55 protein-coding genes, 1 tRNA gene and 1 pseudogene (2 of these 57 cut by a window edge) are annotated in these 57,671 nt (G+C 52.0%); 25 read left to right on the top strand and 32 right to left on the bottom strand.

What is annotated here, in order from left to right:
* Together bioA and bioD are read left to right on the top strand one after the other, a co-directional pair.
* Positions 1-1,037: the 3' portion of an adenosylmethionine--8-amino-7-oxononanoate transaminase gene (gene bioA / locus ACQ9LF_RS04105; protein ID WP_462488100.1), read on the top strand. The gene continues 343 nt to the left of window position 1, outside the view; only the last 1,037 of its 1,380 coding nucleotides appear in the window; its start codon lies off the left edge, out of view; the stop codon is at positions 1,035-1,037.
* A 156-nt stretch (positions 1,038-1,193) separates the two neighbouring features.
* On the top strand, positions 1,194-1,955 hold the full coding sequence (gene bioD / locus ACQ9LF_RS04100) for a dethiobiotin synthase (RefSeq protein ID WP_462488099.1): 762 nt from the start codon (positions 1,194-1,196) through the stop codon (positions 1,953-1,955).
* On the opposite strand, the gene ACQ9LF_RS04095 is transcribed toward bioD, so the two are convergent.
* From ACQ9LF_RS04095 to ACQ9LF_RS04080, 4 genes are all read right to left on the bottom strand, one after another.
* Entirely contained in the window at positions 1,920-2,084 is a 165-nt protein-coding gene (locus ACQ9LF_RS04095) for a hypothetical protein (protein WP_462488098.1), read from the bottom strand. The two genes, bioD and ACQ9LF_RS04095, sit on opposite strands and share 36 nt — an antisense overlap.
* A gap of 358 nt (positions 2,085-2,442) precedes the next feature.
* Complete coding sequence (locus ACQ9LF_RS04090; protein ID WP_462488097.1) at positions 2,443-3,153, bottom strand: hypothetical protein; 711 nt, start codon at positions 3,151-3,153, stop codon at positions 2,443-2,445.
* Entirely contained in the window at positions 3,150-3,683 is a 534-nt protein-coding gene (locus tag ACQ9LF_RS04085) for an RNA polymerase sigma factor (protein WP_462488096.1), read from the bottom strand. The genes ACQ9LF_RS04090 and ACQ9LF_RS04085 overlap by 4 nt, the downstream gene beginning before the upstream one ends.
* Positions 3,684-3,870: 187 nt before the next feature.
* On the bottom strand, positions 3,871-4,263 hold the full coding sequence (locus ACQ9LF_RS04080) for a GntR family transcriptional regulator (RefSeq protein WP_462488095.1): 393 nt from the start codon (positions 4,261-4,263) through the stop codon (positions 3,871-3,873).
* A gap of 213 nt (positions 4,264-4,476) precedes the next feature.
* Here ACQ9LF_RS04080 and nadB point away from each other — a divergent pair, with 213 nt between their 5' ends.
* Entirely contained in the window at positions 4,477-6,093 is a 1,617-nt protein-coding gene (gene nadB, locus ACQ9LF_RS04075) for an L-aspartate oxidase (RefSeq protein WP_462488094.1), read from the top strand.
* A 164-nt stretch (positions 6,094-6,257) separates the two neighbouring features.
* Positions 6,258-7,589, top strand: a complete 1,332-nt coding sequence (locus ACQ9LF_RS04070; RefSeq protein ID WP_462488093.1) for a hypothetical protein — start codon at positions 6,258-6,260, stop codon at positions 7,587-7,589.
* A gap of 145 nt (positions 7,590-7,734) precedes the next feature.
* Here ACQ9LF_RS04070 and ACQ9LF_RS04065 read toward each other — a convergent pair.
* The 10 genes from ACQ9LF_RS04065 to ACQ9LF_RS04020 all read right to left on the bottom strand — a co-directional run bounded on the left by ACQ9LF_RS04065 (position 7,735) and on the right by ACQ9LF_RS04020 (position 16,920).
* Positions 7,735-7,808 (bottom strand) — tRNA-His (locus ACQ9LF_RS04065).
* Positions 7,809-7,878: 70 nt separating this feature from the next.
* A complete protein-coding gene (locus tag ACQ9LF_RS04060; RefSeq protein WP_462488092.1) occupies positions 7,879-8,847 on the bottom strand; it encodes a CobW family GTP-binding protein in 969 nt (322 codons plus the stop codon).
* Positions 8,829-10,460, bottom strand: coding sequence for a uroporphyrinogen decarboxylase family protein (locus ACQ9LF_RS04055; RefSeq protein WP_462488091.1), 1,632 nt, complete (start codon positions 10,458-10,460; stop codon positions 8,829-8,831). The genes ACQ9LF_RS04060 and ACQ9LF_RS04055 overlap by 19 nt, the downstream gene beginning before the upstream one ends.
* Before the next feature lie 149 nt (positions 10,461-10,609).
* Entirely contained in the window at positions 10,610-11,278 is a 669-nt protein-coding gene (locus ACQ9LF_RS04050) for a protein-L-isoaspartate(D-aspartate) O-methyltransferase (RefSeq protein WP_462488090.1), read from the bottom strand.
* Between the two features lie 74 nt (positions 11,279-11,352).
* Positions 11,353-11,904: a pyruvoyl-dependent arginine decarboxylase gene (locus tag ACQ9LF_RS04045; RefSeq protein ID WP_462488089.1), complete on the bottom strand. Its 552-nt coding sequence runs from the start codon at positions 11,902-11,904 to the stop codon at positions 11,353-11,355.
* Between the two features lie 24 nt (positions 11,905-11,928).
* A complete protein-coding gene (locus tag ACQ9LF_RS04040) occupies positions 11,929-12,753 on the bottom strand; it encodes an MBL fold metallo-hydrolase (RefSeq protein WP_462488088.1) in 825 nt (274 codons plus the stop codon).
* Between the two features lie 35 nt (positions 12,754-12,788).
* Positions 12,789-13,991: an iron-sulfur cluster carrier protein MrpORP gene (locus ACQ9LF_RS04035; protein WP_462488087.1), complete on the bottom strand. Its 1,203-nt coding sequence runs from the start codon at positions 13,989-13,991 to the stop codon at positions 12,789-12,791.
* On the bottom strand, positions 13,984-15,828 hold the full coding sequence (locus ACQ9LF_RS04030; RefSeq protein ID WP_462488086.1) for a nucleotide-binding protein: 1,845 nt from the start codon (positions 15,826-15,828) through the stop codon (positions 13,984-13,986). The genes ACQ9LF_RS04035 and ACQ9LF_RS04030 overlap by 8 nt, the downstream gene beginning before the upstream one ends.
* Positions 15,828-16,148, bottom strand: a complete 321-nt coding sequence (locus tag ACQ9LF_RS04025) for a DUF5320 domain-containing protein (protein ID WP_462488085.1) — start codon at positions 16,146-16,148, stop codon at positions 15,828-15,830. The genes ACQ9LF_RS04030 and ACQ9LF_RS04025 overlap by 1 nt, the downstream gene beginning before the upstream one ends.
* Before the next feature lie 25 nt (positions 16,149-16,173).
* Positions 16,174-16,920, bottom strand: coding sequence for a DUF134 domain-containing protein (locus ACQ9LF_RS04020; RefSeq protein WP_462488084.1), 747 nt, complete (start codon positions 16,918-16,920; stop codon positions 16,174-16,176).
* A 165-nt stretch (positions 16,921-17,085) separates the two neighbouring features.
* On the opposite strand from ACQ9LF_RS04020, the gene ACQ9LF_RS04015 reads away from it, so the two are divergent.
* The 10 genes from ACQ9LF_RS04015 (at position 17,086) to ACQ9LF_RS03970 (ending at position 28,740) form a co-directional block, all read left to right on the top strand.
* Entirely contained in the window at positions 17,086-18,051 is a 966-nt protein-coding gene (locus ACQ9LF_RS04015) for an aldo/keto reductase (RefSeq protein ID WP_462488083.1), read from the top strand.
* Positions 18,052-18,167: 116 nt separating this feature from the next.
* Positions 18,168-19,601, top strand: coding sequence for an adenylosuccinate lyase (purB, locus tag ACQ9LF_RS04010; protein ID WP_462488082.1), 1,434 nt, complete (start codon positions 18,168-18,170; stop codon positions 19,599-19,601).
* 97 nt (positions 19,602-19,698) lie between these two features.
* A complete protein-coding gene (locus ACQ9LF_RS04005) occupies positions 19,699-20,619 on the top strand; it encodes an SMP-30/gluconolactonase/LRE family protein (RefSeq protein WP_462488081.1) in 921 nt (306 codons plus the stop codon).
* A gap of 59 nt (positions 20,620-20,678) precedes the next feature.
* Positions 20,679-21,203, top strand: coding sequence for an orotate phosphoribosyltransferase (gene pyrE / locus ACQ9LF_RS04000; protein WP_462488080.1), 525 nt, complete (start codon positions 20,679-20,681; stop codon positions 21,201-21,203).
* A gap of 235 nt (positions 21,204-21,438) precedes the next feature.
* Positions 21,439-21,981 carry a sigma-70 family RNA polymerase sigma factor gene (locus tag ACQ9LF_RS03995; RefSeq protein ID WP_462488079.1) on the top strand — a complete coding sequence of 181 codons (543 nt, stop codon included), beginning with the start codon at positions 21,439-21,441 and terminating at the stop codon, positions 21,979-21,981.
* Entirely contained in the window at positions 21,978-23,690 is a 1,713-nt protein-coding gene (locus tag ACQ9LF_RS03990) for an NPCBM/NEW2 domain-containing protein (protein WP_462488078.1), read from the top strand. The genes ACQ9LF_RS03995 and ACQ9LF_RS03990 overlap by 4 nt, the downstream gene beginning before the upstream one ends.
* Before the next feature lie 130 nt (positions 23,691-23,820).
* A complete protein-coding gene (locus ACQ9LF_RS03985) occupies positions 23,821-24,573 on the top strand; it encodes a type II secretion system protein (RefSeq protein WP_462488077.1) in 753 nt (250 codons plus the stop codon).
* A 41-nt stretch (positions 24,574-24,614) separates the two neighbouring features.
* Positions 24,615-26,861: a PKD domain-containing protein gene (locus tag ACQ9LF_RS03980; RefSeq protein ID WP_462488076.1), complete on the top strand. Its 2,247-nt coding sequence runs from the start codon at positions 24,615-24,617 to the stop codon at positions 26,859-26,861.
* A 60-nt stretch (positions 26,862-26,921) separates the two neighbouring features.
* Positions 26,922-28,355: a PKD domain-containing protein gene (locus tag ACQ9LF_RS03975; protein ID WP_462488075.1), complete on the top strand. Its 1,434-nt coding sequence runs from the start codon at positions 26,922-26,924 to the stop codon at positions 28,353-28,355.
* A gap of 100 nt (positions 28,356-28,455) precedes the next feature.
* Complete coding sequence (locus ACQ9LF_RS03970) at positions 28,456-28,740, top strand: hypothetical protein (RefSeq protein ID WP_462488074.1); 285 nt, start codon at positions 28,456-28,458, stop codon at positions 28,738-28,740.
* Here ACQ9LF_RS03970 and ACQ9LF_RS03965 read toward each other — a convergent pair.
* Entirely contained in the window at positions 28,718-29,365 is a 648-nt protein-coding gene (locus ACQ9LF_RS03965) for a phosphopantothenoylcysteine decarboxylase domain-containing protein (RefSeq protein ID WP_462488073.1), read from the bottom strand. The genes ACQ9LF_RS03970 and ACQ9LF_RS03965 overlap by 23 nt on opposite strands.
* A gap of 184 nt (positions 29,366-29,549) precedes the next feature.
* On the opposite strand from ACQ9LF_RS03965, the gene ACQ9LF_RS03960 reads away from it, so the two are divergent.
* The 3 genes from ACQ9LF_RS03960 to ACQ9LF_RS03950 are packed head-to-tail and all read left to right on the top strand — an operon-like array spanning position 29,550 to position 31,846.
* A complete protein-coding gene (locus ACQ9LF_RS03960; protein WP_462488072.1) occupies positions 29,550-30,065 on the top strand; it encodes an RNA polymerase sigma factor in 516 nt (171 codons plus the stop codon).
* Positions 30,062-30,838 (top strand): anti-sigma factor family protein, encoded by a 777-nt coding sequence (locus ACQ9LF_RS03955; protein WP_462488071.1) that lies wholly within the window; start codon positions 30,062-30,064, stop codon positions 30,836-30,838. Before ACQ9LF_RS03960 ends, ACQ9LF_RS03955 begins: the two co-directional genes overlap by 4 nt.
* A 24-nt stretch (positions 30,839-30,862) precedes the next feature.
* The gene (locus ACQ9LF_RS03950; protein WP_462488070.1) at positions 30,863-31,846 is read left to right on the top strand and encodes a hypothetical protein; all 984 of its coding nucleotides are present in this window, start codon (positions 30,863-30,865) and stop codon (positions 31,844-31,846) included.
* A gap of 78 nt (positions 31,847-31,924) precedes the next feature.
* Here the strand turns inward: ACQ9LF_RS03950 and ACQ9LF_RS03945 are convergent, their stop codons facing one another.
* From ACQ9LF_RS03945 to ACQ9LF_RS03895, 11 genes are all read right to left on the bottom strand, one after another.
* Positions 31,925-32,488 carry a flavoprotein gene (locus tag ACQ9LF_RS03945; protein WP_462488069.1) on the bottom strand — a complete coding sequence of 188 codons (564 nt, stop codon included), beginning with the start codon at positions 32,486-32,488 and terminating at the stop codon, positions 31,925-31,927.
* A 3-nt stretch (positions 32,489-32,491) separates the two neighbouring features.
* A complete protein-coding gene (locus ACQ9LF_RS03940; protein ID WP_462488068.1) occupies positions 32,492-32,722 on the bottom strand; it encodes a DNA-directed RNA polymerase subunit omega in 231 nt (76 codons plus the stop codon).
* Between the two features lie 14 nt (positions 32,723-32,736).
* A complete protein-coding gene (gene gmk, locus ACQ9LF_RS03935; RefSeq protein ID WP_462488067.1) occupies positions 32,737-33,303 on the bottom strand; it encodes a guanylate kinase in 567 nt (188 codons plus the stop codon).
* A complete protein-coding gene (locus ACQ9LF_RS03930; RefSeq protein ID WP_462488066.1) occupies positions 33,304-34,188 on the bottom strand; it encodes a YicC/YloC family endoribonuclease in 885 nt (294 codons plus the stop codon).
* Between the two features lie 21 nt (positions 34,189-34,209).
* Positions 34,210-34,677 carry a preprotein translocase subunit SecG gene (gene secG, locus ACQ9LF_RS03925; RefSeq protein WP_462488065.1) on the bottom strand — a complete coding sequence of 156 codons (468 nt, stop codon included), beginning with the start codon at positions 34,675-34,677 and terminating at the stop codon, positions 34,210-34,212.
* A gap of 113 nt (positions 34,678-34,790) precedes the next feature.
* Entirely contained in the window at positions 34,791-35,549 is a 759-nt protein-coding gene (tpiA, locus tag ACQ9LF_RS03920; RefSeq protein ID WP_462488064.1) for a triose-phosphate isomerase, read from the bottom strand.
* A gap of 137 nt (positions 35,550-35,686) precedes the next feature.
* Positions 35,687-36,757 carry a prephenate dehydratase gene (gene pheA, locus ACQ9LF_RS03915; protein WP_462488063.1) on the bottom strand — a complete coding sequence of 357 codons (1,071 nt, stop codon included), beginning with the start codon at positions 36,755-36,757 and terminating at the stop codon, positions 35,687-35,689.
* A 221-nt stretch (positions 36,758-36,978) separates the two neighbouring features.
* Positions 36,979-37,761: a hypothetical protein gene (locus tag ACQ9LF_RS03910; protein WP_462488062.1), complete on the bottom strand. Its 783-nt coding sequence runs from the start codon at positions 37,759-37,761 to the stop codon at positions 36,979-36,981.
* Between the two features lie 288 nt (positions 37,762-38,049).
* A complete protein-coding gene (locus tag ACQ9LF_RS03905) occupies positions 38,050-40,095 on the bottom strand; it encodes a LamG-like jellyroll fold domain-containing protein (protein ID WP_462488061.1) in 2,046 nt (681 codons plus the stop codon).
* Positions 40,096-40,181: 86 nt separating this feature from the next.
* Entirely contained in the window at positions 40,182-41,867 is a 1,686-nt protein-coding gene (locus ACQ9LF_RS03900) for a FecR domain-containing protein (RefSeq protein WP_462488060.1), read from the bottom strand.
* An 8-nt stretch (positions 41,868-41,875) separates the two neighbouring features.
* Entirely contained in the window at positions 41,876-42,406 is a 531-nt protein-coding gene (locus tag ACQ9LF_RS03895) for a sigma-70 family RNA polymerase sigma factor (RefSeq protein WP_462488059.1), read from the bottom strand.
* 292 nt (positions 42,407-42,698) lie between these two features.
* Between ACQ9LF_RS03895 and prmC the strand changes: the two genes are divergently transcribed.
* From prmC to ACQ9LF_RS03860, 7 genes are all read left to right on the top strand, one after another.
* The gene (gene prmC / locus ACQ9LF_RS03890) at positions 42,699-43,574 is read left to right on the top strand and encodes a peptide chain release factor N(5)-glutamine methyltransferase (RefSeq protein ID WP_462488058.1); all 876 of its coding nucleotides are present in this window, start codon (positions 42,699-42,701) and stop codon (positions 43,572-43,574) included.
* Between the two features lie 209 nt (positions 43,575-43,783).
* Entirely contained in the window at positions 43,784-44,791 is a 1,008-nt protein-coding gene (locus ACQ9LF_RS03885; RefSeq protein WP_462488057.1) for a substrate-binding domain-containing protein, read from the top strand.
* Between the two features lie 57 nt (positions 44,792-44,848).
* A complete protein-coding gene (locus tag ACQ9LF_RS03880; protein WP_462488056.1) occupies positions 44,849-46,003 on the top strand; it encodes an aldose epimerase family protein in 1,155 nt (384 codons plus the stop codon).
* Between the two features lie 37 nt (positions 46,004-46,040).
* Positions 46,041-47,807, top strand: a complete 1,767-nt coding sequence (locus ACQ9LF_RS03875; RefSeq protein WP_462488055.1) for a sodium:solute symporter — start codon at positions 46,041-46,043, stop codon at positions 47,805-47,807.
* 116 nt (positions 47,808-47,923) lie between these two features.
* Positions 47,924-49,597, top strand: a complete 1,674-nt coding sequence (locus ACQ9LF_RS03870) for a ribulokinase (RefSeq protein ID WP_462488054.1) — start codon at positions 47,924-47,926, stop codon at positions 49,595-49,597.
* 462 nt (positions 49,598-50,059) lie between these two features.
* Positions 50,060-50,494 (top strand): IS200/IS605 family transposase, encoded by a 435-nt coding sequence (gene tnpA, locus ACQ9LF_RS03865; protein WP_462488053.1) that lies wholly within the window; start codon positions 50,060-50,062, stop codon positions 50,492-50,494.
* Positions 50,495-50,661: 167 nt separating this feature from the next.
* On the top strand, positions 50,662-51,351 hold the full coding sequence (locus tag ACQ9LF_RS03860) for an L-ribulose-5-phosphate 4-epimerase (RefSeq protein WP_462488052.1): 690 nt from the start codon (positions 50,662-50,664) through the stop codon (positions 51,349-51,351).
* 79 nt (positions 51,352-51,430) lie between these two features.
* Here the strand turns inward: ACQ9LF_RS03860 and ACQ9LF_RS03855 are convergent, their stop codons facing one another.
* From ACQ9LF_RS03855 to ilvC, 3 genes are all read right to left on the bottom strand, one after another.
* Positions 51,431-52,288 carry a type II secretion system protein gene (locus tag ACQ9LF_RS03855; RefSeq protein WP_462488051.1) on the bottom strand — a complete coding sequence of 286 codons (858 nt, stop codon included), beginning with the start codon at positions 52,286-52,288 and terminating at the stop codon, positions 51,431-51,433.
* A 320-nt stretch (positions 52,289-52,608) separates the two neighbouring features.
* Complete coding sequence (locus tag ACQ9LF_RS03850; protein WP_462488050.1) at positions 52,609-53,331, bottom strand: hypothetical protein; 723 nt, start codon at positions 53,329-53,331, stop codon at positions 52,609-52,611.
* Between the two features lie 193 nt (positions 53,332-53,524).
* Positions 53,525-54,526, bottom strand: coding sequence for a ketol-acid reductoisomerase (ilvC, locus tag ACQ9LF_RS03845; protein ID WP_462488049.1), 1,002 nt, complete (start codon positions 54,524-54,526; stop codon positions 53,525-53,527).
* A gap of 300 nt (positions 54,527-54,826) precedes the next feature.
* Here ilvC and ACQ9LF_RS03840 point away from each other — a divergent pair.
* Positions 54,827-55,144, top strand: a pseudogene (locus tag ACQ9LF_RS03840) (lamin tail domain-containing protein); the annotation flags it as partial.
* A 32-nt stretch (positions 55,145-55,176) separates the two neighbouring features.
* On the opposite strand, the gene ACQ9LF_RS03835 reads toward ACQ9LF_RS03840, so the two are convergent.
* The 3 genes in view from ACQ9LF_RS03835 to pdxA are tightly spaced (at most 7 nt apart) and all read right to left on the bottom strand, a layout consistent with a single transcriptional unit that may run on beyond the window.
* Positions 55,177-55,893 (bottom strand): RluA family pseudouridine synthase, encoded by a 717-nt coding sequence (locus ACQ9LF_RS03835; protein WP_462488048.1) that lies wholly within the window; start codon positions 55,891-55,893, stop codon positions 55,177-55,179.
* A gap of 7 nt (positions 55,894-55,900) precedes the next feature.
* Positions 55,901-56,788, bottom strand: coding sequence for a 16S rRNA (adenine(1518)-N(6)/adenine(1519)-N(6))-dimethyltransferase RsmA (rsmA, locus tag ACQ9LF_RS03830; protein ID WP_462488047.1), 888 nt, complete (start codon positions 56,786-56,788; stop codon positions 55,901-55,903).
* On the bottom strand, positions 56,778-57,671 hold the 3' portion of the coding sequence (gene pdxA, locus ACQ9LF_RS03825) for a 4-hydroxythreonine-4-phosphate dehydrogenase PdxA (RefSeq protein ID WP_462488046.1). Its footprint extends 153 nt past the window's final position; the window shows 894 of its 1,047 coding nt (coding positions 154-1,047); its start codon lies off the right edge, out of view; it ends in the stop codon at positions 56,778-56,780. Before pdxA ends, rsmA begins: the two co-directional genes overlap by 11 nt.

Raw genomic sequence — 57,671 nt, 5'->3', positions numbered from 1 at the left:
ACAGCGGGGCCACTGCGGTCGAAATCGCCCTTAAGATGGCTTTCCAATATTGGCATAACCGCGGCGATAAGCAGCGCAGCCGGTTTATTGCCCTGCGGGAATCGTATCACGGCGATACCGTTGGTTCAGTCAGTGTCGGCGGGATGGAGTTGTTTCATGGGATTTACAAGCCGCTGTTATTTGAGACGCTGTTTGCTCCAACGCCGCATCCATATCGATTTAACGGCACGCCGCAGCAATGCGCCCAACACAGTCTCGATGCCATCGAGACCCTGCTCAAAGAAAACGCCGGAACAGTTGCCGGGATTATTCTGGAGCCGAAGGTGCAGGGTGCGGCGGGAATGATTGTTCATCCGGACGGTTTTCTGAAGGGAGTCGAAACGCTGGCCCGCCAATATGATGTCCTGCTGATTGTCGATGAGGTGGCCACGGGATTTGGTCGAACCGGCAAGATGTTTGCCTGCGAACACGAAGGGGTTCGGCCCGACCTGATGTGTGTCGCCAAGGGCATCTCCGGCGGATATCTGCCGCTGGCGGCGACACTGACGACGCAGGCGATTTTCGATGCATTCCTCGGTCGGGTAGAGGAGTTTAAGACTTTCTATCACGGCCATACCTATACCGGGAATGCTCTGGCCTGTGCAGCAGGGCTGGCGAGTCTGGATTTGTTCGAAAAAAATCATGTGTTGAACAAAATGCCCGAAAAAACAGACTTAATGTTTGTCGCCCTCGAAGATATCCGGGCCCTGCCGTTTGTGGGAGATGTGCGGCAATGCGGGATGATGGCCGGCATTGAACTGGTCAAAGACAAGACCACCAAAGAATCGTTTGAATACAAACACACCGTCGGAGCCAAACTGTGTGCGGCGATGCGGCCCAAAGGTGTCATGCTGCGGCCGCTGGGTGATGTTATCGTGCTGATGCCCGCCCCGGCCATGGATAGAATGACGTTAACCAAGCTGCTGGCGGTGGTCTGCGATAGCATCCAAAATGACCTGCCGGAAATTGTCAAAGGGCTGTATATCCAACGGGTATGATTATTCTGCGGCGGCCATAGGCTGCTTTTATACCGCGCGTACTCACGGGGTAACGTTACCCTATGCAACCGCAGTGATAATGCTGTTGCTGGAAGCTGGCGGCTGAAAGCTCTTTAGCCGCGACGAACCGGAAAATTTCAAGTAGGATCAGTATAAATGAATCTGCGTGACCTCCATTTTCAAAAAACCAAAGGGCTGTTTATCACCGGCACCGACACCGGTGTGGGCAAGACGCTGATTACAGGCGGGATTGCCAAAATTCTAAAACAATATAACCTGAAGGTCGGCGTACTCAAGCCGATTGCCACCGGCTGCCGCGAGGAACGCGGAGGGCTGGTCAGTACGGATGCGGAATTCCTGGCGATGTGTGCGGAGACGAATTTCCCGCTGTCGGTGATTACACCGGTTTGCTATAAGATTCCCGCCGCGCCGGTCGTGTGTATCCGGGCCGAAAAACGGCCTATTGACTATGAACAGATTGCCGCAATGTACAATTATCTGGCCGGGATGTGCGATGTCGTGCTGGTCGAAGGCATCGGAGGGGTACTGGTGCCGCTGGACGAAGAGCATACGATTCTTGATTTGGCGGTTCAGATCGGACTGCCTGCGGTGGTCGTGGCCCGGCCCAACCTGGGGACGATTAATCATTCCCTGATGACCATTGAGACGATTCGCCGGGCAAATCTGCCGCTGGCGGGTGTGGTCATCAGCGGCTACAATACCGCTACCGCCGAACTGGCCGAGGAAACCGCCCCGGATATCATCGCCCAGTTCGGCAAAACCGACATTCTGGCCGTGGTCGGGTATGATGAAGAATCCAGCGTCGAGCAGCTCCGCATCGGTCCCATGACTCTGGCTGGTCTTGACGAATGCCAGTGGTACTCACGGATTATGGGGCAGGGATTCCACAGGGGCTGATTCTTTCTGCTGTTTGTATTCCTCTTTAGTTGGAATTGTGATGGTCATCTGATATTTTTCGACCAGCCGCTCAAAGGCTCGACAATCCCCCTGTCGTGAAGCTCGTACCAGATTTTGTTCTTCAGTCATAAATCCACCCTGTTCCTTAGAGGATTATTCTAATGCAATAGTCCAGTAAGGGAAAGCGGCCGGATGTGTCAAAAAAATGAAAAATGTGGGATTTTCGCCGATACAAAAAAGCCCCCCTCGCCCATGAAGATATCGCTCCTTTTGCCACCAATGAGGGCTCGGGGGTAGTGTATATATACTGCTACTTGAAATTTCCCGTTTCGTCGCGGCTAAAGAGCTTTCAGCCGCCAGCTTCCAGCAACAGCATTATCACCGCGGCTGCGTAGGGTAACGTTACCCCGTGAGTACGCGCGGTATAAAAGCAGCCTATGGCCGCCGCGAACTAATCATACCCGCTGGGCATAGACACCTGAAAGCATCATTGTTGCATGGTGTTCGTTTCAGATAATCGTTTCTGGATGGCTTCAATCGCCTTCTGAAAAGGATTTTCCGTCCCGTCTTTGGGCCATTTAGCACTGTGGTTTTCAAGGGTATCCAGGACGCTGGCATCGCCAATCTGGGCCAGGATGCTGGCCGCAAGCACTTTCGTCTCCGGAAGTCCTGTATCCAGCAACAGTTCCAATTGTCCAATCCGGCCGGTAGTGCGGGCTCGCTCGACCTGCTGTTTTTCCTGCTCCAGCCGTTTGGCATATTCCGCTTTGTTGGTGGGGACGGGTTCGGCGGTATTGTTTAAAACTCCCTGAATATCACTGCCGATGGTCTTGCGAAGCCCCGGGCGGATATGCACGAAATAAACCGCCTGAAGCATAACCCCAACCGCGATTAAAAAGATTGCCGCAATACGTTTCCACCCTATTGTCCATCCAATTTGCCGATTTTGCACGCCCGGTTCCTGTCGCAGGTCCGAGGCGTTGAGTTTCTCGATGACTTTGTCGATTTTATCCGTCATACATTCAGCTCCCGTCCATCGCCCGACCTGCTCCTCGACGGCTTGCAGGCCTTCCCAGTATGCCCTGCATGCGGCACACTGGTCGATGTGTTCTAAAACGCTGATCTGTTCGGAGATTTCAAGCATCTCCAGGGACATATCTAAAATTTTGTTTTTATAGTCTTGGCAAGGATGAGTCATACCTTATCTCCCTGCTCCTTCATTAACTGATAAAGCTGTGCCAGGGCACAGCGGACTTTCCGATGAATATCCGTCAGGGAGGCCCCCAGTTGCTCCGCGACGGCTCGCAGCGTCTTGCCGTGAAAGTAATACAATACCAGCGGCGTCCGCAATTCCGCCGGCAGCTTGCCGATGGCCCATTGCAGTTGCTCGCAGTCGTCCTGGCTGGTGTCGTGGCTGAGTGTTGGTTCGCTAATCTGTTCATTGAATTCAAGCTCCTGCTTCCTGCCGCCCAGAAAGGTCCGCGCGTGATTTTGCGCAATCTTGCGGATCCACGGCCCGAACTGGTCCGGGTCACGCAACTGACCGATCTTGATATAGCCTTTCAAAAGAACGTCCTGGGCAATGTCTTCAGCATCCTGCGGATGGCTGACGATGGCCAGACATTGTCCATACACCGCCCCATAATACTGGCGGATCAGCTCGGCATACGCCGTTTTGTCGCCTCTGGCCGAGGCCAACACCAATTGTCTCTGCCTGCTCTTATCCATTACCCATCGCTCAATTCATTCTATTAGACTTAATCATACAGCCCATTTTCCCAGAATTGCCAGAATTTTGAAGTTTTTTGTCACGGTTTTTCTGTTCAGTAAGATTAAACCTTATCGAGGGCGGTTGTTGCGCGGAAATGTTTGACAACATCACGAAATTGAACCAGGGTATCCACCATTGTCATAATTATACCTCCTTTTGAGAGCGAATTCTCTGATAGTGTTCCGTTAATCCCGCAATGACCTGCGGCAAATCGATATCCATCTGAACCGCTGCCGCCGCCACATCACTGAGCAGGGCGTCAAAAAGTGCCTTGCTTTGGCTGGCCTTGCGAGACTCGGCCAGCGGTGCCACGAATAACCCAATCCCCCGTCGCCGCTGAAGAAGACCTTCTGATTCCAGAATACTGTATGCTTTGCTGACGGTCATTGGATTGACCTTGAGCCGGCCGGACAAATCCCGAACCGACTCCATCTGGTGACCTTCCCCCAGAATCCCCGACAAAATCAGCCGCTGCACCTGCGTCACAATCTGCCGGTATATCGGTACGCCGCTATGGAAATCGATGTCAAGTATCACAAGTGACCCTTTCTTTGACTGTATTAGTATAGTAATACAGTAATATCAAAAAGGCAACGTATTTTCTGATTTGTTCATAAAATACCTATAAACCCTTTTTGATGAAAACATATAACGCCTTTATATATAAGGCATTATGATTCACGCGTGATTTCCCTTGCCCCCATCAATCAGGTTCAATAAAATAAGTTCTTTTCCGATAGGATCAAAACAATGTCACCAAAACAGCCTGATTTTCGACGGTATCTTGTTCCGGTCAATACCGGCTCGACCCAGCAGCTATTTACGGATTGCCTGGTGGTTGGGGCCGGGGTTGCGGGACTGCGGGCGGCGCTGGAAGCCGCGGAACAATGTGATGTAACGCTGGTCTGCAAAGGGGCACTGTCTGACAGCAACACCTGGAATGCCCAGGGCGGCATTGCCTCAGTGCTGGCCATCGAAGACAGTTTCGAGTCGCATATCGAAGACACCCTCCGTGCCGGCTGCGGCATCTGTGATAAAACCGTCGTCGAGCGGGTCGTCAGGGAAGGCCCCGGCCTGATTCGCCAACTGGCCGACTGGGGCACCAAATTCGACCGCGTGGATGGCAAACTCGACGTCACCCGCGAAGGCGGTCATTCACACGCCCGCGTGGCCCATGCTCTCGGGGACTCCACCGGCCGGGGGATTGCCGAAGCCCTCATCGAAAAAGTGCGGCAGCAGGCCAATATTAACATCATCGAACATTTCTACACAATTGACTTGCTGACCTGCCCCGACGGGCGCTGTCTGGGGGTCATCGGCTATCGTCCCCATTCCGGCTTTGAAATCATCTGGGGGGCCGCGACCATCCTGGCCACTGGCGGTGCCGGCAGACTCTACCGCGAAACTACCAATCCCGAAGTCGCCACCGCTGACGGTCATGCCATGGCCTATCGTGCCGGGGTGATCCTGCGGGATATGGAAATGATGCAGTTTCACCCCACCACGCTGTATATCGCAGGCGCTTCCCGTGCGCTCATTACTGAGGCCCTGCGCGGCGAAGGGGCGATTCTCCGCGACAGCACCGGCAAGGCGTTTATGAAAAAATATCATCCTGACGGTGAACTGGCCCCGCGTGATGTCGTCAGCCGGGCGATTCTGGATCGGATGCTCAAGACCGGCTCAACACATGTCTATCTGGACTTGCGGCACTTCGACAAGCCCCACTTTGCCAAACGGTTCCCGCTGATCAGCGAAATCTGCGAGAGCTTCGATATCGATATCGCCACAGATATGATTCCCGTCCGCCCCAGTGCTCACTATATGATTGGCGGCGTCAAGATTGACCTCGAGGCCCGAACCAATGTGCCCGGCCTGTTTGCCTGCGGCGAAGTCGCCTCCACCGGCCTGCACGGAGCCAATCGTCTGGGCAGCAACTCCCTGTTGGAAGGCCTGGTCTTCGGCAAAATCGCCGGCCAGTCGGCGCTGATGTGGCTCCAGAAAATGGCCGGGCCCGAATATCGCAAAATGACCATCGAAATCCCGCCGTCCGACCGCAGCCGGCTGGACACCGAAGACGTACGCAACTCCCTGCGAGCTTTGATGTGGCGCAATGTCGGCATCACCCGCCAGGCCAAACATCTGGACGAGGCCCAGGAAATCATCCGCTTCTGGCAGCGGTACGTCATGGATAAAGTCTTCGAAAAGCCTTTCGGCTGGGAAACCCAGAATATGCTGACTGTATCGCTATTAATGGCTCAGGCCGCCGCCCAGCGAACCGAATCCCGCGGCGTGCATTTCCGCAGCGATTTTCCCGAACGCGACGATGCCGCCTTCGCCAGACACATCGAGCAGGTTAGAGAAACATAAATCCCGGATATTTCGCCTTGCTTACGCAGCAAGATTTTGCAATTTGCATAACATGTCCGTAAAAATACTGAATTTGCAAAAAAAGACGAAATTTTCTTAACATTCCCCGGGGGGGGGCCAAGTATGATTGAAGATGAAAATTCATTTTTTCCAGGGAGAAAAAAATGAAACGCACATTATTATGCATACTGGCAGGTTTTGTGGGATTATGCTCATCTTTTTGTCAGGCGGATATCACTCCACAGCAGCTTGTCTCGATGATGCGGGCATCGCGAGCCCGATATATCTCGATGGAAGCGGCAATGGATATCAAAGGATTTTATCCAACCCAGGAAAAACAGGACAAACCCGTCTTGATGTATTCCCAGGAAGCGATATATCGAACCGATGGGACAACCGTGTACGCTGAGTATATCACCAAAGCATTTTCGGAAACCGGCTCCCTGCAGCAGCACTTCAAGGAAGTCGCGGTTGTTACCCCCAGGAGCAAGACCTATTATCATGAAGACCTCATCGAAACAAAACACCGTCGCGGTCGCATTGACAAAAATGAGGATAACCAGATCGGGGGGTGGTTTTCAATAACCCCGGATGTGGTTTTGTGGTATGACCTGACCATCGCGGGAGCCGAAGACAAGCGAATGGCATTCGTGAGGGATCATCCGGACAAAACGGACCTTTCGTTTGACGCAAAGACCTCCACGTATAGCTTAGAGATTCCGGCAGGGCCTGAACCGAACGCTCCGCTGTTTCGCTATACCATCGATCCGTCCAGGGGGTATATGCCTGTGGTTTACGAATGGCTGAATTGGGATAAAACACGCATCCAGAAATATGCCCGGGGCGATTACCGGCAGATAAACGGTCTGTGGGCACCGTTTCGGTTTTGGATTTATGACTCCAATGACACACTGGCAACCGAGGTCACAGTCAGGTCGCTTTCCCTGAATCAGCCTGTTTCCGCCGACACACTGAACTTCGAATTTCCCGAGGGAACCTGGGTTTCTGACCGGATTTTGGGAGTTGATTACCGCATCAGGAATACCGACCCGAACCAGCCATCTTCCGCCAATACCCGCGATTCTGCCTTTGGCAAGCTGGCACCGCCCGCAGCCGACAGGGAAATGGCCCAAAATGCACAAAAAGCACAGGAACTGATCGCCCGGGAAAAACAAACTGCCGCTGCAGCCGCCGCAGCGATTGCGCCGGTAGAAGTCTCCCCGTGTTATGTTTGGGTCCTGCCGGATAAAAAGGAATATACGCTTAGGGTCAAATCACCCGCCAGGCAGATACCAGTACTGACGGACTATGCCTTTGAAGGCAATGGATTGATTTTGCATTCCTGCGATAAGACATCCCTGGCATCAGGAAAAATCACCCTCACACTCGAACGTCCCAGGACATTAACCGACTATGCCGACGGCATACTGACCCTGACTTTTTCAGATCAATGCGTTGTGATTCATTTCATTGCCGCCCCCAGGCCAGAGCGATAAAACGTTTGGCCAGGAAGCCCATCTTGTTCTTTCAGCCAATCGGCCGACAATGTGAATCATTCGTGGACGCAAATATCTTGCTATGCTGTATCCGTTGGAATGAATACTGCACCCCCCAGGCAAAAACGTAAATACTCCTGATAAGGGTGGAAGACGGGATTCGAACCCGCGACCCTCAGAACCACAATCTGATGCTCTAACCAGCTGAGCTACTTCCACCACGAAGCTGAGCAGAAATACCCTCTGCCCAACTGCAAGGGGCAAATTGTAGCCGGAAAAAAAACATTTGTCAAGAACAACATTCACGCTTTACATTATCTATTTTAAGGGGCATACTTGACCAGCATTGTTCAAATTGCCGGCGGAGATACTCTTTGTCCGTATTCCAGGCAATTACCGTAAATGCTGTACCAGCCTTGTTTTGCAGCGATAATTCCCCCACCTCAGGCCGTCTTTGGACCGACTGGCAAACCACTTCCACAAAAACCCGGCCAGAGTCAAACGCTACATTTCCCTTAAGCCGTAAAATAGAGGATTTCATATTTTCCAGCACACCGAAAAACTTTTCTTCCGAGACGGTCTGATTCGTGCTAAACGATACCGCAAAGAGCTGCTCCGGTGCACACGAAACCAGATTCTCCCTGCGAGATCGGTGGGTAATACGATCCAAAAATGGCTGTTCTATCTTGCCGAAAGCGGTCTCCATAACCGGCACATTGGGATTCATCGTCTCCAGTATAGTTCGCAGCATCTTCAGCTGCGGCTCAGCCACAAGGTCGCATTTATTGATAATTATTCCATCTGCCCAGCAAACCTGTGACACAGCCGGTCTCAAATATGCCGCTACCTGGGTAAAATGAGCCGCATCCACAATACAAAGGTTGCCACGCAGGCAAAAAGACCCGGCGTGCGGTCCCTCGGTCAGGAAATTTTCAATATCCACCGGCTCTGCAATCCCGGTCGCCTCGATAAGCACAGCCTTATGCTTTCCGCTGACAGCAATCTCGGAAAGGGCCTTAAGAAAATCCGTTTTGGTACAGATACAAAACAAGCTGCCTTTGTTGATTTCGAATCGAGCCAGCTCACGACGCTGGACCAGAGCCCCATCCACACCGATCTGACCAAATTCATTAATAATCAGCGCAGGATTGGCCTGTGCAATCGGCCCGCCTGTAAGCAATTCGTTCAGGGCTGTGGTCTTGCCCGCTCCCAGATAACCACCAAGGATCCAGACGTCGATCATAAGTCTTTGAGCCATTCCTTAATTATCGCCACCTGCGGCACATGTCGAATCGATTTGACCTGAAATCGTGCCATCACGACTGCCGGAAGCTGTCCAGAGGTCAGACCATACGAACGGATTGTGTCTTCGTTTTTGACAAGCTGGATATCCACATCCGCCCCCAATTCGGTAACCGCCTGTTTCAGATTATTTTTCAATTGATTTGTCTTGTCGCAATCCTGCCCGAGCACATACAGCCGAGCCTTTTTCTGCTGAATCCGCAGCCGGAATTTCTCATTGATGCGTTTTTGGATCGCCGCAATCAATTCATCCCGGGGCGGAATCCGCGACACAAAGACAATCTCACCGTCAATGCAAATCGTCGGCACATTCCGCACCATCAGCGATGTCATAAACACCAGCGATTCACGGTATTTAATCTTATGCTCACGCCATTGCACTATTCCCTCAAACTCCGGAGCCACTCGCTTAACCGCATCGACCATATACTGGCACGGCGCACAGGCCTCAGAGTCGAGCGTAATAATATCCACAATGACCTTATCCGCCTGGCCGTACTCGTTCATATCCAGCTTATCCTGTTCCGGCGTTTCACAAGCCAGCGTTTTAACCACTTGCCGTTTGTATGAATCCAGAACCACCTCCGCCACAGCTTCAAGGTTGGCCGGCGGAGTTGCATACGGCAGGTCACAGCCTGGCGCAAGAATATATCCCGTATCTCCGCCAAGCTCCATACACGCAATGGCATTTTTCTGAGCATCCACCGGCCCGCCCAGCAACAGCACACTGGTCAACTGCAGATTACCTCCAAAACTGATATGATGCTTGATACATTCCTGCCGGACATAATCCAGAGGGATATTCTCATCAATCGAAATATTGTCGCATTTGCACTGGCACATAACCGGAATGTTCTGCTGGGCATGACCGCAGACAAAAAATGAACTCAACGCTGCCCGCTGACGAATCGACTCGAATACGGTGGTCACATAAGGACTAACAAACTGCACAAACTGATCCGGCCCAATTTGGCTGGTCATCGGGTCCACCAGCGCCACAATATCACATCCAGCCTCGATATAATATCCCGCCGTCGCCTGACAGACATCCGCACAAAAATGCATGAGCTGATTGACATACTCCGGATCATCGAACATCTTCATAAAAATATCCGTGCCCAGAAGATGCAGGGCCAGCGTAAACGGTCCGGTAATTAATCCATATAAAGCAATATCCGGATGGGCTTTTCTCAGTTTCCCCGCCGCATCCAACACTACTTTCAGACGTGCCGCATCCGGGCCGGGAACTTTTAAATCCCCCAATTTCACACCATCACCATTACACAGAGGATGATTAATCACGGCCGGAGGGTTCTCATTCGCCCAGGCTAACTGGCACCCCAGGGCCTCTGCTTCAATCTGCAGATCAAATGCGACAGGCAAGCCATCCGGCTTATATCGCCTGACAGCTTCTGATATCCCCTGGATGATTAAATCAGAACTTTTTAGATATACATCTGCGGGTTTCCCAATCAAAGCCCCTGCATGACAACCCACAAAAGGCACCCACGGAATGCGGTCTGTTTTCTCGCCCCGCATCGCCGTCATAACACGTTCTTTTCCAGTCACTTGCATTACTCCTCAAAGTACAACACCTTCGATTCAATGAATAAAAACCCGCATCAGGGTCCTTATTTGTAATCTAACTGGAAAAAAACGGCAGGTCTTTGAATATTTGATTTTACAATAACATTATCTTGCTATTTTCAGCTTGGCCCCTATTCAGAAGCCGGAAAGCCATATTTGCCAACCAGTTTGACGAATCGGCAGCCGCAAATCTCAATATGCCTTAATTGCTGCCCTTGCTTGTGATATTGAATGAGTGTTTGACTATACTCATCCCCAACCGGGGCAACCAGAATCCCATCATCCTGCAGTTGCACAATGAGCGGCTCAGGAGGGCGGGGTATCGCCGCTGTCACAATAATGCGATCAAATAAAAGCGGGCTTTGCCATCCGCAGGAACCGTCGCCAACAGCATAGTCCACATTATGAATAGCCAGACTCGACAATACCGATTGGGCTCGGACGGATAATTCATTAAACCGTTCGATGGTATAGACTTTTTTACAGAGTTTGGCCAGAATCGCCGTCTGATAGCCGGAACCAGTACCGATTTCCAGGACCTGTTCGGTACCGGTCAGCCTCAGACACTGGGTCATCAGGGCCACAATGTAAGGCTGGCTTATCGTCTGCCCCAGGCCTATCGGTATCGGATTGTCTTCGTATGCACAGGACTGATACTGTGGAGCCAGAAAATTCTCACGCGGCAATTGGCCCATCACCTCCAGAACCCGGGCATCACGAATGTCTCGCCCTCGGAGGTCGTGGCGTATCATGTACTCCCGCTGCGGGGCATAACGGTCTAACGGATCAAAGGTTACCATTCCCTTATTGTACGGTTATCCGTTTAAAACGCAACAGGCAGCCCCGACACTCCCTTGACAACAGGCCTCAGCAACTACTCAAATAATAGTACCGCAATGGCAACAACAGTCGTCCAGAGTCCTTTTTGCCCTTTGGCAGACTGGGTAATATTGGAGCTGCGGATAATCAGCCCGCTGGCTTTATACACCTGTTCTTTTTCCGACCAGTCTTTATTGGGATCCACCGCCAGCCCCAGCGTCGTACCCAGCATGTCGGCGGCAAGATCTTCAGACATATCCGCGGCATCTTTCTGATTTATTCCCACACCATGCACTTCACTGAGGTAGCCCCACTTATTTCGATCTTTGGGGACGGCAATCCCGACTGACGAGGAAATCAGCCGACCATGTTCGTTCGTATCACATCGGGCCATAACACAATAGGTAATCTGGCCGGGCCGGAGGTATTTCAGACCAGCCGTACGATTGATGATTTTAGCCTGTGGAGGCAGGATGGATGACACCTGAACCAGATTCTGCTGAGCCACACCGGCCTTGCGAAGGGCCTCTTCAAATGATTTCAACTGATATTTATCACGACCAAGACCGCGGGTCAAAAACACTTTAGTCGGGGTATTTGGTATCATTCCGTTCTCCATGTCTGATTTGAGTTAGAGTTTGATTGAAGGACCATCTGACAACTGAATGGTTCTGTCTGGCAATACAGTTCGCAGATAATACGTCGCCTGTTCTCCGGTGCAATGCAGCGGTAGTACAATTTGGACATCATATTGTTTCAAGGCCTGCACCGTATAATCCAGCCGTTCCTGACTTGCCTTTGACAGATGCATTCCACCAATGACTGCATAAACAGGTTGTCCGGACATTTTTTGATGCACATAATCCAGAGTATTGACCACCCCGCTGTGGGCACAGCCCAGTATCACAACCAGCCCTTTGCTGCTCTGTACAACCAGAGCCTGATCATCCGGCAGGGTATCTGGAATCCGGCACTCCGCATCGAGAAAAAAAGCTCCGCCTGTATCCTCATACGGACTCTTGCGGGGAATGGCCCCGGTCAAATAAACGCCCTCATAAATCGAAGTCCAGGTTTTAATCCAGTGAATCGGTCGGGCCTGAAGGGATTCGACAGTCTTCGAAGGCATTCCCACCGGATGAACCGTCTCTTTCCGGCTGAAGCGGCACAGGGTAGCCGATGGATGCAGCCAGACATCCGCCCCGGGGGCCACAGACCGCACTAATGGCAGCCCGCCCGTGTGGTCATAGTGACCATGACTTAAAGCAACACTGTCCGCCTGGGCCAATTCCACACCCAGCGACTGCGCATTGGCGGATAACACACCACCTTGTCCGGTATCCCAGAGGATGCGCTTACCGCCGTATTCGATCCAAAGCGACAGACCATGCTCAGCCTGCAAGTCGGGACGCCAGGCCATATTATCCACTAACACCGTGATCTGGACGTCTGTTTTCATTCGCTCAACGGGATACCTTCACAAGCCATACCGATTTAATGGTCGCAGGCATTGGCGCCGGTTTGCAGCGTGTTGTTCAAATATGCCGTCACCAGATTTTCCGGTGAATCTGCCGGTGCCCCGGTAATGACCTGAATCTGATTCTGAGTAAACAGCTGCTGGGCACGCTGTCCCATACCGCCGGCAATGACCAGCCTGGCGCCCTGTTCGGCAATCCATTTAGGCAGCAGGCCGGGTTCATGCGGCGGCGGAGTCAGCATCTCCTTGCCCGTGATGGTTTTGCTCTGCGGATCCACCGTAATCACGGCAAATTGTTCGCAGTGTCCGAAATGCATACATAACTGACCATTGGCTGTGGGAATCGCAATTTTTAACACCTGAACATCTCCTCGTGTTGAAGGGGGCTTCATTTTCGTTTGTAATTGAGCAATAATCTTATCCATTTCCTGACTGACCCGGGGCGAGATGGAACAATCACGAATGGCCAGGCCGGCATCGGCACTCTTGGCAATTTCCGGCTCAAGCGGAAGACTGCCCAGCAGTTCCAGCCCGGTTTCTTCGGCCAGCTCACGTCCGCCGGAGTGGTCACTGAACAGCCGGATTTCTTGATTGCAATGCGGACAATACAGCGACGCCATATTCTCGACAATCCCCCAGATCGGCAATTGCACCTGCTGGCAGAACGTAATGCAGCGACGTACATCTTCGACAGCAACTTTCTGCGGGGTAGTCACAATCACCGCTCCGGCGTCACCGCCGACCAGTTGTGCGGCACTCAGAGGCTCGTCGCCGGTGCCGGGAGGGGCGTCAATCACCAGATAATCCAGTTCCCCCCAGGCCGTATCGGCCAGCAGTTTTTGAATCACGGCATATTTCATCGGCCCTCGCCAGATCACCGCCTGCGTATCATCAGGTATCAGAAACGCAATCGACATGACCTTGAGGTTCTCTGAAACCGCCAGCGGCATAATCTGGTCTTCCAGACCGAAACACTTCTGCTCAACCAGACCGGTCATACGCGGAATACTGGGACCGTGAAGGTCCACATCCAGCAGACCCACTTGATTGCCCTGCCGGGCCAGCTCGACTGCCAGATTGACTGCGATCGTACTTTTGCCTACACCGCCCTTGCCGGACAGCACCAGAATCTTTTTACCAATCATCGCCATACTGCGGGTCAGTTTGCGCATGTCCGCTTTGGGATGGCCGTGATCGTCCTTGTGTTGCGAATTACTCATGGTTTATTCCTGCTAAACACTGTATCTGTTTCCAAATCCATCGAATCGTCTCGGATAGTTCGCTATCCGGCTGATATTCCAGAACTGTTTTGCCGGCCTGCTGGGCCTGCACAAAGACAGTATCATACGGCAGCTCCCCCAGCAAGTCCGCATGATGTGATGTCACTGCAAATTTTATTTTTACTGCCATCTCCCGGTTCAGGTTGGCTTTGTTGATAATCACTCCCGCCCGAATCCGAAAATGCTCGGTTAATTCCAGTATCCGCTCCAGATCATGCAGCCCCGATACCGTCGGCTCGGTCACAATTACAGCCGCCCGCGCCCCGCCGACGGAAGCAATTACCGGGCAGCCCGTCCCCGGAGAACCATCCAGAACGACGACTCGATGGGCCTTATCAAAGCCGTTGGTTCGGACAGCCGCCTGTTTGCGAACCAGCGTCACCAGCTTGCCGGAATTTTCTTTGCCCGGCTCCAGCATCGCATGGCTCATCGGCCCCAATCGCGTCGAAGACCAGTACCATCGCCCGTCATCCGTTGGCCCGGTGCCAATCGCATCAACCGGACAAACCAGCAGGCATGTTCCGCAGCCTTCGCAGTCCTGTTCGGCAATCAACACGCTGCCGTCATCCTGCCGAGCAATTGCTTTCCACTGACACACCTCTACACAAGCCCCGCACCGGGTGCACCGGGCTGGATCAATCTGCATTACACGGCCGCCGCGGAATATGCCCTGCTCAAGCACCTTCGGCTCAAGCAGCAGATGCATATCCGCCGCATCCACATCACAATCGGCCACAACTCCACCAGCCAGTTGAGCAAAACACGCACACAACGAGGTCTTGCCGGTTCCTCCCTTGCCGCTGACAATGGTAATCTCCACCGGCTGTGTCGAGGACTGGCCGCTGCTGATGTCCGGCAATTCGGTTGATTTTACATCCTCCCGCTGCCACGATAAAGCAACTTCGGAATTGTCGGTCGTCACCTGCATAGACGGCATCTGTCGCAGAGCCTGTGCCATATCCTGAAACTGCTGCCGCAGACTTTCGATTTGCGTCACAGGCAAAATCCCCTGTGAATAGAGACTGGCAATCTCCCGACTGTCGGGCAATTCCGCCAGAATCCGCAGATGATGCTCTTTGCACCATCGGCGAAGTCCGTCCGCATCGCCCAGACCGACTCGATTCATCAGGACCAGCGGCTCAATATTCATCGAACGACACAGACGAACCGACAATTTCAAATCATGCACTCCAAAGCGAGTCGGATCGGCAACCAGAATCACAATATCGGCCCCGCGGATGGTATGGACCGCCGAGCAGCTTGTTCCCGGAGGCGAATCCAACACAACCAAATCCTCGTCCTTCGTCCGCTCTTTCAACTGCTCAATTAAGCGAACCGTCATGCCGCCGGCACCTGCGGCCAGCGTTGCCCAATGAAGCCGAATCAATCCAGCCTGCCCGCTGTACGTTGTCCCCACAACGCGCCGTCCCACAATCAGGGCATCGGCCGGACATACCCGCAGACACGCCCCGCACCACCGGCACAGTTCCGGAAATGCTATCGCGTTTTTCCTGCCCACGGCAAGTGCGTTAAAATAACACACACGGGCGCATTGGCCACAATAAGTGCATCGCTGCGAGTCTATCCCTTCGATACACGACAGGGCTTCTTGTGCCGATTTGGTATGGGCCGTCTTAAGAAACAAATGTCCATTGGGTGCTTCAACATCGCAATCCACATAACAGACCGGTTGTGTCTGGGCCATCACCGACGCCAGACACGCAGCCGCCAGGGTCTTGCCAACACCGCCTTTACCACTGGATATGGCTATTTTCATTATAAAGAGGCTTTGGAAAGCTGTTCAATGCGGCTGTTGATATCCTTGAGGCTGTCCTGCAGGGCCTGCGCCTGCTGTTTTAATTTGGCCAGTTCCTCTGATGCGGATAGAGGCCCAGCCTGTGGCATCAACGCCCCACCAGCCTGCCTCACCCAGAAGCGATTGCGGCGACCGCGGCTACCAAAACCCATACCGCAGCCCCACGCAAAACGCCCGCCGCCCAGATACATCGCACTGCCCGCTCGACCGGAACATACACCCAATCCGCGACCGGTCATCGGACCCATTCCCATCGGACCTGTTCGATCTCCACCTGGCATCGTTATATCCTTTCAAAAAAATCCTTTACATCCAATGCCCTTCAACATTGGCACTTTGTATCTGCTGAAGCTGCCCGGCCTGATAGGCCGCAATAGCCTGTTCCACATTCATACCCGAGGGGGCCTGGAATACCTGAACACCGCCGGCCTGAAGAACCGCCATGGCCTTGGGACCGACATTGCAGGCGATCAGAACGCCTCCCTCCGCATCCAGCACAGCCTGGGCAGCCTGAATCCCGGCCCCTTGAGCAGCCTGCAGATTCTGGTGATTGGCAATGAATTCATACTGTTTGGTCTGGTCGTCATAGACCGCCCAAAACGCCGTTCGACCAAACCGACTGTCAAGTAGTGCCTGGGGACTATTGGTTTGCGCACATACAACAATTTTCATTTTTTCACTCCGCGGCTTGATAACCATAGCTTGATATGCATGCCCATGCTGATGCCGTCGCTGGCAGCCCCGCCCCCCACACAGTTCGGCAAGCTGGACAATCGGCCCACCCTCAATCCGCAGGGCATGCCCCTGCACAAGCGCATCAGCAATCTTTTTCCGGGCCGAGGCGTAAATCCGCGTAACGGTGGGCCGGGAAACGCCAATTTGCTCGGCCGCTTTTTCCTGTTCCAGACCTAAGTGGTCTATTAAGCGGATACATTCAAACTCATCCAGATTCAACTGGACCCACTGAAGTCCGGCCACAGGAATACCTGCCGGCTTATAAATCACCGCAACAGGACGGCCATTGACACATCGATGTTTAAAGGGTCTTGGCATTTGTCATACTCTTTATTATGAACTTATGTTCATAATATCGACTTTTGACCAGCGATTCAACAACATTTTTAATGAATTGATAATTTCATAGCGATGTGAGGCTTACCGTTGTGAAAAAGAGGGTTTTTTGATACAGTATAAGGGATTATTTGGGAGTATTCAGATATGCAAAAGCGAAAACTCGGCAAAACGGATCTGGAGCTGACAACCCTTGGCCTGGGAACCTGGGCTATTGGCGGACCATGGCAGTATGGCTGGGGGGAACAAAGTGACCGGGAATCTATCGATACCCTTCAGCGTGCCCTTGAATTGGGCATTAACTGGATTGATACGGCCCCAATTTACGGTTGCGGCCACGCTGAAGTAATCGTCGGCCAGGCCCTGCGGTCCATGCGGAACAAACCGATTATCGCCACCAAGTGCGGCCTGCGATGGAACACCGCCCGCGAAAAACTGAATAACCTCGACCCCGACAGCATTCGTCGGGAATGCGAGGAAAGCCTGACTCGGCTGGGTATCGACCGCATCGACCTCTATCAGATGCACTGGCCCATCCCGGATGAACAGATCGAACAGGCCTGGGAAGCCATGGCAGGTTGCGTGGAACAAAAGATGGTCCGCTATCTTGGGGCATGCAATGTCACCCTCGAACAACTCCAGCGGCTGCAAAAAGTCTTCCCGGTCGCGGCCATCCAACCGCCGTACAGTATGCTTAAGCGGGGCATCGAGACTGGTCTGCTGGATTATTGCGGCAAAAACAATATCGGCGTCGTCTGTTACAGCCCGATGCAGAAAGGGCTGCTGACCGGCAAATTCAACGCCGACTATCTCAGCACCCTCAGTCCAAACGACCACCGCCTGCGCGATCCGAATTTCCAAAGCCCGCGATTTGAAAAGATCGTGGCCATGGTTGATGAGCTTAAAAAAATCGCCGCCGATTGCGGCAAATCCGTCGCCCAACTGGCAATTGCCTGGGTCCTGCGGAGACCGGAAATAACCGCCGCCATCGTGGGCGCCCGCCGACCGGACCAGATTGAACAAACCGCCCCCGCCGCCAATTGGACACTGGAAGCGGAAATTATCGACCGTGTCGAAGATATCTTGAACAGATATGTGGAAATGCCAATTTGATTTGTTTTTGTCATTTTTTTCGCTTAGAATTTTTACGGATGTTTTGGATTTAGTGTTTCGAATTTGGGATTGAACAAGCTAAGACAAGGATTTCCCGTTTCAAAAGGAATCAGGATATGACTCAACGTACCGATATTTATACCAGTCCGCTGGTGGAACGCAACGCATCCAAAGAAATGGCCGAGCTGTTCAGCGCCGATACCAAATTTCGCACATGGCGGCGAATCTGGCTGGAGCTGGCAAAAGCCCAACAAAAGCTGGGTCTGAAAATCACCAACGCCCAGATTAAGGAAATGGCCGCCAATCTGGACAACATCGATTACAAGCAGGCCGCTGAATTCGAGCGGAAGTTCCGCCACGATGTGATGGCTCATGTTCATACCTTCGGACTGGTCGCCCCCAAGGCCGCACCGATTATTCACCTGGGCGCCACAAGCTGCACCATCGGCGATAACGCAGACCTGATTATCCTGCGGGAGGGCTTGCAAATTCTGGCCGGTAAAGTCGCCTGTCTGATCGACCGGCTGGGCAGCTTCGCCAAACACTATAAATCCATGCCGACGCTGGGCTTTACCCATTACCAGCCGGCCCAGCTGACCACGGTGGGCAAGCGGGCTACGCTGTGGGCCTATGAATTCGCGATGGATTTGGCTGAACTCGAACGGCGCATTGACACACTGCCGTTCCGCGGCATCAAAGGCACCACCGGCACGCAGGCCTCGTTCCTGGCCCTGTTCAACGGTAACCACAACAAAGTCAAGAAGCTCGATCAGATGGTCGCTAAAGCCTTCGGCTTCAAATCCTCCTGCATCGTCACCGGCCAGACTTATCCTCGCAAACTCGATACGCTGATGGTCAATGTCCTGGCTGGCATCGCCCAGTCGGCACACAAGATGTGCAACGACATCCGCCTGCTGGCCAACCTCAAGGAACTCGAGGAACCGTTTGAAAAATCGCAGATTGGCTCCTCGGCGATGGCCTACAAGCGTAACCCAATGCGATGCGAACGCGTAACCGGCCTGTCGCGTCTGGTCCTGAGCCTGGCCACCAGTCCGGCCATGACTGCCTCCGAACAGTGGCTGGAGCGAACACTCGACGATTCTTCCAACCGCCGCGTCACCCTGGCCGAGGCATTCCTGGCTACGGATGGAATCCTTGAGATCCTCATCAATGTCGCTTCGGGACTGGTCGTCTATCCCAAGGTCATCGCCGCTCACGTGATGGCTGAACTGCCGTTTATGGCGACCGAAGAAATCCTGATGGAAGGCGTCAAGGCCGGCGGTAATCGCCAGGACCTGCACGAACGGATCCGTGTCCATTCCCACGACGCCGCCGCTCAGGTCAAAATGCATGGCAAAGAAAACGACCTCATCGCCCGCCTGCAGGCCGACCCGGCCTTTGCCAAAGTCAACCTCAGGGCCGCACTGGATCCGAAACGTTACATCGGCCGCGCCCCCCAGCAGGTTGATGAATTCCTCGCCGCCGTTGTCGCCCCCGTACGCAGAAAATACAAACAGCAATTGAATAAAAAGGTGGAATTGAAAGTCTAAACCTCAGACGATTCGCATAAAATCGTAACTCGAAATGGAGCTTAACCAGGCGGCAAATGAGTCTGGTTCAGCGCCATTGTTGAAAAGGAGACCGAGAATGAAATGTTGCAATCTGCAATTGTCAATTTTCAATTTCGTCATCGCTTCTGCAGTGATTCTGGTGTCCGGCTGTACTAAGGTCTGTGACTGTTCCAGGGGCTTATTCGCCGGCGGCGGGCCGGTGGCTCTATCGACCGAGTTCGAATTCACCGAAGGCCCCGCCGTGGATAAAGACGGCAACGTCTATTTCACCGACCAGCCCAACGACCGGATTATGCGATACACCGTTACCGGCAAAATGGAAGTCTTCATGCAGCCGGCCGGCCGGTCCAATGGCCTGTACTTCGACAAATCCGGCGACCTGATCGCCTGTGCCGATGAGAAAAACCAACTCTGGCGAATCGACGTCAAGACCAAACAGCATACCGTTTTAGCCAAAGAGTACGACGGCAAACTGTTCAACGGCCCCAATGACGCGTGGATTCGCCCCGACGGCGGCATCTATTTCACCGATCCATTCTATAAACGCCCCTACTGGCAGCGCGGCCCGATGGAACAACCCAGCCAGGGCGTCTATTTTCTCTCGACCGATGGCAAACTGGCCCGTGTCGAAGGTGACCTCCAGCAGGCCAACGGCATCATCGGTACCCCGGACGGCAAGACACTCTATGTCGCGGATATCAAGGCCGGCAAGACATGGAAATACAACATCCAGCCCGATGGCAGCCTGACGGGCAAGCGGCTTTTCTGTGACCTCGGTTCCGACGGCATGACTATCGACACTTGCGGCAATGTCTATCTGACCGGCAACGGTGTTACCGTGTTCAATCCTGAAGGCCGGAAAATCGCCAATATCCCCATCCCCCAGCAGCGATGGACGGCCAATGTCACCTTCGGGGGCAAAGACCGAAAAACCCTCTTCATCACCGCCGGAACCGGACTTTATGCCTTGAAAATGAACGTCTGCGGGGTACAATAGCCCGGCCATCAGGCAAACCGAAAATTTGATAAAAAGATATTTTATATCTGGAGTTTAGCGTGGATAAGACCCAATTAGTCAAACGCGTCAAGGAAACGGCCTATCTGGAAGGTGATTTCGTGCTGCGCAGCGGCAAACGCAGCAAATATTATATGGATAAGTACCTGTTTGAAACCCAACCGGATATTCTGAAGGCTCTGGGTCAGGAATTCTGCAAATACCTGACGCCCGATATCACCCTCATTGCCGGGGCGGAGCTGGGCGGAGTCGCGCTGGCCGCGGCAACAGCCATGGAATCCGGCAAGCCCTGGATCATCGTTCGCAACAGTAAAAAAGACTACGGCACCAGCAAACTCGTCGAAGGCGTCCTGAAAAAAGGCGACGTTGTCCTGCTGGTTGAAGACATTGCCACCACCGGCGGCCAGGTCCTTGAAGCCGCCAAAGTCATCACCGAAGCCGGAGCTACCGTCAAAAAAATCGTCGCCGTCATCGACCGCAAACAGGGTGCCCGCGAGAACATCGAGAGTGCAGGCTATTCGTTTGACAGCATCATGACCAAAGAGGATTTGGGAATTCAGGACTAATCGCCGGAACAAATTATATATCAAAGACTTATAAAAAATGACGCGAAACAGCGTCTTTTTCATCAGTATCCTTTGCATAAGACAAACAGGATATCTTGCATCAAAATATTCTTTGATAAAATACACAGTAAAATAAGCGATATTAGATCTACATAGTTCACAAATAAATATTTCATTTTTTTGTAAGATTTTGCCATAATAAAAGGAATGCTCTATCGAAGGGAGAGGTTCCTTTATGATGGACAACGAAAAGTCAAAATCCGAGGAACTGGCCGTTTTCTGGGCCCAAACACAGCCGGCGATTGCCGGGTTCATCTATTCCCTCGTCTCCAACTTCCAGGATGCCGACGATATTCTCCAGAATGTCGCGGTCATCACCGTCGAAAAATTCAGCGAATTTGACCGAAGTAAATCGTTTATTGCCTGGGCCAACGGTATCGCCAAAAATCTCATCCTGAAATATTACTCCCAGCGGCGCAAAACGCAGATTGCCCTCGATGAACAGGCCATTGTGGCCATTGCCGAGGTCTATGAAAAAGAATTCAGCCGCATCGAACATCAAAAAGAACAGCAGCGAACCGCCCTTCAGAAATGTCTGGGTCTGCTTAAAGGTAAATGGAAAACCATTCTGGAGATGCATTATCTGCGCGAACTCAGTACGTCCCGGATTGCCCAGCAGTTAGGTATGACCCAAAGCAATGTGTTTGTCTCACTGCATCGGGCACGGATTTCGCTGCGGGACTGTGTCAATAAACAGCTTCAGGGAGGCGGCCTGTGAGTGAACCCATAGACCTTCTTATCAGTTTGTTTTTGCTGGACAGGTCGGCGATGACTCCGCAGCAGGCCGATCAGTTATCCAATTGGATCAAGCAGCATCCTGATAACGCCAGGACCTTTATCCTGTCGGCTCTGTTGCATCGCCACATCCACGACACATTCCTGCGCACCGACAAGGTAACCAACGGTTTTTTGCAATGTGATCCCGGCATATCCGACAGCTCCAATGAGGAATCGCTGCTGAATCCCGAGGTCTGGCAAATGTTGTCCAAGGCCGAAAAAACCGCTCCGGCGGTTGATACACAGCCTCAGGAGTCTTTGCCGATCCCCCTGGATGTCCAGCCGGTTTGCCTCTATCCCCGTAAATTCAACAAATATTCACTGATAACCGCTGTTGCGTCGCTGGCGGCATTATTCTTTCTGATTGTTTTCGCTCATTACACACCGCTGCCCCGCAATCAGGAGGTGGCTACCCTGTCGGACACTCTCCATGCTCAGTGGGCTGAATCGGATACCGTGCTGAAACCCGGGTTCCGACTGACGGCTAAGTCGCAGTCGATGCTGCTGCGAAAAGGAATAGCCAAACTTGTTTTTGACAACAATACCCGCGTTGTAATAGAGGCCCCCACGGAATTTGAGATTATGGATTCCGATCACATCAAAATCAAATTTGGCCGCATTTATGCATCAGTTCCTCCGGAAGCCCTCGGATTTACCATTAGCACCCCCAATTCCAAAATTATCGACCTGGGCACTGAATTCGGCGTGCAGACGGATCCCTACGGCGATACAGAGTTACATGTCATCAAAGGTAAAACCACCCTCGTGGCTGGTAACAATGCCCGGAAAACAAGTCTTCAAGTCAGTCAGGGGGCCGCTAAAATGATCGGCTCTGCCTCACAGATCTCGGATATTTCCTACAACGACAGACTGTTCGTCCGGGATATTCATTCCCAAAACAACATCGTCTGGCGCGGGCAGTCGCTGGATTTGGCAGATATGGTCGGCGGCGGTAACGGCCTGGGCACCGGACAACCCAGCACGGGTATCCGCTGGGACAACGGGGCTTTTGCTTCAACCCAGGAGTATTATATTGGACAGCGTCAGGACTCCCCCAATATCTTTATCGCTGTACCGGACAGCCCCTATATTGACGGCATCTTCTCTCCCGACGGCTCGGCGGGACCTGTAGCCATCTCACACAGTGGCGACTGTTTCTGGCAAGCCCCCAAAACCTGCGGGCAATATTGTTATAACATCAACAATTCCGGCCAGGTCAGTCGCGGTACAGGCCGTATTCCAGGCCACCTCCAGTCGCTGGATGGTCATGTCTGCGGAGAACCCGATTATCCAGCGATTTGCATTCACCCCAACGCCGGCATTACCTTTGACCTTGAAAAAATACGTGCTCTTCACAGCACGCTTTCCTTGAAATCATTCACCGCCCAATGCGGTCTGTCGGAAACCGTCGTGCAGTATGCCCAGCAGGCCCTGCCCGGCTATCTGCCCAAAGCCAATTTTTATGTCCTGATTGATGGGCAGGTGAGGTTCTCAAAAGAAAATCTGACTCCGGCACAGGGAGCAATACCCATCCATGTGCCCATTGAGCCAGATGACCGTTATTTGACTCTGGTTACCACTGGCGGAACAGAACAGAAGATTTCTTATGACTGGTGCCTGTTTGCCCGGCCCCAGTTGAATCCTGAATAATCGTTTTCAATACACCTGAAATGGCCGCCGATACAGGCGGCACTGACAAAAGGTCCTGGACGGGAACACGCTTCAAAACAAGGATCGGTGGAAGCAGGGGTTGGCCCGACAGGACAGAAAGGAATTGTTTATGAAAACTAAAAAAGGATTTACACTCATCGAACTCCTGGTTGTCGTGGCAGTTATTGCATTGCTGATGGCCATCATTCTGCCCGCCCTTCGAAAAGCCAAAGAGACAGCCAAAAAGGCAAGCTGCAAATCCAACATGCACCAGATCGGGCTGGCTCTGGGGGCTTACGAATCCAACACCGGCTTTAATTTCAGAGAGAAACCCGAAGACAGCGCTTCCAACAATCAGGGCATCAGAAACTGGTGCTTTGTCAATGGCACCGGCGATTACTCCTACGAATGGCAGCCGTGGGCAGTCAAAGACCTGATGGATGCCGGCATTCTTCCGGATCGAAAACCCTTTTTCTGCCCATCCGAAAAAGTCACGCACACCAAAAATTACTCCCGTGACAAAGTCCTGGCCGGGGATTTTACCACGTATGACACCCAGACCCTGGAAAATCGAAATGAAACTCCGTTTTTCTGGGGCACCTATATCTGGCTTTGGAAGAAAAAAATTCGACACAATATTGTCTCGGTCAATAACACATCCAGCGGCATCCTCATGGCCGATATGACGCTGGGGTCCTGGGAATTTGCCAAAAGCACAAATGCCAATGTCAAGAATTTACTGAATACCCTCGACATCGGCAATCGATTTCAGCACTTCAATGCCCTTATGAAGGATTACAGTGTCGTCAATCCGGCCGACAAGGATGAGGATATTGTCTATTGGCTCTGGAATTCGGACCGATGGGGCGGTTCGGGTTATTAAGCGTTCGTGTACATACTAATACTTTGATTTGGAGGTGTATTATGATGAGAACCAACACAGTGTGTCTGACTCTGGCTTTATGCCTGACGGCATTAAGCCTGGTTGCATCCGCAGAGGTAACCGATCCGAATGTGATTGCTGCGGTAACCCGATACAACAGTACCTTGCCCAGTCCGGTTCTGGTGAAGGGCGGACTGGATGCGGGAGCCAGGATTTTTGTGGACCGCGACACATTTTTCTACAGTGATGCAGGCATTTTCAAGGGCCTTGATTATATCCAGACCGCCATGGATGACAAAACCGATGCCGACGTTCAATACCAGGTGAGTTTTGTAAAACCGGGTACACTGTACCTGATCATCGACAATCGTGTGGGTGACAACAATGCCGCCGACGCCCCAACCCTCGGAAACGGGGTCATGGATTGGGTCCCTGCGATGGGCTTTGTGCAAACCCCTTATACCATCGGTTTCAGTGAACCGGCAACTGTGTACTCCCTGACAGTCGGCACAGACCCCAATAAGATCACGCTGGGTGAACAGAACAATGGAAGCAGCCGGGCCATGTATGCTATCACTGCTGCACCGAATGGATGGAATTTGCCGCCGCAGATTCTGGGCGTTCCCGCGACGGCAACTGTGGCTCTGCCGAATACCTCCCTGGCCATCAACGGTTCGGTAGTGGACGATGGTATTCCGGGAACCGGCGTTTCGATCGAATGGACCGTCCTTAGCAAGCCCGACGGTGCAACAATCGACTTTGCCCCCAGCATGGCTGTTGCCAACCCCACAGTAACGATGTCCGCTGAGGGGGAGTATTCTCTGAAAATAACGGTCTCGGACGGCAGCAAAACAACTGAAAAAACAGTGAACATCACCCTTTCGGTCCCGATTTTTGCCCTGCAGGCCGTCGGCAATGTTGAAATTGGCAACGACAGCAATCTTCAACCCAACACGCGGTCCAGCGGAACGGGACTTGGGGCACGCAATATCGACACACGCCGCCGTGTTGCAGTCATCAGCTATAATCTCAACAATGCTCGCGACCCGGAACATCCGGAAGAAGTGTTCGCCAACGCCTTCTTCAGTGTCCGGACTCAGACTCGCGGAGGCGTCACAACCGTCTATGGCATCAAAGAACATCTGGACAACTTTACGGTTTCCTCCACGAGCTGGAATACCTGCCCGGGTGTTTTCAATTCGCCAACCCCTCCTCTGAATACTCCCGTCACACTGGACCCGCTGGATCTGGTAGGCCCCCTGATGGTGATTACGCCGCCTGCGGTCAATACCCGTGCATCGACCGCACCCAGCCAGCAATTGACGGATTTTCTCAACAGTGACAATGACGGGGTAGTTGTTTTCCTGTTTGTGGGGCTGACAAACGGGACAGACAATAATATTTACTATTCCTCCCGCTCAACCTCCGCCGGAACAGGATATCCCAATCCCTCCGGAAGCGGCGAGCTTTTTGGGGTGGTACTGGGCGGCGAACGCCGTATCCCGACCGGCGCTATCAAACCTCAGCCCTCAAACTTTGGCAACGCTTCGCCTTCGCTGACACAGCTGTGCTGGACAAATCCCGAGCCCAGCCAGCCTGAAGGACTCATTACATGCGACGTGTATTTCGGCTCGACAGAGCCCAACGATTTGCTGCCGCATTACGGCCTGCAGAAAATCGCGACACAAATTACCAGTTCCTGTGTTGCTGTGCCCTATGCTTTGACGGCTTATAAGACATATTACTGGATGGTTGATGTCTATGACAGCAGCCGGACACCCAGCCTGACCGAAGGGATATTATGGCAATTCAGTACGGATAATGCCGCACCGATAGTCAATGCCGGCGCAGACCAGTATCTTTGGCTGAATAATGCCGGTGATCCGGCCAGTGCAACAGTCCATCTCGCGGGAACCGTTAGCGATGACGGTCTGCCGTCTGGAATCCTGACCCGCCTGTGGACTCAGGCCTCCGGCCCCGCTCAGATTATCGACCCCAACGGTGTTATTATTGCAACTCAGGTCGTAGCCAATACAAATGATGTCTCGCTGGTGCTTCCGGCAACAGGAACATACCAGTTTTCTCTGACCGCCAACGACAGTGCGATACAAAGCTCGGATACGGTTCAGGTTGTTGTAGCAGCGACCCCCTGTCTGGCAGCTAAAGCCATGCCCGGATATACTCCTATTGCAGGTGATATCGACGGCGACTGCTTTGTGAATCTCAATGACCTGACCCTCTTTGCAGCGCACTGGCTGGAATGCAACAGCCTGGTTCCCTGTTATTGATGATTCAGCGGCACACTCATAAACCCAAAAACGATTAACACGAATCTGGAGGATAATGATATGAAGACCAAACCCTTTTATTTCGCCGCAATAGTGCTGCTGACCACGGCTGCTGTCGTCTGCGCAGAGTCATTCATTATTCAGGCAACAGATCACTGCATGGCCTGTAATGATGCACAAATTGGACCAGACGGAACACGCCGTTCCACCATTTCGGATGTTCGCAACTATCAGGATGCCAGTACAACCCGTCGGCGCATCGCTTTCTACAGTTACGACATTTCCACCATCAAGCAGCCAGGCAAGGTGTTTGCCAACAGCTATTTGACTTTGAATGTTGACAAAGGCACATCGGGCAAAACGCTGTATGTCTACGCGGTTAAGGAAGAATATGACAATATCGTCCTCAACGGCAAGACCTGGAATACACTGCCGGGCCTGGTGCGAAATCCCGCTCCGACACGCGGCTCTGAAATCACGATTGATGTCCTGAATATGACGGAACTGTCGCCGCTGCTAATGTCGTTTCCGCGTCCCGCGCTGGACGTATGGGAATCAACCCCTGTCTCTGCATTGCTGGATGATGTGCTGAATGCCGATACGGACAACAATATTCTGCTCCTGTTTGTCACCTATGACGCACAGAATTCCGATTTCGAAATATGCTCGCCCAGTCATTCGACTAAATTTTCCACGAATCCGGTGCTGGGGGGAATTCTACTGCGTGGAGATATTGTCGTCCCAAGCCGTGCCACATCACCGGTGCCGGCAAACTATGCAAATGTTGGCATCGGCCTGTCTCAACTGAGCTGGACCAATCCGGAACCCAACGAAGTTGGGGGCATCATCACCTGTGATGTGTACCTGGGAACCAATGAACCCAATCTGGCCAAACCAGGCTATAATCTCAATACGTTGGTGACTGGAACAACCGCTCAATCTGTCAGCATTCCCGCCGGCCTCATTCAGCGCAACACCACCTATTACTGGATCGTTGATGTACACGACACCACCCGGGGTCTGACACAAGGTTATGTCTGGACCTTTAATACCAACAACAATCCTCCTCTGGTAACCGCTGGAGGCACACAGTACCTCTGGCTCAATAATGCCGGCGACCCGACCTCGGCAACCGCCATTTTAAGCGGAAGTGCCACCGACGACGGTTATCCAGCTCCGTTGACCTTATTGTGGGAGCAGGTCAGCGGCCCCGCCACTGTAACCATTGACCCCAGCAATGTGGCACAAACCACCGTCATCCTGCCAGCTATAGGCGACTATTTGTTCCGCCTGACCGCCAATGACACCGACCTGCAGGGAACGGGACTGACCCAGATTTATGTACGGGCCGATCCCTGTCAGGCAGCCCAGATCAAACCCGGCTACACCGTCATTCCCGGCGACTTCAATAAGGACTGCATGGTAAATATGACGGATTTTGCAGAAATAGCTAAACACTGGCTGGAATGCAACAGCCTGGCCCCATGCGAATAAAGGTTGAATAAATACATCCATTGCCTATAATTAACCCGGCAGCCGAGCGGATACCCGTTTCCCTCGGCTGCCGGTTTTTTGTAATTACAGGAATAATTGAATGAGTATATTCGAAGCCATCATGCTGATTTGTTTTGGAGCCGCCTGGCCATTCAGCATCTATAAGTCGTGGAAATCGCGGGCCTGTGCAGGAAAAAGCATTATCTTTCTCTATATTGTCCTGATTGGATACATCGCCGGCATTATCCATAAACTCCTGCACAGCCAGGATTGGATCATCGCCCTTTACAGCCTTAACGGCCTGATGGTGCTGATGGATATTGTCCTCTATTATCGCAACTGGAAATTATCACGAATCCCGATTAGCTCACAATCAGCGACGTAATATGTCGGATAATCGCCCGAGCGGTTTTCGCTTTATCCCCTGCAATTTCAATCCAGCCGCCTTGCAGTGTTTTTAATAAAACACGAGAGGAATCCGCGCCAATCGCTGCGGGACCATTCGCCACAATCATATCAGCATTCTTGGAAATCAGCTTTTTTTCGGCATTGCGTTTGAGGTTCCGGTCTTCTAATGCAAAACCAACCACAATTTGTCGTTTTTTATGCCGACCAGCCCAGGCCAGAATATCCTCTGTCGGTTTGAGCTTGAGCGTCAGCATCTTAGATTCCTTTTTTCGCTTCACCTTGGCGGTATTAACCGGCGTATAATCTGAGACTGCCGCTGCCATAATTAGACAATCGCAGGCCTTGAAATGCTTTTTGACCGCGACGAACATATCCTCCGCAGAAACCACCCAAATTACCTCTGCCCCTGTAGGCGGTATCAGACTCGTCGGAGCTGAAATGAGGGTAACCGCATGCCCGGCTTTTATGGCCGCCGCCGCCAGCGCATATCCCATCCGGCCCGAACTGGCATTGGTAATATACCGTACCGGATCCAGATATTCCCGAGTTCCGCCAGCCGTAATCAAAAATCGCATTTGTTTACTGTTTTGTATCGTTGTCATCCAAACCAAGATAAAATAGAAAGGAATAAAAATACAGCCTAAAAATTGAGAATTCATCGACAACAAATACGGCTAACGGCTATGATATATCCACATAAAACTTGCATCTTTTTTCAGAAATTTTGCATAATCTTATTGCTGCTTTCGTCAAGATTATAAACAGACAGGATACGAAAGGACCTATTTGGACGAACGTTCGGATCAGATTTTGGCAGCCCAGTCTCGGCACGGAGACAAGACCGCCTATGAGCAGCTTGTTCTGCGGCACTACCGCAATGTACTGGGCCTGTGTTATGCGATCCTGATGAACTTTAATGATGCCCAGGACGTCTGTCAGGAGACGTTTCTGCGGGGTTTTGAAAAATTGCGGAATTTACGGGATGATTCGCTCTTTGCAAACTGGATTCATCAAATTGCCAGACACATGTGCATGGACAGCCTTCGCCGGCGTAAAAAAACACAGCGATTTTCAACCCTGAATGTGCCCCCTTGTTCTGTGGATGGCGATTATCTGGATTTAACCACGGCTATCGCCGGCCTGCCGGATGATTATCGCATCCCGCTGGTGATGTATTATCTGGACGGCCATGATGAACGGGCGATTGCTTCCCACCTGGGAACATCACAATCTACCGTATGCCGCCGAATCCAAACCGCAAAGCAATTGTTGTATGAAAGACTCTCGGAGTACCAAAAATGAATCTCAATCCATGTTCAAATCATAAGGCGGAAATTGATGCTTACTGCTGCGGGCACTTGTCTCCATCTCAGGCCGCCTCTCTGCAAAAACACTTGTCCGAATGCAATGCCTGCGGTCGCTATTACGAGGCTTTAATCCGGCAGGACACACGCTTAACCGCATGGGCGAATTCTCTGGACAGCCGGATACAAGCTGGACAGGATTGCCTGCTGCAGCGATTACGAGAAAAAGAAGTCTATCCCGCTTTAGCATCACAGCCCTGGCTTTATCGCTGCATCTGGCAGTCAGCTGCCGCCGTCATACTGATTACGGCAGGCTTTTTGGCAGCTCGACTCTTTCAGCCTGCGATGACTAAAGAACAGCTTTTTGCAGAGTGGTCGCAGATGATTCAACCGCAAATGGAACAGAAGCTGGCCGCAACCGTCATCCAGCAGCTGCGTCCGGAATTACTGCAAATCCGAAATGATCTTGCCGCCCAAATGACCGCACAGATCAACGAGGCATCCGCCCAGTCCATCGCCTTATCCCAGACGATGAATGCCAAACTGATTCGCGAATTTGCAGACGTCATACAGACCGTCCAGAGCCGGGATCGTCAAGTCGTTTCCGACGCTCTGCTGCGGCTTGAAGAAAAACGCCTGCAGGACAAAAGACAAACGCAAAAAGCCGTCACGTCTCTGGCGTTGGCCACCGGCGAGGAAATCGCACGCACCCGCCGGCAGTTATTTGAAACCAGTCCGGTATTGTACGAATCCTCAAATACAAACCAATAACAATTTAAGATGAAAGGTTCACGTATGACTTCGTATATGCAATTGATGACCGTCGTGTTACTGAGTATCGTCTCGGGGTTTGCAGGTGCACAGAACAAGACATTCGAACTGGCAGAGGATATCTCCGAGGCCCAGGCTCAAATGATGGAGGCTCAGCAGACAGCGCTCGAAGCGGCCCGGGAGGCCCAACAGCCAGGCCAGGGGACACAAGGGACTGCTCTTTCAAAACAGGGGCAGGCCATGGGTCTGGCGACTGGAAAAATGGCCGGCGATATCGTCGGCAGTATCCGCGGGAAAATGCCGCATTATATGGGCGGCATGGGCGGCGGCTGGGCAGCCAGTTCCGCTCCGTTCACCGACAATACCTCTGTACTGATTATTCCAGGCCCAAAAACCTCCTCCGAAACCATCAGGCAGATTCACGAAGACATGCAGATTATGTCGCAGATTTGGGACGAGACCGTTAATCCCGAGATCCAGCAAGGGTGGTTTTCCATGGGATTTGTCAGCGGTTTGTTCAATACAGACGCTATGACGTCACAGATTTACATCGGCGATTATGGTGTGATTTTCCTGCAGAATGTCGATTATCCCCTGGTGCCGACAAAGAAAGAAGCCGAAGCTCAGCCCAAAGACCCTGCAGCGGATGAAGTCTGGCAGAAAACCAAAAAGAAACTTCAGGGACAGCCAGTCAACGAACCGCCTCTGCCCAAACAAGGAGCCGTATATGAGGCAGACAAAGTGGAGGCATTGAAGGAAAAATGCATCAAAGCGTTTCGTCACGCCGCGAATATCCGCAACCTGGAAGCCCAGCAGTGGGTGGTCCTGGTGATACGGTGCTCTTGTCAGGATAGTGTTGCGCCCGCTAAAGAAGAAACGGCAGAATGGACCCCAAATACTCCATCGACCATGATGCTTCGGGCTGCAAAAAAAGACATCGATGCCTTTGCCAAAAATCCGGACAATCTGGAGCAATTCAAGAAACAGGTTGAGATACTGACCTATTAATTACCGAACCCCCCAATAAATCAGGGCGTTCTTTGTGTCATCAAACAAAAAGAACGCCCTGATTTATGTTCAGGCAGCTTAGATCGCACGGACTGCTGCCAGAATCTCGTCCGTTTCCGCCATGCGTCCGGCCCCCACTTCCCCACAGGCCAGCCGGCCTTCGGCAGGACCAACGAACCGGACCTTTAATTCCTTCTTTAAAATGGCGACATTTCTTTGGACAATCGGATTGTTCCACATTCGCGTATTCATCGCCGGGGCAAATAAAACCGGTTTCTGCCAGCAGGCACACAATGTCGTACTGAGCAGATCATCGCAGATTCCCGCAGCCGCCTTGGCGATGATATTGGCTGTAGCCGGTGCCACGACAACTATTTCCGCTGCCGCTGCCAGGTCGATATGACCAATCTTGAACTCCTCCGGCGCCGACCACAGACTCGTATACACAGCATTGCCTGTCAGTGCCTCAAAGGTCTTGGGACAAATCAGCTCACAGGCCGCCGCTGTCATTATCGTATAGACGGAATATCCCCCGCCGGTCAGCTTGCTGGCCAGGTCTGCAGCCTTATACGCCGCAATCCCGCCGCTGACTCCCAGCAGCACCGTTCGTCTGCCCTGCGATGACATGCCGTCCTGAGCCATACCTTACAGAGTAAATTTCTTTTCCGCTTTGGCCGGACTGCCCAGGTCCAGAGCGATTTTGCCCTGGCGAATTTCTTCGACCACGATTTCTATCGTCGTCATGCCTTCGGTGTTTTCAATCAGAGGCCGACTGCCTTCCATCATCTCCAGCATCCGCTTTTGAATCAGGGATGACAATTTAAACCGACCGCCTACCTTATTCAACACTTCGGTATCTTTCAGTGCTTCAATCATGATATACTCTCCCGTTACAACTGGATTAATTGTACTACTTCATCAATCGCCCGTTCAAGCCGGTCATTAACCACCAGGTGATCGTACCGCTGGCGGGCTATTTCTATTTCTCGCTGCGCCGCTTCCAGGCGGCGTTTCTTGCTCGCTTCATCCTCGCCGCGTCCGCGGCCTTCCAGACGCCGCAGCAGTTCTTCCAGACTGGGCGGCATGATAAAAATCATTCGCGTCTCTGGATACTGCTGCTTGACCTGCAGTCCGCCCTGCACATCAATTTCAAGAATCACCACACGACCTGCCGCCAAAGCGTCCTCCACCGGCTGGCGGGGTGTTCCGTAATAATTGCCGTACACATTGGCGTATTCGATAAACCCCTCTTGGGCTATTCGCTGTTCAAACTCCTCCGGCGTAATAAACCAGTAGTCTTTTCCGTTCGATTCAGCATGGCCGGGTTTGCGGGTCGTGCAGGACACGCTTAAAAATGCATTCGTTCGTCCAACCACTTCCCGGCACAGGGTGCTTTTGCCGACGCCGGACGGTCCACTGATGACTGCCAGTTTTCCCTTGCGATCTGCCATCGTCATCTACTCAACGTTCTGAACCTGTTCCTTGATTCGGTCAATCGCACATTTAATGTCGATGACACACTGGGCAATGACCGCATCCGAGGCCTTGCTGGCAATCGTGTTGGCTTCCCGCAGCATTTCCTGGGTGATAAAATCCAACCGCCGTCCCACGGCATCCCCTTTCCGGCAACAGGATTCAAATTGCGCGACATGCGAATCCAGACGGGTAATTTCCTCATTAATATCACTGCGGTCCGCATAAATGGCAACCTCACGGGCCAGCAGGTCATTGTCGATTCGCAATTGCGCCTGAGACAGCAGTTCTTCAACGCGATTTCGCAGCTTATCGTGATACTCCCGTACCACGGCATCCTTGCGATGGCGAATCACCTCGAGGTCTTCCCGTATTTTTCGACACTGATTGAGCATGTCATCAGCCAGAGCCTGACCTTCTTCCAGTCGAGTTTGCTTAAGCTGATCCAGAGCCTCGGAAGTCAGTTTCAAAATCGTCCGCTTCATCCGTTCAACGTGTTCGGCATCCGGGATGAGCGGCTGAACAATTCCCGGCAGGCCCAGCATCGCCGCCAGATCAATCGTGCATTCCCGGGCATCCGCGGGCACCAGCCGCCGCAGCCGGCCGATATATGCATTCAGCGTATTCTCGTCAATATCAAACAGAGCCTGACCCGATACATTCTTCATCCGCAGCGAATAATTCAGCGTACCCCGCTGAATATTGTCCCGGGCCAGCTTTTCTATTTCACCTTCCAGAAATGCGGCAATATCCGGCAAACGCAGGGCTGCCTTGAAGTATCGATTGTTGACCGAACGGATCTCAACGGTATAAACCACCCCCTCACTCTCCGCACAGGCCTGGCCGAACCCCGTCATGCTGGTAACCATATCCAACTCCGTAATCCGGATTTATTGTGCCGCTTCAGCACCGGCCGGTGCGGCAGGCTGTTCCGCAGCAGGCACAGCAGGAGTCGCAGGCTGTGCGGTCGGCTGGGCCGACTCAGACGCTGCGGCCGGAGCCGGTGTTTCGGTTGCCGCCGGGGCAGGCTGTTGACTGCCGGCAGCCGCAGGAGCTGTCGCTGCAGGCGTCGGCGTGGGGGCCAGCAGGTCCAGGGAATCCGATGGACGCATGAAGATCCCCATGCAAACCGTCATCAGCAGCCAGACCGCGGTCAGACCAATCGTCAGCCAGGTCAGAAAATCTCCCGTGCGTGTTCCCAGCAGACTCGACGCGCCGGCGCCGCCGAATGCTGCGGTCAGACCGCCGCCTCGCCCCTTTTGCAGCAAAACCACCACAATCAGAGCCAACGCAATCAGAACCCACAGCACAATCATTGCGTTCCAGAATAACGAAATTGCCGCCAACGGAAGCATCATATCTGTCTCCTAATCTATATCCATTTTGGTTATGTCAATCGTTTTTTCGATAGAGCCATGCCGGTCAGAACCATCTCGGCCCCGATCCGGGGTTTGGAACCGTCTCGATCCGTTTATTTCATCGCCGTCTTAATCATTGCCGCAAAATCCGCCGCCTTCAGGCTCGCTCCGCCGATCAGCAGACCATCCACATCCGGCTGGCTCATCAATTCGGCGGTGTTGGACGGCTTGGCCGAACCGCCATACTGAATCCGCAAGGCATCGGCAATCGTCTTGTTATACATTTTAGCAATCAGTCCGCGAATCATCGCATGCACATCCTGGGCCTGCTGGGGTGTGGCATTCACGCCCGTGCCAATCGCCCAGACCGGCTCGTAGGCAATCGTGATCGCCTGAATCCGCTCCTGGCAGATCCCCTCCAGCCCCTTCTTGACCTGCTCGGCGACAACCTGGTCGGTCTTGCCGCTCTGCCGCTCTTCCAGCAATTCACCCACACAGAAAATCGGCAACAGCCCGCCGGCAATCGCAGCATGAATCTTCTTGTTAATCAAGGCATCCGTTTCGCCAATGACATGACGACGCTCCGAGTGCCCAATAATGACATACGAACAGCTCACATCTTTGAGCATTGCACAACTGATTTCGCCGGTGAAAGCCCCGTTGGGCTGATGAAAGACATCCTGCGCACCCAGCGCCACATTGGACGAACTCAGGACCGCCGCCACGCTCTGCAGATACACAAATGGAGGACAGACCGCAATATCCACACTGTCCACCTGGCCCACCTCAGCCACCACACCTTTGGCCAGCGCCACCGCCGAGGCCGCATCCATATTCATTTTCCAGTTGCCTGCTAAAAACGGCTTTCTCATAATCTTCTCCACAATTCGTCGTTTCGTATCCCGCCGCAAGCCCAATGCATCCTATTGAGCGAAGCGATAAAATTCATCATCCGTCGGCACGACGGATTCCATAATTTTTATTTTTAACTTTTAACTTTTGAATTTTCTTAAAGCACTGACGTGCTCCGCGGGAAGCTGCCCAAGACCGACAATTGCACACAATGCCGCTTGGCCTCTTCCAGCGCCTTGCTCACATGAGCATCCAGCTTATGCCCCAGAAAATCCACAAAGAAATAATATTCCCATTCACGTTTCTTATTCGGACGCGACCCAATGTTGGTCATATTGATATTATAGTCCTTAAACACATTCAGCACATCCACCAGCGCCCCCGTTCGATGAGCCGTACTGAACAGAATAATTGTCTTGTCATCGCCGGTCGGCTTGGCATCTTCGCGTCCGATAATCAAAAACCGCGTAATATTGTTTGATATGTCCTCAATATCCTGACACAAAATCTTCAACCCGTACACCTCCGCAGCCACTGCCGAGGCAATCGCGGCCGCACCCGGTTCCGTGGACGCCAGTTGGGCCGCCTTCGACGAGGACGCCATCGGAATAAGCTGGGCATCCTTAAACGCTCCGGCCAGCCAGTTGCGGCATTGGGCAAATATCTCCGGCTGCGAATATATTTTCTGGATCGCACTCATCGGACAGTTGGCCATCAGATGATGATGAATCGCCATGTGCACCTCGGCACAGATCATCACATCCGTTTCGATAAACGCATCCAGCGACTCGCGTACTCCACCGCCCGCGGAGTTTTCAATCGGCACAATCCCGAAATCACTGTGCCTTTTGGACACCTCCTCAAAAATCGCCCGGATATCCGTCGCCGCCTCGTAATCCACACTCTGGCCGAATTTCAATATCGCCGCATTATGGCTAAAACTGCCCATGGGTCCCAGATACGCAATCCGCAGCGGACGTTCCAGGAAGAACGACCCGCTCATAATTTCACGCCATACTGCGGCCAGCGTTTTATCCGGTAATGGCCCCGGGTTGCAGCGGGCAATCTTGTCCAACACGGCCTTCTCCCGGTCGGGTGCATAGATCGGCGTATCCTCTGCCGCTTTGAGCTTGCCGATTTCCACCACAATCCGCGCACGCTGATTGATCAACTCGACGAGTTGTTCATCCAAAGCATCAATTTTCTTGCGAAGTTCTTCTAATGACATCGCTTCCCATTTCCAACAAAACGGTCAGTTTTGTCAGACACATTGAATCGGCTGTTAGTGGAATCCGTCCTGGCTGAATTTTTCAGAATGGGTTTATGTACCATAATTTACGCGTTTCGTCAATTGAAAACCGCCTCCACCCCCGCCCATTCGCACAAATCCACATTTATAATATCTATATATAGATATACAATACCATTTAGCATGATAAACCTGTCCTGCTAATTGGAGTTACTATGTCGCATATCTATGCTTTTCAGTACGGCCTCCAGCGTTAGAACCTGTGCCTTGCGTGCCTGTTCCAGAGACACCCCCGACCCAACATGAATAAACCCTGCCGCAGCACAATAGTGTGTGTTTGCTCGATCCCCATGCTTCTTCTGATACCCCATCGCCAAACAGGCGATATAATTACACAAAAAATCCCCGGGGTCTCCATCTTCATCGATCCAGGCCTTTACACCCAATCCCGATCGATTCACGACCAACTCAATCTGCTCGGCCGGCAGCGTGGCAGTATAGGTCTTTGCAGCCAAAGCCATCTTCTCTAAAGTCTTTTCTTCAGGATACTTAGGTTCAAGATAATCCGGCGACCAGCGATCCCGCACCACAGCCCGCCGCTCAATCTCCCACGGCCCCAGCCCAACCCCATAACAGACAATTGCTATCGGCTTATATTTCGCTACAATCGCCTCAAAATCTGCCAAAGTATCCTGATAATCTACCTCCAGAACCCCCTCTCCCTTGGGATTTTGATACGGATTGGCTGGGAAAGTCGGGAAAAATGCATACACGTCATAGCCCATCGACTTCCAGTTTTTCCCCTTCCAGCCATCCGGGTTTATCGCCGGGTCATCACAAAACTCCCGCAGCATCTCATTGGTCACTGGCCAATACCCTGTCAACACCACATTCCGCCGAGCCTGCCCGCACCCCGTCGCACATAAGCCCACAAATACCAGCCATACGACATACTTAAGATGATTTTTACTTATCGTTTCCATAAGCCAAAAAATACCATCGAATTTCACTTCTGAAAAGATATTCTTCAAAAACAGCAAATCAGCCCGCCAGACTCCCCCCTGATTTAGTCTAAATAGAGGACATCAATATATCTATTTCATCTGCCTGTCGGTGCGAATGGCATAAAAACACATACTTCAATGGGGCACCTATAAAAAATGCCGGGCCTGTCAGGCAATACTGCCAAACAAGCCCGGCACAAGGTGAAAGCCAAATACAGGATTGGGCACAGGTCTTTTCCCATGCCCAATCAAGGCACATACTTCGGTTTAATTCGCCGGTTCAATAATATTCGACTTCAGCCAGGCCTGAGCAATAATCGCTAAATCACCCAGGTTGACAATACAGTCATCATTCAAATCGTGCTCGACTTGAGCAACACATACAGGCTGTCCGGAAATATTGGCATAGATCTGACCGATTTCCTCCTTGGTCAGAGGATAATTCCAGATGCTGAGTTCATCGATCAGGCCGGCGTAATCGAATGTTCCCCCAGGTTCCTGGACGCCAATCATCAGAGGAGCGGCGGACAGTCCGACGGCTCCGGTAAAGGAGACTTGTCTTTGAAGAACGCCATCCACATAGACTCTCAACACTCTGACATTGGAATCGAGTTCACAGGATACCACAATCAGGTGCCACTTGCCATCGATCACAGTGCTGGTTCCGCGAAGATCGCCATAGCTGCGGTAAGCATAGGACCCGACAGCCTGGCCCGTCGTCATTGCCCAGCCTCTGGACCAGGTGTTATCCTGTTCTTTAGAGACAATTCCGCCTTCAGAATTCGTCTTGACCCAGGCAGCAGCTGTCAAGCCCAGCGGGTAGAAATTAAAGACATCCTCAGTGCCCGGAACGGTGATATATTTGCCATCACCCGCCTCAAGACTGAGAGCCTGACCGAGGGCGCCGTCGTTAACATACATCGGGCCATTGGGGTCACTATAGGTACCAACCCATCCATCCACGGTATCGGTCAGTGTATTATCAAAGGTCCAGTGGGCCATCAGACGTTTGGTCCACAAATAAGCCGGCGTAGAGATTATGCCATCGGGCAATGCCCCGTTGGAGACTTTGCAGGTATAGGCACCCTCATTGGCTTTTGACACATTCGACACAATCAGCTCCGCAGTATTGGCCCCGTTAATGGGTGTTCCATTAAAATACCACTGGAAATCGGTGCCGTTAAGATGTCCGACGGTAAAAATCGCTGTCGTGCCGCTGGCAACTATCTGAGACACTGGATTCTGGGTAATCACCGGAATCGGAGGCATCGTCGTAAACGACCAGACTGTTCCGGCAATATCATTGGCATCCGTAACTTCAACGATGCGCCAGGCATAGCGGGTGTTATGTTTCAAATTACTTACATTATAAGATGCCCGCTCGCCGGTATTGGCAATCTGAGCAATGAAATACAAATTGGGATCAGACGGATTGGCAAAATTGGCATACAGCTTATGGGCCTTCACCGCCGGATCCGGCTGGGCAAAATTGGCCGGGTCACGGGCCGGATCCCAGCTGAGCGTTACATTTAACGAAACATTGGTTTGAAGATTGGCCGGCGACGGATTCAGAGCTGCACCGTAGAGCAGTTCAGAGAAAGTCGTCGCCACCATGCAGTCATCCCACTGGGTCTGGGCACCACTGGCCAGACGAACCGACGTATTCCAATTGCCCCCCGTGTAAACGAGCGTCACATCTGCAGAGTTGTCGGCGGCACCATTATCCCAGTCATTGCCGTCCGGATTCACCCACAGACGCAACTGGTCCCCATCAAAATCAATCGCGGACACCAAATGAAATGTCTGCCCAACAACCACTGGAACAGAGCTTAATGCCTTGCCACCGCCGGAAATCTCAATACCAAAGTAGCTATCTCCGTTAGGCTGTCCAAAAAAGATACGCTCCGAACCAAAGTCGTAGCCGCTAAAGCCACACCAGGGATTTGCAACCTGCTGGGTCATCTTGACGCCATAGTAAACCGTTCCTGTTCCACGAAAGGCGCCAAGCCGTTCGTCGGTGTCAGGATTAGTCCCTGTGCCTTCCGAGGGACCATTGTACTCGCGCCGGGCGCCACTGTTGCTGGTGACCAGCTTGCCATCCTGCACATTGACGGTGTTAAATACATTATTCCAGTTGGATACGGTTCCCGTATGTGTTTGGGTGACATTATTCCAATCCCAATACAATCCTCCCGCTTTACCTGCAATATTACCATTCGGATAATCGAAGTAATCCACCCCGATCATCTCCGCCTGCACTGCACCCATCAGCAGTACAACAAGTGCTACACTTAATATTGAACACCTACCCATGGTACACCTCCACATGCCGTGACTCTGTGACCATTCTATAACCACGGCGACTATAGAATGGTATCTTACTCGTTAACATAGTTCGCTTATTTCTCAGACACATTCAGTTCCAGTCTTGGATTTAAAAACAAGGCCCAATTGTACGCATTGCCGCTGTCGTATTCAGTCACCGCCAGCGAAACAAAACGATCCGCAGATTCCAGCGCCACATCAATCTCAAAGCTGCCGTCGCTGACCCGCATCGGCTGGCTTTGCCGCACCTTGCCGTCCACCAGAATCCAGAACACAACACTGGGCTCATTGGTGGTAAACCGTGTGGTGGTCTGCGAGACACCCGCCCGGGCACGCAGCCGCACCGGCACAACCGCAGGCAGCGACCGGCGAATGGCGTCCAGATCAAATGTAATGCCGAAATTGGAATGGAGCGTCAATGCCGAACCGGTCACCTCATCCGGCGTAATCCCATCCAGCATCAGCCGATGCCGCGGCACCCCCACTCCTTCATGACATGCACCGTTCAACGGATAACCCCATATCAAACCCGAGGTTTTACCAAAGACATCGCTGCTCAGACCCGTCGTGGACAGCTGCGTTGGCTGAGCATCATAGCCTGGAATGAAAATACTGTCGATAAATGCAAAATCGGGAGTCGCCACAAAACGATGCGTCGCAGCCCGATTGACCGTCAGCTCCGCATCCAGACGGGCACGAAAAGCTCCCGTCTGCGGATCTATCCCGCCCAACACTGTGCCGGAGCCGAAACCGTTGCCGCCCCCGACGACGTCCGCCAGATTCAACTGCCGACCTTCCAGAATCGACCCGTTCACTTCGGATAAATCGCGGATAAACATCGATTGTTCCGCACGACGCGGCGATTCATCAAGCTGCTGGTCTGCAGTCACAACCCCGGCCAGCCCGCCCAGAAGCCGCCGTCCGCCGCCATGCCGGATAGGATCCGAGCCGCAGCGTAATTCCACTTGTCCTTTAAAGACATGCGCTTCGGTGCGTCCTGTTTTTTCCACCAGTATCCCAAACTCGGTACCATAATCCACCACCGTTGCCGACGGGGTACGAACCACAAAACCTTCCGCCCCCGGCGGGACCAGGGATGTCATTTTTCCATATGCAATATAGAATTGATTGGTATCTTCGGCACGGAATTCCGCCGGCCCCTGAATCAGAACCTCGGCTCCGCTGTCCATGCGAATTTTAACCAGCCCGCAAGCCAATTTACAGGATAGATCGGTATTATAAAGCCGCCTCCCGGCCTTGCCTTCAAAGGATTGATCCTGCCAGCGAACAGCAACCCCTTCCATCAGCGTCGCCGTCGGCAATGTCATTTGCCGGGGATGCCGAATCACATACCCAATCACCAAAAACATCGCGACCCAACCCAGAATCGCAGAATACAGGCTCAGTCGGGAAATTCTGCGCGGCAACTGAAGCTGGCGTCGTTTCTCACGAACCCCCATAATCAATTCAGGTGGCTGTGCGGCCGGGGGAATTTCGACTGTTTCGGCCTGACGTTCCTGCTCGGCCAGCGCCTGCCACAGGGACATATCCAGCGACCTGGAATCGGATGCCTGAGGTACAAGGGTCAGACCGGAATCTATTTTCACCTGAAGTGCTGCGTAATTTTTCACAAATTCGCAATAGCGATCCAGATGTTCAGGGCTGCTGACCAGAATATCCTGAAGCTGCCGGAGTTCCTGGTCGCTCAGACCATTCTCAAGCAAATTCAAAATCAGGATGTCAAATTCCATTCTGTTCATAAGACCGCTTAGAGTTCCTGCTGAGCTACGGTACGCTGAATGCACACCCGCATCAGCTCAAAAATACAAACCAATCGTTTATACACCAGCCGCGGCGAACCGCCAATCTGCTGCGAGATTTCTTTCACCGGCACATTGTCCTGGTAGCGCAACTGAAGCAGCTGACGCTGATTCAGTTCCAGTTTTCGGATGCACTGCTCCAGGGCATTGAGACGAGCGTGGAAATCCGACGACGACTCGCAGGCCTTCTCAACCATCTTCTGATAGCATTCTTCTGAAAACAGCATCTTCATTTTTTTGTTGCTGCGAAGATACTCAAACGCCTTGTTGCGAGCAATCGCAATCGCCCAGGCACCAAAGTTTTCCCCTTCTCGGAAGGTATCAAACTTTTCCCACATCGTCGCCGCTGTTTCCTGCAGCAGCTCCTCGGCGGCATTGCGATTGTGCAGCAGCATCATTAAAAACGCATACACACGCCCCTGTACTGTGGTGTACAGACTGAAAAATCGTACGCTTTTGTTATCTTTCTCGGCCATCATTCTGCGTCAACTCAATCCATCTTCCTCTATAACTAAATGACAAAACCAGGAAACTGCGCACAAAAAAAAGAGAAACCGATGTATTTTATTTAGAGCACACTCCTTAGACGGCATTGTGGGTATTTTTTATATACATTACGAATTCCGTCAACATCGTTCGGAAATTGGTTGCCCCATCTATTTTGCTTTCTATAATGTCCATTTCTACTGATACTGCTTGACATTGTCCGTGTCGGTGTGGCGAAGCACTATTATACCATACCCGTTGGGTATTCTCAATCGAAGGCTTTGTATGGAACGTTGGACGATACAGAAACTGTTAAACTGGATAACAGAGTATTTCACACAAAAAGGAATCGATAGCCCCCGGCTTTCGGGCGAATTACTGCTTTCTCACGTATTAAAGCTATCTCGTATCGAATTATATACCTTATTTGATCGGGTCGTCGAACAGGACAAACTGGAAATTCTCCGCGGCATGGTCAAACGCTGCGGCAATCACGAACCGCTGGCCTATCTGATCGGCCGGTGCGAATTCTATTCATTGCCATTCAAAATCACCCCGGATTGCCTTATCCCCAGGCCAGAAACAGAGTTACTTGTTGAACGAGCGATCGAATTTCTTCGAAAACGCTCCGGCACCCAACAGGTTTTGGACCTGTGCACCGGCTCCGGCTGTATCGCTATCGCCATCGCCAAAAACTATAAAGACTGCCGGGTCACCGCCACCGATATTTGCGACAAAGCCTTAGCTATCGCGGCGGAAAACGCCGCCACACTGAAATTATCCGACAAAATCCAGTATTTATGCGGTGATTTATTCGCCCCCCTCATTGAGGGCATTGAATCCAGATTCGACCTGATTGTATCCAATCCACCCTATGTCAGCGAGGCCGAATTTGCCAAACTCGCACCGAATGTCCGTAATTACGAACCCCGCCAGGCCCTGTATGGCGGTCCTGATGGCCTGGATGTGTATCGACGGATTCTCCGTCAGGCCAGTGATTTTCTCAAACCCGACGGTGCACTGATGATGGAAATCGGTTATGCCCAGGGCCCGGCCATACGGGAGCTGATCGACGCTACAGGCCAGTTTGCCCCGGCACGAATCGAAAAAGACCTCTCCAAAAACGACCGGGTCGTAATCGCCCGAAAAACAACGCCTTAACTATGGAATATCCATTTTTTTGTGGTATAGTAACGCGTTTGTTTAGTTCGTCATAAACCCGGCCCGGCAGCGAGAAATTCAGACATGTCCGGCTTTTAATCTTGACGAACCAACAGGGTATCTATACTATACTACGCTATACTGGCAAGAGTGAGGCCGGTTTGCAGCCGATTGCACAAACCGGAACAAGGAACGGGATTACAATATTGATGGTGCAGTATAAAGTAAAACTCAACGCAAAATCCAATCTGCCCAAATACGAGCAGATCATCCAGAGCCTGACGGATGCCATTGGAGCCAAGCAATTAATTCGCGGCAGCGTTCTCCCGTCCATCAAGCAGCTCAGCAAGGAACTCAACATTTCCTGTGCTACGGTCGCCAAGGCCTATGATGAACTCAAACGCCGCGGAATCATCCAGTCCACCCCTTATAAAGGCTTTCACGTCGCCAGCGAGTCCATCGATCACACCCGTCGGATTTTCCTGCTGTTCGATGAATTAAACCTCTTTAAGGAAGACTTGTACAATTCTTTCAAGCATCGCCTGGCCCGAAAGGCCGTTATCGACCTGTATTTTCATCATTATAATATTGAAGTATTCAAAACCCTCATCCTTGATAATGTCGGCCGCTATAACAATTATGTTATTATGCCGTTTTATCATCCGGAGGTCGCCGAAGTCCTGGAAGCAATTGACCCCGACAAGATTCTGATCCTGGATCAGCCCGGCTATGTCAACGGCACCTATCCCGGCGTCGTACAGGACTTTGAAAACGACGTGTATCAATCGCTTAAAAGTCGTGCCGATCTGATCCGCAAGTACAAAAAACTGATTCTGATCTACCCGGAACCGAATATCCACCCCAAAGATATTATGCATGGCTTTGAACGGTTCTGCAGTGATTTCGGCATCAAGGGGACCATTACGCAGTCCATTACCCAGGCCCCGCCGCAGGCCGGGAGTGCCTATATCATTATCGCCGATGTCCTGCTGGTTGAGCTGATTAAGCAATGCCACCAGAAAGGCCTTAAAGTCGGCCAGGACGTCGGGGTGATTTCCTATAACGATACGCCGCTCAAGGAAATTCTCGAAGGCGGCATAACAACCATATCGACGGATTTTCGCCAGATGGGAATCAGCGCCGCCGAACTGGTGTTGTCGGGCCGCAAAGATAAAATTGCCAACCCCGTACGATTACTGGTCCGTCAGTCGCTGTAAAAATTGGTATGCAATGTCAACGTTAGTAAGAATTTTAGTGAACAGGAGGTTGCACGTATGAAACGGAATGTATTGGCATCGGCTGTCGTCGCGGGAGTGGTTTTAACCCTGTGTTCCTGCTCCCTTCCATCACGCATGACCAGCCAGAAAGGACAGGCTATGATTGAGAAGAAACCGTTTGGACAAGTGGATGGACAGAATGTGGATCTGTATGTGCTGACCAACGCCAATGGCTTGAAGGCGTCGATCACCAACTACGGCGGGATTATGACCTCGCTGATCGTACCGGACAAAAACGGCAAGATGGAGGATATCCTGCTGGGCTATGACAATGTCGCTGCCTATGTCAAGGAAACCCCGTACTTTAACGCCCTCATCGGCCGCTATGGCAACCGCATCGGCAAAGCCAAATTCACCCTCGACGGCAAAACCTATACACTGGCTGCCAATGACAAGGAAAATTCGCTGCATGGCGGCGTCAAGGGATTTGACAAGGTTATCTGGACTGCCGAAGGCATCCAGACGGACCATGGCGTGGGTGTCAAACTGGCATATCTGAGCAAGGATATGGAAGAAGGCTACCCCGGCAACCTGCTGGTCAATGTGACCTATATGCTGACCAACAACAATGAGCTGATCATTGAATACCGGGCCATGACCGACAAGGCAACGGTCTGTAACCTGACCAATCACAACTATTACAACCTGACCGGCAACGCCAAGGACAGCATCCTCAATCATGTCCTGATGATCAACGCGGACAAGTTCACTCCCGTTGACGCCGGCCTGATTCCCACCGGCGAACTCCGCCCGGTCAAAGGCACGCCGATGGACTTCACCAAGCCGTCTGTCATCGGTGCCCGCGTCAATGATGCCGATGAACAGATCAAATTCGGCGGCGGCTATGACCACAACTGGGTCTTGAATAAAAAGGGCGGCGAGATGTCCCTGGCTGCAACCCTGTATGAACCCACCAGCGGCCGCGTCATGGAAGTCTGGACCGAGGAACCCGGCGTGCAGTTCTATTCCGGCAATTTCCTGAACGGCACCATCACCGGCAAAGGCGGCGTCGTCTATAAGCAGCGCTGGGGGATGTGCCTGGAAACCCAGCATTTCCCCGACAGCCCCAACAAGCCGCACTTCCCCACCACAACGCTGCGTCCGGGCGAACTGTATCAGACCAAAACCGTTCACAAGTTCTATACCCGCTAATTGATAAGTTGCATGGTGAATACGAAAGGATAAAAGCATGAATGTCTTGACCGCAAATTTACTGGCCATTGGTGTTCCGTGGCACATGCTGGACACAGTTGTGCTGGCCGCATTTTTCATCGGAATGATTCTGGTTGTGCTCTGGTCGATCAGAAAAAAAGAAGAATCTTCCGCAGACTATTTTCTGGCCGGACGCAATGCAAGCTGGCTGGAAATCGGGTCGTCGATTTTTTCTTCCAATATCGGTTCTGAGCACCTCGTTGGGCTGGCCGGCGCCGGTTTTATCAGCGGTATGGCCATGGCCCACTGGGAAATGCACGCATGGCTGATTCTCGTGCTGGGCTGGGTCTTTGTGCCGTTTTATGACCGCATCAAAGTCTTCACAATGCCGGAATTCCTGGAGCGTCGTTTTTCTCCCGGTTCGCGGTCGATTCTGTCAATTATTTCGCTGGTCAGCTATGTCCTGACCAAAGTGGCCGTCACGGTCTATTCCGGCGGCGTAGTGTTCGGAACGGTATTTGGTATTGAGAAAATTCAGCTCTTCGGCCATACGGTGGATTTCTTCTGGGTCAGCGCCATCGGCCTGGTGGTCATTACCGGTATATACACGGTGGCTGGAGGCATGAAGGCCATTATGTACACCTCCGTCCTGCAGACGCCGGTACTGCTGATTGGCTCGATTGTTATTCTCTTCCTGGGCCTCAAGACCGTCGGCGGCTGGGGTGAAGTCGAACGTCTGTGCGGCGAAAACCTCCGTCTGGTACGCCCGGCAAGCGACCCCAAATATCCGTGGACAGGGGTACTGTTCGGCTCGATGATTATCGGTTTCTGGTACTGGTGTACCGACCAGTATATTGTTCAGCGTGTCTTGTCCGGCAAAAACCAGACACATGCCCGCCGCGGCTCGATTCTGGCCGGCTATTTCAAACTGCTGCCGGTGTTTATCTTCCTCGTACCCGGCATGATTGCGTTTGCCTTAAGCCAGAAAGGCCTGCTGGAGATGCCCCTTAAAAATGGTCAGCCCGATGCGGATAAGGCTTTTTCAACACTGGTTGCTCAGCTATTGCCTATCGGATTCAAGGGCATCGTGGTCTGCGGTCTGCTGGCTGCCCTGATGAGCTCGCTGGCATCCCTGTTTAATTCGTCGGCAGCGTTGTTTGTAGGAGACTTCTATAAAAAGCTCCGTCCCGCCTCAACGGAAAAACACCTGGTCGTTGTCGGGCGTATTGCGACTGCGGCCGTCGTCGTCCTTGGCATATTGTGGATTCCCGTCATGAAGGGTATGGGCGATGTGCTCTATCAATATCTCCAGGGCGTCCAGAGCCTGCTGGCTCCGGCCATTGCAGCGGCATTCGCCGTGGGCGTGTTCTGGAAGAGAGCGACAGCCCAGGGCGGTCTGTGGGGGCTGATTACTGGATTCGTGGTTGGCATGTTCCGCCTGACCCTCGACGTTGTCATTGGCGGCAAAATAACCAAGGCCGATGCCCTGCCTGAAATGGAAAAGCTGGCTCGGATTGCTGAAATTAAGCAGCAGTACGGCATCCTCTACTCCATCGAAACCATCAACTGGCTGCACTTCTGCGAATTCCTCTTTGTCCTTTGCGTGGCAGTGATGATTCTGGTCAGCCTGATGACAAAAGCACCTTCGGCCGAACAGCTGCGATATACTTATTACAACGCAACCCCGCAGGAAAAAGCCGAAACCCGCGCCAGTTGGAATGGCTGGGATGTCGTGCATACGGTGATTATCCTGGGCATTATCGTCGCCTTCTATGCCTACTTCTGGAATCGCGGTGCTCAGTAACAAGCAGTCCAAAAGGCGGGCCGTTCAACCCGCCTTTCTTATTTCTATGAACGAATCACCATAAACGACGAATAAGAACTACGAACTAATCACTTTTTACTTTATCGAGGTTCAATATGTCTTATGCAATAGGTTTAGATTACGGCACCAATTCTGTCCGGTGCCTGATTGTCGATACAGCCAACGGAAAAGAACTTGGAACCGCCGTCTGGGGATACCAAACAGGTCAGGCCGGAATTATTCTGGACAAGTCCGACCACAACGTCGCTCGCCAGAATCCCGCCGATTATCTCAAAGGCCTGGAAATTACCATCAAACAGGCCCTGGCTCAGGCCAAAAAAGCCGACAAGAAATTTTCTCCCGACAAGGTCGTGGGCATCGGCGTGGACACCACCGGCTCGACCCCCATTCCGGTCGATGCCAACGGTACTCCGCTGGCCATGCTGCCCAAATTCAAGAACAATCCCAACGCTGCCGTTTGGCTGTGGAAGGATCATACCGGATACGCCGAAGCTGCAAAAATCACCGAAGTCGCCCGCAAGATGCGGCCGCACTATCTGGCCAAATGCGGCGGAATCTACTCTTCAGAATGGTTCTTCAGCAAAATCTGGCACTGTCTGAACGTGGACAAGAAAGTCTTCGATGCCGCCTATACCTGGGTGGAACACGCCGACTGGATTCCTGCCGTGCTGACCGGCACCGACCATCCGAGCAAACTGAAACGCTGCCGCTGTGCCGCCGGCCACAAGGCCATGTTCAACGAGGCCTGGGGCGGCTATCCGGACAAGAAATTCCTGATGGCTCTGGATCCCAAACTCGGTCGTGTGCGGGATTCGCTGCCCGATGTTACCTACACCATCGACACCGCTGCCGGCGGATTGACTGCGGCCTGGGCTAAAAAACTCGGTCTGCCGGCGGGTATTCCGGTTGCCATTGGCGCCTTTGATGCTCACCTGGGCGGCGTCGGCTCCGGCATTCAGCCCGGCACACTCGTCAAAATCATCGGCACCAGCACCTGTGATATGGCCATCTCCGACAGCTCGAAAAAACTCAAAGACATTCCGGGCATCTGCGGCATCGTTGACGGCTCGATTCTGCCGGGATACTGGGGCCTGGAAGCGGGCCAGTCGGCTGTCGGCGATATCTTCAACTGGTTCGTCAATTACCTCCAGCCCGGCGGCGAAAAAGCCGGTTCCCACGTCGAACTGACCAACAAGGCCGCCAAACTCAAACCCGGACAATCCGGCCTGCTGGCACTCGACTGGAACAACGGCAACCGCACCATCCTGGTGGATCAGCGTCTTACAGGCCTGCTGGTTGGTCAGACCCTCCACACCCGCCCCGAAGAAATTTACCGGGCATTGATTGAGGCGACCGCCTTTGGCGCCCTGACCATTATCAATCGTTTCGAGGAATACGGCGTCAAGATTAAGCAAATCGTCAACTGCGGCGGCATTGCCGAAAAGAATCCGATGCTGATGCAGATTTATGCCGATGTCACCGGTCGCGAAATGAAAGTCTCCCGCTCCGCCCAGACCTGCGCCCTCGGCTCAGCGATTGCTGCGGCGGTCGTCGGCAAGGCTCACAAATCTTTCGCTGCAGCCCAGAAGGCTATGTGCGGCATCAAGCCCAAAACCTTCAAGCCTGACAAAAAAGCGGTCGCCGTCTATCAGCAGCTTTATACGCTATACAAAAAACTGCACGACAGCTTCGGTATCAAGGGCACCAAACTCGATATCTCCGGCGTCATGAAAGACCTGCTGGCCATCAAAGAAAAAGCTAACAAGTAATATAAACAGTAACCACAGATTACGCAGAGTACACAGATGAATAAATATGAATAAATCTTATGTTATTCTGATGATAATCCGATGGTCGTTTTTTGTGTTGTTATTTGCTGTTCCTTTGGTTTACAGCATCAGGCAAGGAAATTGTTTATTCCAGCAATACCTTCTTTAGAAGCAAAAGCGACAGGTGAACCTTGGGATTTTGATGGCGGTATAGGACGTGGATTAGGTTATTTATGGGATAGCTGCCGGGTTTGGTTTTAGCGCCGATAGGTTGCTTTTTTCATGACTTAGTATTTGGAAGAAAACAAGGTAAGTAAGATTTATAGTTCAATAGTGGAATTGCAAAGGGATAGGTTTGAAGTCCCGAAGGGACGGAGAGTTTCATAGCCGGAGGCGTAAGCCTCCGGACAGGGTAGAAAACAAACGAAGCCCCGAAGGGGCGAAAGAAGAGTGGAGCTTAAAATGTCGTATGCCAGTATTTATTATCATATTATCTTTGCGATCAAAGATAGAACCGCGGGTCTATCGGAAGACCAGGTTAAGAGAACCTGTGAATATCTGGCAGGGATTATACGGAATATGAAAGCAAAGCTATACATTTTGAATGGTGTTTGTGACCATTTTCATATGCTGGTTTCGCTGCATCCGGAATTGTCGGTATCTGAATTTGTTCGGGTGATTAAAACGAATTCGTCGCGATGGTTTCGCGATACGTTCGATAACCACTTTGGCTGGCAGGACGGGTACTCGGTGTTTTCAGTTTCTTATTCGGGCGTTCAACCTGTAACAGAGTATATCAGGAACCAGGGAGAACACCACCGCACTCGAACATTTAAAGAAGAATTGGAATTGTTTTTTAAGAAACACAATATTCGTTATGATGAACGCTATATATAGCGAATTTACTTTCGCCCCTTTGGGGCTTATAAATTTTGAAATATCTTACCGGAGGCTTACGCCTCCGGCTATGAAACTCGTTGTCCCTTCGGGACAATAATCAATATCGCCTCTTTGAGGCGGAAGAAAGATTTAAAATTTGTGTAATCTGTGGTTTCAGGATAAATATGTACAAAGAACTCAAAGAACATGTCTGTCGGGCCAACCTGGCCCTCGTCAAACACAAACTGGTCATCTTCACCTGGGGTAATGTCAGCCAGATCGACCGCAAACGGGGCGTTGTTGCCATCAAGCCCAGCGGGGTCGATTACGATGAATTGACCCCGGACAAAATCGTCGTGCTGGATTTAAACGGCAAGGTCATCGAAGGCGACCTGCGTCCCTCCTCGGACACCCCGACTCATCTGGAACTCTATCGCCAGTTTGCCGAGGTGGGAGGTATCACGCATACCCATTCGCCCAAAGCCACCGCCTGGGCACAGTCCTGCCATGAAATCCCGGCCTTCGGCACCACCCACGCCGACCATTTTTACGGCCCGGTACCCGTCACGGACGCTCTGACCAAAGCCGAAATCGAAGGCGACTACGAACTCAATACCGGCAAAGTCATCGTCCGACGATTCGCCGGCATTGACCCCATGAGCATCCCGGCCGTACTCGTCGCCGGCCACGGCCCATTCACCTGGGGCAAAAACGCCGACAAGTCCGTCGAAAACGCAGTCGTCCTTGAACAGGTCGCCGCAATGGCTCTGGATACGTTGGCCCTCAATCCCACACTGACCGGCATTACCCAGACACTTTTGGATAAGCATTATCTCCGTAAACATGGCAAAAATGCGTATTACGGACAGAAGTAGTCCGCTATCTCAAAATCCAACAAAAAAAGCTCCGGTATCCTTCTCAATACCGGAGCTTAATTATTTCAAGATAACTCGATTACCAGTAGAAATACATCCCAACCCTCAATCTGCATTTCATCTGATCCGGATAATCTCGCCAAATCACGTGACCATCTGCAAAGGCAATATTGCCGCCAGAGGGGAAAAAACCATTCCTCGCGGTACCGGTCCGTTTCAAAGAGAGATGATTCGATATATCATCAATGCCATACTTGCTATGCAACCCGCCAGTTTGGATTTTATCGAAATTATCATTTATTATCTCGCTGATCGTAGCATCGGCAATCATCACAGTGCTGCTTGCGTTCCGCAAATCACTCATTTTCTTGATCCATACAAATGGTTCACCTGTGACGGGTTTAAGGCCAGCATACATTGACGCACCTGCGGTATTAAGACGTTCAAACATATAAACATACGACATCACACGGAACAACTCTTTTTGGCGTTGTACGGTCAATTTCGATTCATCCGCGAGGGGAATAGGCCCACCATCAGGGCGACTCTTTGGGGCTTCTGGCTCTGGCCCATCTACCCAGCTAAATTGCCAGAAACGAGCATCGTCGGATTTTTTCAACTTATTGACCGGACAGAAGAAAGACCGATGATCAATATCCGCAAATTGGCTGATTTGATTGGTGGTGTAGAAGCTCATGTCCCAGAACCAGTTACCGCCGACATTGTAGGGAACAATACCGTCATTTTGCTCGGCATACAACCTAACGCCCAGGGCCTGAGACCGGACATTGTTAACACAAATTGTCTTTTGGGCAGCAATCTTCGCTTTATTCAACGAAGGAACGATAACCGCCATCAGCAATGCGATAATTGCGATGACGACTAACAGTTCGATTAGCGTGAATGCCCTGCGGGGGTTTGTCTGACACACCTTCATAGTCTTTTCCTCTTACTTCAAATACCTGTTTCCTGAAAACGATACGTTTATTGCAATTCGCTTCTGCAGAAATATTCATCCAGACCCCGGCGGCATTGTTGGAAGAGGAATCGATGTCTTATAACCTACCGCCGCTAATGGCTACCTAACCATTCATATATTATACTACACTATACTACTACTGCAAGCATTTTTTAACAGTTCTCTATTAGTTATTATGCAATTTTTTAAAAAAATTATCATATAAAATAAAAAAAGCCGGCACAAAGTCCGGCTTTAAGCTTCTAAAACGATTGTAACGTCTTGCCAACAAGAGACTTCTACATATCAATAACATCCTGATGTTTTTCAAAGGGCTTAAACTTGAACCAGCCGGGACCAGACTTGATTTTCAGCTTGACCACATCATTTTCGATTAAAAGGCGAGCACGGCTCTCTCCCATCGTCATCTGATCAAACATCATCCCCTCCAGTTTGACAAGGTCCGCTGCCAGACCCGGAGACTTATTGAGGGCATTGATTAGATTATTGAGTGTCTGATTCGCCAGCAAGGCCGAGCTTTGCAGCCTCCCGCTGTCATGAGTCAGGGCTTGAGAATCCTCAGACAGCATGGCCTTGATTTTCTTGACCATCTCTATCCGCATTGCGTTGGTATTCGGATAGGCCGCATTCAGGGTCTGGGCATCCATCACCACCTCAGCATCCAGCCGTAACTGAGGCCGGGGGGTAGAATTCGCAACACGGTAATCTTCCATCGTTAGGACATATTTCCGGGCCGCAGTCTGAAGCTCCTCATCAAAAGCAACCATATTAAACCAGTGCGTCCGAGTTTCATAATCATCACCCCAGGAGGCAACGACACTTTCGGACTGGCTCAGATGCTCGGTCTTGGGATTCTGGATAAAGCCAAGCACATCGGCGGAGGTACTTTGCTTGAGTGTAGTGGAGTAATAGCGTCCATAAATATCGTTCCGGTCTATCGTTTTGCACCCGGACAGCACCCCCAGCGATACCACGATCGAAACAACCCAAATTCCCTTCATAGTCTGGCTCCTAAAGCAGGATATTGACGACATCAAAACTCGAAATCATTGCCAAAACAGGTGGTATTATACACCATTTTTGAGTTTTAATATGCATTTTTGATTATTTTTACGCAATTTTTTCGCCTGATGCAGGAATAGACAAAAAAATGGATAGACAGCCGCATTGGCTGCCTATCCATCATTGTATGACTTAGACTTCTTTGGCATGAATCCACTTCATCATCTTGCGAAGGGTTCGACCGACGGTTTCCAGCTTGCTGTTATAATCTTTCTGGTACAGGGCATTGAAGTTCTTCATGCCGCTTTTATATTCATCGACCCATTCCTTGGCAAACGCACCACTGGTAATTTCACCAAGGATTTTCTTCATCTCAGCCTTGGTCTGTTCGGTGATAATGCGCGGCCCGCGGGTCAGATCGCCATATTCAGCGGTATTGGAGATACTGTACCGCATATAGCTCATACCGCCCTGATACATCAGGTCCACGATGAGCTTGACTTCGTGCATACATTCAAAATAGGCAATTTCGGGCTGATAACCGGCCTCGACGAGGGTCTCGAACCCGGCCTTGATCAGGGCTGTCAGGCCGCCGCACAGGACCACCTGCTCGCCGAACAAGTCGGTTTCGGTCTCTTCCTTGAAGGTCGTTTCAATGATACCCGCACGGGCGCCACCGATACCATTGGCCCAGGCCAACGCCACATTCTTTGCATTCTTATCCGCATCCTGATACACCGCAATCAGACAGGGAACGCCGCCGCCCTTTTCGTATTCGCTGCGGACCAGATGGCCGGGGCCTTTGGGGGCAATCATTACGACATTGATATCGTTTGCGGGCTTAATATACCCAAAATGAATGTTAAATCCATGGCAGAACCCGAGGGTCTGACCAGCCGTCAGATTGGGTTTGATTTCCGCTTCATAGACCTTGCTCTGGATTTCATCGGGCAGGGTAATGATAATCAGTGCGGCGCCTTTAACAGCCTCAGCAATCGTGGTCGGCTTAAAGCCATGTTCGATAGCCAGCTTATAATTGGCGGTGTTGGGCAATTCGGCAATCTTGACTTGAATACCGCTGTCCCGCAGGTTTTGTGCGTGGGCATGCCCCTGACTGCCGTAACCGACGATGGCAACGGTCTTGCCCTGAAGGGCCGTGATAGGGGCGTCATTTTCATAATACATTTTAGCCATGGACGTATTCTCCTATTCAAATCCAAATTTCAACCATAATCTAATCTTTAGTCTGGCAATCATACGCCCAAAGCCCTCTTTTTTCAACCCAATTTTCCGGACATAAACCGGAAGAATTCTATGTAAGCCTTTTTATTGAAAAGAATAGAAATAAGACAAACCGACCTGATACCATTAATAAGGCAGGCAGCCACTTCTATTGAGGGGAATTGTCCCTGCAAGGCTTATGCGAACAGACGCTACCAAAGAACAAAAAATCGATATATTAAGGACACAACTGCTATGATTCATAACGTTTAAATGCACCGACCTAGTATTGCCCCAGTATTGATTTTGTCAACGCGAATGGGTATGCAGTCTATGTTGTATATTCTGGCGGTACTCATCTCGGTTAGCCCACTGACATTAGGCCAAATGGTCATTACAGAATGGATGTACAGTGGAACCGATGGTGGATTTATCGAGTTTACAAACATTGGCTCAGAGGCCGTTGATTTGTCCGGCTGGAACTTCTGCGACAACAGCACGGGACCAGCCGTGGATTTGAGTGATTTTGGGATTGTTGAACCAGGCAACTCCGTCATTCTAACCGAAGCTTCTGCGGAAAGCTTTGCTGCCGCCTGGGCCAGTAGAAAAAACAGCCCATCGAATTACTCCTGCTCCGTCTCCCGGGGCTTTTTCATCAGTCGCTGCAGCTCATCGGGCATTGGGGCCTCAAAGCACATTTGCCGGCCGTCAACGGGATGCTTAAACGAAATCGACCTGGCATGAAGGGCCAGCCGCCGATGGGTATCCCTGGGCATCCCGTATTTGCGATCCCCGACGATCGGGCAGCCCTTGTCGGCCAGATGCACGCGAATCTGATTCTTCCGCCCGGTCAGCAGCGTAATTTCCACCAGGCTGAACCGCCCGTTATCTTTGACCACGCGATACGCCGTATGCGACAGCTTGCCTTTGGACGGATCATTGGTCGAATACACCTTAAACGCCTTGTTCTCAGCCAGATACGAACTGATTGTCCCTTCATCCGGCGTCGGTCGCCCCCAGACCACCGCCATATACTTTTTTTCCGTCTGCTCCCAGTTGCCCTGCAGGGTCAGCTTGGCCTCTTCCGTTTTGGCAAAAATCAGCACCCCCGAGGTCCACTGGTCAAGCCGATGCACGATATACACCCGCCGTGGCGACTTGGGATTGCCCTTGCGAACATAATCGGTCAGCACAGTATACAGGGTCTTGTTCCGGCTGCCCTGGGCTGCCATCGTCAACAGGCCCGCAGGCTTTCGCACCACCAGGATCACATCGTCTTCATAGAGAATATCCAGCCCGCGCGGCAAATGTTTTCGACAGGGTTTTTTGTTGGATGGCATGACCGATCTATTTCCGTATTTGTTCCCAGCACAGATTGGCAATGTTGATATAATCGCTGGCCGAAAGCTGCTCGGGACGGTGGTGCGGATCCACAAACGCCTCGGCAAACAGTTCATTCCAGCCGTGCACTTTAGCCAGCCCGCCGGCGGCAAATTTCACACAGGCCTTGAGCATCTTGCGGCGATGGCCCATAAACAAGGTGATAATGTCGCGGAACGTATCCATATCATGAATCTGTGCAGCTTTTTGCGGATCGCGGATAAAACTCACCATCGCCGAGTCCACCTGCGGACGCGGCCAGAACACCGACGGCGGCAGCTTGCGGAAAATATGCACGCTGCCGGTCGCTGACATCAGAATGCTCAGCGTCCCATAGGCATCATGGTCGGGCAGTGCCGCCATCCGCTCGGCCACTTCTTTCTGCACGGTCACCACCATCGCATCCGCCACCACCGGCCCGGTAATCAAATTGGCCATCACTGCCGAACCCGCCCCATAGGGCAGATTGGACACCAGCAGCAATCGCCCGCCCAGTTCCGCCCGGGCCTTCTGCACGGCATCCAGAATCTCACCATGAATCGTATTTTTGTTTTCCAGCACATCGCGATTGAACAGAATTACATTGGCGAACGACTTCAACTGTGCCGAGACAATCCGGGCCAGCGGCGGGTCATACTCCACTGCAATCACTCTGCCGGCACGCTCGGCCAGCGCCTCGGTCATCGAGCCGGTCCCCGGGCCGACTTCCAGCACCACATCCTGCGGATGAATATGTGCCTCGTCCACCAGCAGCCGCATCAGGTTCAGGTCAATCAGAAAATTCTGACCCAGACGGTGCTTGGGCGTTGTCCCCGCCCCCGCCAGAAGCCGCTCAATATCCTGTTTAGTCTGCATGGCTTTGCCCTTTCCCTTTGCCGCACTTACGCGTATGGGCCATTTCGATGGCAACACGGATTGCCTCTTTCATGCTGCTTTCGTTGGCCACGCCGCGTCCGGCAATATCAAATGCCGTCCCATGCGCCGGCGACGTGCGAATCATCGGGATCCCAATCGTCACATTCACAGCCTTGTCAAATGCCAGCAGCTTGACCGGAATCAATCCCTGGTCATGATACATCGCCACGACGCCGTCATACGCACCGCGTGCCGCTTTCAAAAACAGCGTATCAGCCGGAAATGGCCCGAAACACTCTATCCCTGCCTCTTGTGCCAGCAGTATCGCGGGGCTGATAATTCGCTGCTCCTCATCGCCGAACTGCCCGTTCTCGCCGGCATGCGGGTTCAATCCGCATACGGCAATCCGCGGCCGGCCAATCCCGAAAAATTCCTTGAGCGCTTCATTGAGCAAATCAATCGGCTCGAATACGCAGCCGATGGTAAACTTGTTGCGAATCTCAAACAATGCTTCATGAATCGTCGCCAGTGCCAGTTTGAGCGGGCCTGCCACAAACATCATCGCCTTGCGCTGACTGTAGCAGCGCTGGGCAAACAATTCCGTATGTCCCGGCCAGCGGGCATCGGCCATGTGCCAGCTTTCCTTGCTGATCGGTGCTGTCACCACCGCATCCAGAATCCCCGCCCGGGCCGCATCAATCGCATCGATACAGAACTGCAGCGATGCCTGACCGCTGACCAAAGACGGTAAATGCAGCCACGAGGGAACCGAGTATTCATCATAATCAGCAACCACCACCTGCCGCGGCAAATCCCGGCTGATTTTTTCATGCGGCAAGCGGAGCCAGTACGGTTCGATTTCCAGCTGGTCCGCCACATACTC

This window comes from Anaeroglomus insulsum, assembly GCF_050689095.1.
In the GTDB taxonomy this organism is placed as follows: domain Bacteria; phylum Planctomycetota; class Phycisphaerae; order Sedimentisphaerales; family Anaerohalosphaeraceae; genus Anaeroglomus; species Anaeroglomus insulsum.
This window is presented reverse-complemented; position numbering and strand designations above follow the sequence as displayed.

Bases quoted from the DNA above. Each gene is read 5' to 3' on its own strand.
- bioD (WP_462488099.1), top strand. From the start codon at position 1,194: ATGAATCTGCGTGACCTCCATTTTCAAAAAACCAAAGGGCTGTTTATC.
- ACQ9LF_RS04095 (WP_462488098.1), bottom strand. From the start codon at position 2,084: ATGACTGAAGAACAAAATCTGGTACGAGCTTCACGACAGGGGGATTGT.
- ACQ9LF_RS04090 (WP_462488097.1), bottom strand. From the start codon at position 3,153: ATGACTCATCCTTGCCAAGACTATAAAAACAAAATTTTAGATATGTCC.
- ACQ9LF_RS04085 (WP_462488096.1), bottom strand. From the start codon at position 3,683: ATGGATAAGAGCAGGCAGAGACAATTGGTGTTGGCCTCGGCCAGAGGC.
- nadB (WP_462488094.1), top strand. From the start codon at position 4,477: ATGTCACCAAAACAGCCTGATTTTCGACGGTATCTTGTTCCGGTCAAT.
- ACQ9LF_RS04070 (WP_462488093.1), top strand. From the start codon at position 6,258: ATGAAACGCACATTATTATGCATACTGGCAGGTTTTGTGGGATTATGC.
- ACQ9LF_RS04060 (WP_462488092.1), bottom strand. From the start codon at position 8,847: ATGGCTCAAAGACTTATGATCGACGTCTGGATCCTTGGTGGTTATCTG.
- ACQ9LF_RS04050 (WP_462488090.1), bottom strand. From the start codon at position 11,278: ATGGTAACCTTTGATCCGTTAGACCGTTATGCCCCGCAGCGGGAGTAC.
- ACQ9LF_RS04045 (WP_462488089.1), bottom strand. From the start codon at position 11,904: ATGATACCAAATACCCCGACTAAAGTGTTTTTGACCCGCGGTCTTGGT.
- ACQ9LF_RS04040 (WP_462488088.1), bottom strand. From the start codon at position 12,753: ATGAAAACAGACGTCCAGATCACGGTGTTAGTGGATAATATGGCCTGG.
- ACQ9LF_RS04035 (WP_462488087.1), bottom strand. From the start codon at position 13,991: ATGAGTAATTCGCAACACAAGGACGATCACGGCCATCCCAAAGCGGAC.
- ACQ9LF_RS04030 (WP_462488086.1), bottom strand. From the start codon at position 15,828: ATGAAAATAGCCATATCCAGTGGTAAAGGCGGTGTTGGCAAGACCCTG.
- ACQ9LF_RS04025 (WP_462488085.1), bottom strand. From the start codon at position 16,148: ATGCCAGGTGGAGATCGAACAGGTCCGATGGGAATGGGTCCGATGACC.
- ACQ9LF_RS04020 (WP_462488084.1), bottom strand. From the start codon at position 16,920: ATGCCAAGACCCTTTAAACATCGATGTGTCAATGGCCGTCCTGTTGCG.
- ACQ9LF_RS04015 (WP_462488083.1), top strand. From the start codon at position 17,086: ATGCAAAAGCGAAAACTCGGCAAAACGGATCTGGAGCTGACAACCCTT.
- purB (WP_462488082.1), top strand. From the start codon at position 18,168: ATGACTCAACGTACCGATATTTATACCAGTCCGCTGGTGGAACGCAAC.
- ACQ9LF_RS04005 (WP_462488081.1), top strand. From the start codon at position 19,699: ATGAAATGTTGCAATCTGCAATTGTCAATTTTCAATTTCGTCATCGCT.
- ACQ9LF_RS03995 (WP_462488079.1), top strand. From the start codon at position 21,439: ATGATGGACAACGAAAAGTCAAAATCCGAGGAACTGGCCGTTTTCTGG.
- ACQ9LF_RS03985 (WP_462488077.1), top strand. From the start codon at position 23,821: ATGAAAACTAAAAAAGGATTTACACTCATCGAACTCCTGGTTGTCGTG.
- ACQ9LF_RS03980 (WP_462488076.1), top strand. From the start codon at position 24,615: ATGATGAGAACCAACACAGTGTGTCTGACTCTGGCTTTATGCCTGACG.
- ACQ9LF_RS03975 (WP_462488075.1), top strand. From the start codon at position 26,922: ATGAAGACCAAACCCTTTTATTTCGCCGCAATAGTGCTGCTGACCACG.
- ACQ9LF_RS03970 (WP_462488074.1), top strand. From the start codon at position 28,456: ATGAGTATATTCGAAGCCATCATGCTGATTTGTTTTGGAGCCGCCTGG.
- ACQ9LF_RS03965 (WP_462488073.1), bottom strand. From the start codon at position 29,365: ATGACAACGATACAAAACAGTAAACAAATGCGATTTTTGATTACGGCT.
- ACQ9LF_RS03955 (WP_462488071.1), top strand. From the start codon at position 30,062: ATGAATCTCAATCCATGTTCAAATCATAAGGCGGAAATTGATGCTTAC.
- ACQ9LF_RS03950 (WP_462488070.1), top strand. From the start codon at position 30,863: ATGACTTCGTATATGCAATTGATGACCGTCGTGTTACTGAGTATCGTC.
- ACQ9LF_RS03945 (WP_462488069.1), bottom strand. From the start codon at position 32,488: ATGGCTCAGGACGGCATGTCATCGCAGGGCAGACGAACGGTGCTGCTG.
- ACQ9LF_RS03940 (WP_462488068.1), bottom strand. From the start codon at position 32,722: ATGATTGAAGCACTGAAAGATACCGAAGTGTTGAATAAGGTAGGCGGT.
- gmk (WP_462488067.1), bottom strand. From the start codon at position 33,303: ATGACGATGGCAGATCGCAAGGGAAAACTGGCAGTCATCAGTGGACCG.
- ACQ9LF_RS03930 (WP_462488066.1), bottom strand. From the start codon at position 34,188: ATGGTTACCAGCATGACGGGGTTCGGCCAGGCCTGTGCGGAGAGTGAG.
- secG (WP_462488065.1), bottom strand. From the start codon at position 34,677: ATGATGCTTCCGTTGGCGGCAATTTCGTTATTCTGGAACGCAATGATT.
- tpiA (WP_462488064.1), bottom strand. From the start codon at position 35,549: ATGAGAAAGCCGTTTTTAGCAGGCAACTGGAAAATGAATATGGATGCG.
- pheA (WP_462488063.1), bottom strand. From the start codon at position 36,757: ATGTCATTAGAAGAACTTCGCAAGAAAATTGATGCTTTGGATGAACAA.
- ACQ9LF_RS03910 (WP_462488062.1), bottom strand. From the start codon at position 37,761: ATGGAAACGATAAGTAAAAATCATCTTAAGTATGTCGTATGGCTGGTA.
- ACQ9LF_RS03905 (WP_462488061.1), bottom strand. From the start codon at position 40,095: ATGGGTAGGTGTTCAATATTAAGTGTAGCACTTGTTGTACTGCTGATG.
- ACQ9LF_RS03900 (WP_462488060.1), bottom strand. From the start codon at position 41,867: ATGAACAGAATGGAATTTGACATCCTGATTTTGAATTTGCTTGAGAAT.
- ACQ9LF_RS03895 (WP_462488059.1), bottom strand. From the start codon at position 42,406: ATGATGGCCGAGAAAGATAACAAAAGCGTACGATTTTTCAGTCTGTAC.
- prmC (WP_462488058.1), top strand. From the start codon at position 42,699: ATGGAACGTTGGACGATACAGAAACTGTTAAACTGGATAACAGAGTAT.
- ACQ9LF_RS03885 (WP_462488057.1), top strand. From the start codon at position 43,784: ATGGTGCAGTATAAAGTAAAACTCAACGCAAAATCCAATCTGCCCAAA.
- ACQ9LF_RS03880 (WP_462488056.1), top strand. From the start codon at position 44,849: ATGAAACGGAATGTATTGGCATCGGCTGTCGTCGCGGGAGTGGTTTTA.
- ACQ9LF_RS03875 (WP_462488055.1), top strand. From the start codon at position 46,041: ATGAATGTCTTGACCGCAAATTTACTGGCCATTGGTGTTCCGTGGCAC.
- ACQ9LF_RS03870 (WP_462488054.1), top strand. From the start codon at position 47,924: ATGTCTTATGCAATAGGTTTAGATTACGGCACCAATTCTGTCCGGTGC.
- tnpA (WP_462488053.1), top strand. From the start codon at position 50,060: ATGTCGTATGCCAGTATTTATTATCATATTATCTTTGCGATCAAAGAT.
- ACQ9LF_RS03860 (WP_462488052.1), top strand. From the start codon at position 50,662: ATGTACAAAGAACTCAAAGAACATGTCTGTCGGGCCAACCTGGCCCTC.
- ACQ9LF_RS03855 (WP_462488051.1), bottom strand. From the start codon at position 52,288: ATGAAGGTGTGTCAGACAAACCCCCGCAGGGCATTCACGCTAATCGAA.
- ACQ9LF_RS03850 (WP_462488050.1), bottom strand. From the start codon at position 53,331: ATGAAGGGAATTTGGGTTGTTTCGATCGTGGTATCGCTGGGGGTGCTG.
- ilvC (WP_462488049.1), bottom strand. From the start codon at position 54,526: ATGGCTAAAATGTATTATGAAAATGACGCCCCTATCACGGCCCTTCAG.
- ACQ9LF_RS03835 (WP_462488048.1), bottom strand. From the start codon at position 55,893: ATGCCATCCAACAAAAAACCCTGTCGAAAACATTTGCCGCGCGGGCTG.
- rsmA (WP_462488047.1), bottom strand. From the start codon at position 56,788: ATGCAGACTAAACAGGATATTGAGCGGCTTCTGGCGGGGGCGGGGACA.